This is a genomic window from Spirillospora sp. NPDC048819, from assembly GCF_040650055.1.
Lineage (GTDB): Bacteria > Actinomycetota > Actinomycetes > Streptosporangiales > Streptosporangiaceae > Spirillospora.
Map to the genome: position 1 here is coordinate 1 of NZ_JBEZGN010000031.1, position 57,001 is coordinate 57,001.

The window sequence follows — 57,001 nt, forward strand, 5'->3', positions numbered from 1 at the left end:
GAGCAGCAGATCACCGAGAAGAGGAGGGCCACGACAGCCCACTACGCCGGGGCCAAGGTGGCATAACCAGTCTCCACACTTTCAGGGGATTGACAAGCTCCTGGTCGGCAGCCGCCGCAGTGCTGGACCTATGGCTCTACTGGCCGACGTGGAACCTCTTCTGCTGCCGAGCCGGGACTCTCCCGGACCGCCTGCGGTGGGCCGGATCCCAATCGGCGACTTTAAATCCCCGATCCTCCGCCTCTCTGACCAGGGACTTCGGCCGAGATCGCGATCTTGGACGAAGTCCCTGTTGCGTTCCAGATGTCCGTTTTTCCGTGCGTGGTGGGCACGGGACGTCGACTGAGTGCACTTGGTCCCGGCGAGGCGGGCGGTAGCCCTCTCGGCTGGCTACCCTGCGTGTTCGCCGCGCCGGATGCGGCGATCCGCTAATGAGATCACGTTTGTGGCGTCGGATGGTCTCGGCTGCGTTCGGCGAGGAACGACCGCCGCCACAGCCGCTGCCACTGCCCGGGAAACCTCAGGGAGCACCCAGGTGTGGGTGTCGGCGGTGGAGGAATGGCGCGCATGGCTCAGCGTCTCGCCGATTATTTCCAGGTTGACGTTGCCGGGCAGGGCGAGCGTCGCGGCTCCGTGATCGCCCTTTGCTGCCCGAAGCCTCATTGCCGTAACCGAGGGATCAGCTGGGGAGTGCCCGGACTGCCGTTTCCAGTTGGTCATGGGCGGCGACCATGGCCAGGGCGCGTTTGGGGGGTGGAAGGTTCTCTTGGCATGTCGCCCATAGCAACTGGCGTGCGAGGGCGACATGCCATTCCCAGCGCGACCGGGCGCTGCCCTCGTCCTCCGTGAGCACCGGGCAGACCCTTCGCAGGTTGGCGGCCAGCCAGTTCAAGGCGCTCACTGCCGCCACGGTGCCCGGGGCAGACGTCACGGCAGCGTCGATCCGGTCGCCGGCAGAGAAGCGCGTGACGATGCTCCGCCAGGTGGCGAAGCCCGCGAAGAACATGGACTCGGCCCCCGCGTCCACGCTGCGCATGATCAGGTCGACCGCGAAGCGCGCTGGGTCCGCAGCCCAGTGAGCCATGCCGAACATGCTCGGGTCGATGAGTGTGGGCGTGGCATGCCGGCCCTCGTAGACGAGCGCATTGCCCCCGTGTAGATCACCGTGCGCGTAGGTGTGGAACGTGTGTCGCGGCAGGGACCGGGGCGACACTCCTGGAAGACGGCCGTCGAGGACGAACTCGTTGAGATTCCGCACCAGCCCATGCACCCCGTCGCCCAGGCCGCAGCCGTCCGTTCGCCCCATGACGTCGGTGTAGTCGTGCAACACCTGCCGGACCTGGTACCGCCGGTGGTGACTCAGCTGCAGCAGTCCCGAAGCGTCCTCGGTCTCCCGCAGATTGACCGCGTACACCTCGCGCAGCGCCTCGATGAACAGGATCTCGAGGACGTCCTCGACGACCGCGGGCGAAGGGCCCCCCGCCAACCAGGCGCGCATCGTGGTCGCCTTGCTCGCCAGCGCGGAGCACACGGCGTACCACCCGTTGATGGGCCCCACGGGTTCGTCCAGCAGCCGCCTGACCAGCCAGCGGGACAGCACCCGCTCGGCAAGCCGGCCGCGCTCGACCTCCTCGCGCAGTGATCGCTCGTCCCTGCTGATCTTGAGGACGTGGTGCGGCGGCCCGACGCCGTCCACCTGCGCGGAAACGGTGCACACGGCCGCCCCCGACACTCCTGGCGTCAGGAAGCCCACCTTCATTTCGCGGGCCTCCAGCCCCTCCCTCCTCAGCACGGCGGCGTACAGCTGAGTCAGCGTCGGGGCGCCGACCTCGTGGACGAGCCCCTGGAGGGCCGGGTCGCGTTCGTCGGCCATCCGCAGCGTCATCTCCACGACCGTGCCGTGGTTCAGGAGGTGGGACCGGATCTCCTCGGCGATGGCCGCGGGGTTCTTGACCACGGAGTCCTCACTGAACTCCGAGCGCCGGACGACCCGGTGCGCGCCGTCCCGTTTCGCGTTGTCGAAGAGGTCCTTGCGCCGCGGGTCGCCGGTACTGATCGCAAAGATGAAGGTGTCGCGGGAGCGAGCGTGGGCGGCGCGGATCAGTTCCAAGCCGCGCGGCTCGTCCTCGTCCTCCATGTCGGTCCGGACGAAGAGCAGGTCCACGACCACCAGTGCGAACGGCGCCTGGTGCCTGATCAGTTCGATCGCCTCGTCGGGGTCGGTCGTCGCCGTCCAGGTCACCTGCCAGCCGAACTCGTGGAACCGTACGTCGAACCGCTTCCTGATGCCGTCGATGTACTTCTGGTTGTCGTCGACCACCAGTGCCCGGATCGTCTTCACATCCCCGCTCCTCTCCATCGCGGCAGCGTGATCACGGCCTCGAACGTCCATGGATCGTCGGTCAGGGGACGGCCCCGCAAGGTCGCCCCGAACGGCCGGAGGCGCTCGTTGAAGGACCTCACGCCCCTGCCCGGCCGGCCGCTGGGCCGAGTCCCCGAGTTGCGGACGACGACCCGGACGTCATTCGCATCGTCGAACTCGCAACCAGCGTGGATGCGGCGCTCCGCGCCCTCGATGCCGTGCCGGACCGTGTTGTCCAGCAGGTGCTCCAGCACCTCGTCCAAGAGCTTGCCGGGGCAGAACACCAGGGCGTCGGCGGCCCCCTGCGGATCGTCCACCGGTACGCCCAGCACGGTCTCCAGCCGGGCCCGAGGCTCGGTCGGGGCCGACTCCACCAGTTCCACCAGGAGGGCCGGCTGCTCCAGGTCGGGTAGGTGCGCCGCCAGGAACATGTGGTGCCACCACCGGATTCCGTTGAGGACTTCGCGACGCTGCGCCGACCACGACCGGTCCTGTGGCTCCCAAGGACCCTCCAGGAGGACCTCCAGTCTCTCGGTGAGGGTGCGCAGCTCCGTGACGTTCGGGTCGTTGACCAGGTCCAGCAGCCGCTCCTGCTCAGGTCGGCCGAGCCGGTCGGCGACGAACTCACCGGCCAGGACGTCCACCAGCGCCGGGAGGTTCGCCAGCGCGTGCTCATCGAGGCGCCGCTCGCAACCCCGCCATTCACGCAGGATCTGCTTGACCTCCGACGGCCCCGGCCGACCGTTCGGGAGTTCCTCGACGAAGTCCCGCACGTGCAGCAGGTCCGACTCCAGCCGGTGCCGCCGCACGGCGCGCCGCAGATCCTCGCGCAGCCGGTGCCACGCGGTCTGCGGGTCCTGCGGCCGGGTGCGGTCGCGGTGGTCGGCGATGGTGATCAGATGCTCGAGGACGCGCACGTGGTCGTCCACCGACCGTTCCCCGGGCACCGTCCCGCCCTCCGCTCCCGGGCTCTCCAGCCGGTCACGGCAGTGAATGAGGTTGTCACGGAGAACCCCCACGTCGATCGGGGAGTCGTGCGACGGCCGCCGCAGCAGCCGGTAGCACTCCAGCAGCATGTGATCGACGAGCACCGCCTCGTCGAGCACGATCGGGAGCAGCCGGGGCAGCGCCTTGACCAGATCCTGGGGCGCGGCCACGGCGAGCACCGTGAGCGCCTGCGCCCGCAGCCAGGGCGACTCGGTCTGGGCCCTTCGCAGGCCCGCGCGGTCGATCCCGGCGAGAAGCTCGCGGGCCACGCCGAAGCGCAGCGGGGGGAGTTTCAGCCACTGCTGTTCGGCTGCGAGCAACCGCAGGAGGTTGTCTCGGGACCACTCCCGCTCGGAGGTCCCCCGCGCCAGGGCGCGCAGCCTGTCGATGACCTCCTTGCGCTTGCCGGTGTCACGCAGCGCGCTGCGCAGAAGCCCGCGCCAGCGCAGGTAGTCCACCATGTCCCAGCCGCTGACCGGCACGCTGAACAGGTCGACGGCCGCGTTCCGGGACACCTCCGAACGATCCAGCGGCCGGAGCTGCTCGTGCAGGAGTTCCGCGTGCCGGCGCAACCGGCCGGGCGTGTCGTCGGCGACCAGTTCCAGGTAGCGCCGCCGCGTCGCGCACATGGGACAGTCGTGCTCCTCCAAGCCGGTGAGGCTGCTGGTCCCCAGGAACCGCACGACCACTGGCGTCGCCCGGCGCGACGCGCCGGCGGTGGACGGCGCAGCGCCGGCGGCGCCGTCCACCGCCCGGCACATCCGGAGCACCTGAGAGTCCTGCTCGTCGAGCTGGTCGAGCACGGCGACGGCCACGACGCCCGCGGCGCCCTCGGTGGCGGCGAGCCGGATCATCTGCCGCAGCGTCGTCGCGCTGACCGCGCCCCAGTCGATGATGATCACCAGGCTCCCGGCGGACCCGGAGCCGAGGTCGCCCGGGAAGATCCAGCGATTGCCCGCCGGCCAGCGGGGCACCCCCACGAGCTCCGCGGCGCCGTCGCCCCGGTCAGCCATGCGCCGACGGACGGCGGAGGCGAGATGAGCGGCCGGTTCCGTCGCCGACCCGGGATGCCATATCTGGACCGGCGTATCGGCGAGGCCGACGCCGTCGTCCGCGGCCAGCTCCTCGCGGGCGCCGCGGACCGTGTCCAGGAGCGCGTCGGTGATCTTCACGCTGTCGTCGGCGTGATGCAGCAGCCGGTCGAGCTGGAGGACCGCGCTGAAATGCATGCGCCGCGGACCCTCGACGTGTCCGAGCCGCAGGGTCTCCGGGTCGGCCATGCACCAGCGCAGCAGCTCGTCCTGCGGAACCGGCTCGCTGGGCGGGACGGCGGGACGCTGCGGACGCCGCGTGATCGGATCGATGTTCACCACCACCCCGTCCACCGCCTCCTCCGGCTCCCTCAGCCGGACGCCGGTGAGCGCGATGACGGGGATCGTGCGGTTCAGGATCCGGACCGGCCCGCGCTCATCGCGCGCGTCGATGACGCAGACGATCACTTCCGGCTCGGTGCGCGCGGTGACCAGACCCGCCGCCGTACGCCGGACGCCGTTCTCCGTCAGGAGCAGGTCCTCGCAGAGGACCACCCGGGTGCCGTCTCTGACCCGGTCGCCGACGGCGAAGCCGTCCAGGTCGAACTCGCCGGGCGTGGTGTGGCACCCGCCGCCGAACAGCAGGTTCCGGCTGAACCTGGTGGCGACGGCGCGGACCACCGGTGTCCGTGTGCCCGTCATCACCGCGCCGTCCGGCGGCATGGGCCCCACTTCCCGCTCCACCTTGCGCGCCAGGACGAAGGCCGCGATCTCCGGTCCGATAGTCGAGGTCAGCAGTTGGTCGATGTCGACCCAGCGGTTCGTGACGCCCAGGGTGGGGCCGCGGAAGTGCCCCCGCCTGACACCGGGACCGGCGGTGCGAACGGCGTCGGCGAGCCTGCGGTCGACCGCCTCCTCTATGACCCGGACGGCGTTCAGGGGGAGACCCGCAACGCCACGTTCTCGCCCCATGGGCTCAGCAGGGAGGCGTGTCGGCGGAGCATTCGCTCGAACCCGGCCCGTGTGCCGTCGCCGCTGAGCCACCGGCGTTCGGCCTCCCGCAGCGGTCCGGTGCCGCCCGCCATGAGGAGCCAGCCGAGAAGTTTTCGCAGCCGCTGCGTGCCCCCGCACCAGGCGGCCTCACCGGAGGCGCCGATGATCAGGACGGGCGCGCCGTCCGTCCCCTCTCCGGAAAGGTTCTGGGACGGCTGCTTGCCGTTCATCTCGAACTCGGAGATCGCCAGGTCGAGAAGGAGGCGGTCGGCGTCCGGGACGACCATGATGACCGCCGCCGTCTCAGCGACGCGAACAGCGATGTCGAAGGCCCCCCTGAGCGCCGCCTGCGCCTCGGTACCCGCGGGTTCGCTCCCGAGCGAGCCGACCGGAACGGTGGCGACGACCCCACCGAGTCCGGGGTCGTCCCCTACCCTCGCGGCCTCGTCCGCCAGCCGCCGGGCACTGTCGGGGGTGAGGCCGTGCTCAAGGTCGAGCGTGCACTCCACCCAGCTCAGCCGGCTGTCGGAAGGCCCCAGAGGCTGCTTGCCCCAGGGAATGCCCTGGGCGGGAGATCTCGTATCGGCGAGGATGTTGAGCTCGGCCAGGGTGCCGACGCCCGGCCCTAGACCGTCCAGGGCGATGCGGCGTCCTTTGCTTGCCCGGCTGTACAGCAGGCCGGCCATCACGTTGGACGACCGGACCGTCACGCTTCCGCCGCAGGCCCGCACCACCGTCGCCACCCGCGAAAGGCCCCGGACGCCCCGATGCGGGGCCTCCGCCTCCTGCCGGCCAGGGGACCACTTCTCGATCGCGGAGAAGATCACCTCCTCGGCGGAGGGAGGCGGGTGGTCACCGGCGAGGTCCCGGCCGGACGCCCGCTCCGCCCTGGGACGCGCGGACGCGAGGCTCGCAACCAGCCCTTGCCCCGCATCCCCCACCACCAGGCGCAGGACCCGGCCGCCGTCGTCGGCCGAGCAGTCGGCCAATTCGCCCAGCTCCGCCGGAAGGTCACCGCGGCGGAGCACGAACGTGTCACTGTCCAGCAGGACCGCTCCCACGAGCGCCGCGGGCTGGCGGCCGCCCGCCGGCACCGCGTGCTCTTCGACGTTCTCCACCAGCTCGGTGAGAAGCGTCTGGCTGAGCACGCGGCCTCCCGGCTCCGCCATCCCGAGTTCACCCAGCCTGGCGAGTGCGGCGTGAAAGTCGTCCGACTCCTGAAGCTTTTCGCCGTGTGCGGACAGCAACCACTGGAGCGGCATGATCCGACGCGGCCGGTAGCGCGCGTCGCGGGGGCCGTCGTCGGCGACGCCCCCGTCCGCCGATGCGGCTTCCCGGGCCCTTCCGACCTGATGACTCCCGTGCCCCGCCTTGGTGATCTGGACTGCGCCTTCCGGCCAGTGCGGTGCGTGCAGGGCGTCCAGAAACCCGATGTGCCGCATGTACGCCCGGGTGTCGCGGCGAGCGCGAGCGCGGCGGTTGATCTGGCTCCGGGCCTCCGCGACGGCGGACACTCCGGGCCCTTCCCCGCCCGGCGGTTTCGGTTCGGCCGCGGGGAGCGCCTCCGCCGGCAGCGCGATCTCGGTGACCACGCCGTCCCGCACCGCCGCGTCCACCATGAGCAGCGCACGGGCGAGCGCGCCGAAGTCGGCGAACTCCACCTGGCCGAAGTCGAGCCGGAGGGCGGTGAACCCTGCCGGGAGCTTCCCGAGGCCGACCGCATTCTCCCAGGCCGGGATGGTCAGCCTTCGCGGGAGCCGGATTGTGGCCACGCGCGGTTCCTCCCACCATGACCCGACGGTTTCGGTCGTCACCCAGGATCACACGGCCTACCCCGCCAAAAAGTGGCACATTACGCACTTCTGACACGGAAACCGGCCATACTCCTGCAGCGCCTTACATGTAGGAGTTGCAGGAGTTTATGATCGATGCGGTCTGAGAAAGATGTTGCGGAGGGGACTGAAGCCGTCTCTGCGCAGGCCGCTGCACCATGGCAGGTCAGCGGGCAGGTCAGCGGGCAGGTCAGCGCCGCCTCCGGTTGTTCGGTGGGCTCGGCAGTTCAGCGGCGATCTCGGCGAATCCGTCCAACACCTCAGGGCTGAAAGTGCCCTTGACGGCCTCGGCTTCGGCGACGGTGAGCCGCGCCTTTCTAGGGATCGAATGGTAATAGCGGCCGGTGAACCGAATACCGGCCAAGCCGAGCTTGCTCGCGGCCAGCGGTTTGATGTCGCCGGTACCGTAAACATCGATCACCCGCTGGAACCGCCGCCGGTCACCGCTGTTGCGAAACCTTGCCCAGGCGACCGAGACGAGGGCGGTGTTCCCCCTCCGGTCGGCGATCGCGAAAAGCCTCCGGTCCAGCGATGTGCATGGATTTCGGATGACGGTTCGCTGCACCTCCCCCCACGTGACGCGCAAACACCCCGCGTCCCGTTGATCGAGCGACCGTCTGACCTGCCGCATACCCAGGCGCCGCCATGCCTTGTCGGCGTTCCCCTTACGCGCGGAACGCCTCGCATCCCCTTTGCGGGCATTGACGGTCTTCGCACTCACCGAGGAGGCTTCGCCGGCCCCCACGCCCGCGGCACCACCGGCGACTCCGCCACTTCCCACCATCATGATCGCGGCCAATCCTGCCGCGACGGCCTTTCCCCCGCCCCCGTCATCGATGCGAATCCGTCGACCGTTCTTCGTGATCCAGCGCTCCGCCATAACCGCCCTCCGAACTCCATCGGCCGGATCCCAGTAAGGCTAGAACAGGCCACGGACGGTTCCTGGCGGTCTCCCCACGACGTCCGGATCCGGACGAGGCGTGACAGAAACGAACCGAAAGTGCAGATCATCTTTACAGACGTCTGCGCGCGCCGAGTTTGCTGGAGAGGGCGCAGTTGCCCAGGATCGTGTAGGCGGTTCCTGGCCTCGTCAGGCCGGTTGCGGTCCGGTCCGTCCTCACGCCACACCGTTTCGTCGCCGGCGTCGCTGTCGGTGCGGTCGGGCATAGTGCTGCGTATGTTCAGCGGACTTCATGAGATCGACTGGTCGTCGATGGAGCATGCGTACGGCTCGGCCGAGGAGGTCCCGACCCTTCTGCTGGCGCTGCGTTCCTCGGACGCGGAGGAGCGGCGGAAGGCTCTTGGCAGGTTCTACGGCGCGGTCCATCACCAGGGCGATGTGTACGCATGCACGACGGCGAGCATTCCGTTCCTGTTCGAGCTGGCAGACGACGTCACGACGCCCGACCGGGCCGACATGGTTGAGCTGCTGGTCAGCATTGGATCGGAAGCCCTCGATCGCTGCGACGGGCCGTACGGTGGCTCCGAAGCTCATGTTGAAGCGGTTGCGGCCGTGCGCGGCCGTGCTGAGACGCTCATCGGGTTCGCCCGCGATCCCGATGTCCGCGTGCGCGGGGCTGCAATCCCCGGGCTCGGGTTGTTCATCGATGACGTCGACCGGGCTGCGACGGTGCTGGGCGGTCGGCTGCCGGCTGAGGCGAGCATCGTCGAGCAGCTGCTGATCGTTGAAGCGATGGCGGCGCTGGCCCTGCGCCTGCCGGAGCGTGCCGAGGCTCAGGCGATGGCGTGGTTCACCGAGCTGGCCGCCGACGCGGCGGTAGCACCTCAGACCAGGCTCGCGGCCGTGGTCCAGCGGGCTCGCTGCGCGCCCGAGCAGATCGGTGATGACACCATCGCGACCGCGATCACCCTGCTGCGCGAACTGGAAGATGCCGCCGTGCCGGCCGAAGCATGGTGCGACCCGACTCGCCCAGCGGGCCCAGCGGCCTCCGGAGACGGAGCGCCACCGCAGATCGTTGCCGCTTTCGAGGACCTCGAGCGACACCGTCAGATCCACTCACCCACCACGGATCTGCTGCGCACCTTCCATCGGACCCTGGCGGCAAAGGTTCCGCAGCGCACGGCACTCCTCGCCGAGCAACTCCGCAGCCGCGATCCCGGCTCCTGCCTGGACGCGATCCGGATGAGCGCCGAGCTCATGAAGTCCTGGCGCGGAGACCACACACGGCTCATCACCCTCGTCGCCGAACAGCTCAACGCGTCCCACGATCAAGTCGCTGCAGAGGCGGCGGCCACGTTGAACGCCTGCCATGCGATCGCCGAACCCGCCCGCAAGGCCTTGGCGGCGCATGTCGCCGCGCAGTACGCCTCGCACGGGTCGGATGTATGGTCCACGCCCCAGCCTCACCTGCGCAGGAGTCACCAAGAGGCCGTCCAAGCGCTGGCTCGTCTCGGTGATGGGCGAGCGGTGCCGAGCATCGTCACTGCCCTGGACAGCGGAGACGACGCCTGGCGCGCGGTACAGGTCGCTGGAACACTCCCGCAAGCCGCCGACCAGCTGATACCCCGCCTGTGCGCCCACTTGAGGAGTCTCGACCTCACCCAGGGACTGTGGGAGATGGGCGTACGCTCCAACCTGTCGGCCCTGGCCGCCCTGGCCGACGACAGCTCCATCGGCGTGATCATCGAGACCCTCGCTACGGCAGTGGCTCATGAGGTGTGGTCGGTCGCGTGCTCGGCCTTGGAAGCGTTGAGGGCTTTCGGACCGTCGGCGGCCCCCGCCCTGCAAACGATCCGGTCACTGATCACGGCCTCCGACGCCCATGTGCGTCCCGCCGCCGTTGCCGCGCTGTGGGCCATCGCCGGCGACCCGGACGAGGTCATGCAGCCACTGCTCGACCTGCTCGACGACTCCATCCCGTTCCGGATCAACGAGGCGGCCGACGTACTCGCCAAGATCGGCCCTCCCGCGCGAGAAGCACTGCCTCGCCTAAGGGACCTGCTGACCCACAGCTACGAATGGGTTCGGGTCCCCAGCGCGGCCGCCCTTTGGGAGATCGGCGGCGACGCCGAGGCACCAGCCGTGCTGGACACGCTCCTTCAAGCCTGGGAACAGAATCCTTCGACCGCCAATCATGTCGTCGCATGCCTGGACCGCATGGGCCCAGCCGCACGACCCGCCCTGCCCCAACTCCGCTCCGAGCTGCACCACGCCCAGCGTCGCGGCAGATACGACAGCATCGACAACGACGAAGAGCTGCAAGAGATCAGCCGCACCCTCATCGAACGGCTGGCCGGAAACTAGGCGTTTCAGCCGGGCGCGGGGGCGCCCTCCCCATGTTCGTCATGTGTGTCGAGGCCTTGTGGGAGAGCCGGATGCCATGATCGTGTCGTCCAAGTCACTCGCTGATCGCCCGTGACGTTCCGGAAGGATGACATTGGACAGAGTTGAGGTCCGTCCCCGGCTATGGCTTCTTGGGACGGCACTGGCCGGTGCCCTCGGGTTCAGTGCGCTGGGCCTGGTGATGATCCTTTATGGCGATCCGTTCGCGATCGTGTTCGGCGTGATAACCGTGATCTTTTTCGGCGGCGGGATGGCGTACGCCATGCTGGTCTCGGCCCGGCGACGGTTCGTGTCATTCACGTTGACACCTCTGGGTATCGAGGTGAACGGGGGCCTGGTTCCCTGGGAGGACGTCGAGGCGGTCGGGGTGGTGAAGGCATCCACCAAGCTTCTTGGCATAAGGCTCACCAGTTACGACCGCTACTTGGCTTCGATGATGCCGGCCGCTCGAATCGGGACCGAGCCGCACATGCGCTGGTTCTTGAGGCCGATCGTCGCCATCGACGGACTGCTCCCCGGAGCGGGCCTGACGAACAGTGCCCGAACCGCTTCGTCGCTCGAACGAGGGCTCCGGTGGAACCGCAGGAATTTCGGATGGGATTTGACGTTCAGCCCCATAATGATCGATCGCCCCCTGGTCAGGTTCGTCGCGTTCGTTGACGATTACTGGCGCAGGGTCTACGACGAACGGCAATCGGATCCTTCCACCGAAGTGTGATCGACGGCCGGGCACCAGGAACAGCCGCCCACGCCCACCGAAGCTGCACGGCGGCCTGCACTCGTATAGCACGGCGAACCTGACCCACGACATGCATTCGTGCCCGACGAGTTCAGCCATCGCCGGGCCCGACGCCTCCTCGCAGTCCCCACTCATCAGTGGCCGGAGTAGATCAACGCGGTGCGCCCCTGGCCTGACAACCGCAACCCGCGCACCGCCGTGCGCTACATCCGCGCCGGCGGCGAAGCCGTCGCCGAGTTTCAGGTGCCGGGGTCTGTCGGGCCGGCGAGGCCGTGGAGGAGCAGGTCGGTAAGAGTATCGACGATCTCGTCGTCGGTGGCGTCCGGGGCGTTCTCACCGGCGGTGAGGACCGAGTATCCGAACATCGAGAGCATCGCACCGATGGCGGCGGCCACCAGCGTGGGGTCTCCGGGGAGCGGGTGGCCCTGTTCGCGGAGCCACTCGAGGTGGTCGCGGAAGGTGCCGGTCTCTGTGATCAGGGTCGTCCAGGCGCGTCCGGACGAGGGACCCTCGGCCATGACCGACTGTAGCCGGGCAGCGATCACTGGAAGGTGCTCCTGGTAGGCGCGCCAGGCGATCGCCAGGTGCCACCGTAGTTGGTCTCGGTCGGACAGGTCGTGGTCGCGAGGGTGGTCAGAGGCCGCGACCTCCGCGTCCGCCTGCTCCTCGAGGTCGGCCATGAGGGCCTGGAGCAGTTCCTCCTTGCCGGCGAAATGGTCGTAGAACGAGCCGGTGGCGCGGCCGGCCGCGGCCGTGATGTCTGTGATCTTGGTGTTCAGGTAGCCGCGCTCCATGAACAGCCGCCGCGCGGCGTCTTTGAGGGCGGCCCGGGTCTCGGCCGCCTTCGCCTTCCGTATGCCGCTCACAAGACTCCTCCCAGCTTCGGGTTGACAGCAGACGCAGTATCCCAGAAGACTGAATCACTATTCGCCGAATATAGATTCAGTGAAGTTGGATTCAGGAGGAGCTTTGCGAGTCATCGTGATCGGTGGCGGGGTCGCCGGAGCGACCAGCGCCGTTGCGCTGCGGCGCATCGGGGCCGAGGTGACGGTGTATGAGGCGTATGCCGACCCGGCGGGACAGGTCGGTTCGTTCCTGAGCCTGGCGGCCAACGGACTGCGCGGCTTGGGCGCGCTCGGCTGCCTGGAAATGGTCCAGCGAGCGGGTTTCAACGTGCCCCGCCAGCGGATGTGGGCCGAAACGGGCAGGCTCCTGGGCGACACAGCGCGCGGACGGCTGGCCGAGGACTCCCTCATGAGCGTCACGCTGATGCGCGGCCGGCTGGTGGAGGCGCTGCGCGCGCAGGCTGTCCACGCCGGGGCCCAACTCGTGACCGGGCAGCGCCTGGTGGACGCGGTCACCGAGGGTACGACGGTTCGCGCGGAGTTCGACAGCGGCCTCACCACCGAGGCGGACCTGCTGGTGGGAGCGGACGGGATCTGGTCGGCGACCCGGCGGATCCTCGATCCCAAGGCCCCGGAGCCCCGGTATGCGGGGCTCTACTCGGCATCCGGGGTCGCCCACGACGTCGACGTGGAGCCCGGCGTGTTCAACATCGTCTTCGGCCGCAACGGTGCGTTCATCTACCTCGCCACGCCGGACCGCGCGGTCTGGTGGGCGGCGCAGGTCGCGTCCCCACGGCAGCCCGACCTGGCCTCGATCGAACTGGATCTGATCAAACGGCTCTACCAGCACGAACAGATGCCCGCCACCGTGCTCGCGGCAACCACGGAATGGCACCGGCCCACCTTGATGCACGTGCTGGCCGGGGTCCCGGTCTGGCGCACCGACCGGACCGTGCTCGTCGGCGACTCCGGCCACCCGGTCGGCGCCGGGCAGGGCGCATCAATGGCGATCGAGGACGCCATCGTCCTGGCCCGAGCGCTCCAAGAGGCCGACGTCCGCGGCGCCCTGGCCGTCTACGAGCAGAAACGGCGGGCACGTATCGCCAAGATGGTGAAATCAGCCAGCGCTAACCGCGACGCCAAGACCGCCGGACCTATCGCCCGCCGAGCCCGCAACCTCATCATGCCCGCGGCGATGAAACTCTTCTACGAACGCGGCACCTCCTGGCTGTACACCCACGATGTGACCGCCGACTGGCAGCACACTGGGCACAACACCCCGACCCAAACGTGAACGTACGGGTACATCAATCCCGAGCGGCACCGTCCAGGCGGGGAGCCGTCGTTTCAGGCTGCGCAGGGCTTCCTTATGGCTCTTGCCCTCGGCGCGTTTGCACTGGTAGAGGTCCTGACCAGCGGTCCGGCGGCGGATCTGGGTGATGGTCATGATGTGCAGGGCGCAGTTGAGCTGTCGATCACCGGCCTGCGACCGTCGGTGCCGTTGACGTCTCCGGACGAGGCGTCCAGCGGCGCCACACCGCAGTAGGAGGCGAACGCGGCAGCCGATCGGAACCGGTCTACGCCCGCAGTGCGCGCCAGGATCTTGGCCGCCGACAAGTCACCGATGCCGTGCAGCTCGGTGAGGGTGGTGCCGGAATCGGTGACCGCGACGGAGATCTGCTCGGCAACCGCGGGCCTGGCCGCCGGAGGTTACCGGGGCGGTGCCGTGGGTCGGCGGGCGAACAGGATCGCGCCCGGCTTCGGCCCGTCCGGACTCAGCAGGTGCTGCGCCTCCACGGTGAAGCCCGCCTCGCGGAGCCAGTCGGCCACGCGGGACGGTTGGCGGTGGTGCACGTACGTCTGTATGGGCTGGTCGGCGTCACCGGTCGTCTCGAGTATCGACTCGTCACCGACGTGGAATCCCACGGCCAGCACCCCGCCCGGCCGCAGTACCCGGTGGAACTGTCCGAGGACGTCCGGCACCGCCTCGTCCGGGATGTAGATCAGCGACCACCATGCGAGCACACCGGCGAGAGAGTCGTCGGCGAGCTCCAGGTCGGTCATCGAACCGACCTGGAAGCGCGCACCGGGGTGCTCGCGGCGGGCGATCTCGATCATCGCGGGCGACAGGTCGATGCCGAACGCGTCCGCGCCCAGTTCCCGCAGCAGGGCGGTGGTGTGGCCCGGCCCGCAGCCCACGTCGGCGACGGGCCCGCCGTCGATCGCGCGGACCAGGTCGGCGAACAGCACAACCCCCGCGCGGACGTGGAGCAGCCTGTCGAGCAGGTCGCGGGTCTCCTCGGCGTAGCCGGCCGCGATGGCGTCGTAGGAGTTGCGGGTATCGGTCAACCACGTCATCAAAGGACCGTAGCTCCTTCAGCCGAGTGCCAACAGGTGCACGCCCTCGATGCGGCACCCTCGCAGGGGCCCCGAGTGGGCCCGAGTGCCGGAGCGGCGTTGGCGACGCCCCGGTCCCCCAACCCGTAACCCGCTTGGCGCCAAGGCGGGCGTGTGAGAACGTGGAAAGCGTGATCGACACGACAAGGATGCAGCGCTCGGCCGCCTCGGGCGGCGGGCGTGTTGTCGTGTTCGCTCCTGGGCGTCGATGAGCCCTGCGCCGCATCGCGGCGCTGCTCTGTGCTCTCGACTCGTTGGCCTTCCCCCTTTTTGCCGGTTCGCCGCCGGTGCTCACGCCCAGGAGCCTTGCCATGTGCGTTGTGGAAATTCGTCCCGGTGAAGGCGGCGCCGACGCGCTCGCCTTCGCCACCGAACTGGCCGCCACCATCGCGGCTTGGGCCGCACGCCGGGGCTGGCCCGTCGACCGTTCCGCGGCCGAGCCGGGCCGCACCATCATGATGACCTTGGCAGGGGCCGCCGAGGCCGACGTCGCCTGGCTGTCGGGCACCCATCGCCTGCAACACGAGCCCCGCAACGACAGGCGCGGCCGCCGGCACACCTCCACCGCGACCGTCGCGGTGATGCCCCGGCAGACCCGTCCCAGCGAGCCGCTCGTCCGGGACGAGGACCTGCGCATACAGACCATGCGGGGACGAGGACGCGGCGGCCAGCGCAAGAACAAGGTGGAGACCGCCGTCCGGATCCATCACCTGCCCACCGGCATAGTCATCACCCGGACCACGGGCCGGTCCCAGGGTGCCAATCTCGCCTCGGCCCGCACCGATCTGGAAGACCGGCTTCGGCTCATGGCCGCGAAGCAGGCACGGCAGGACGCCGATCACCTGCGCCGAAACCAGGTCCGGCCCGAGCGATCGGCCAAGACCTTCACCCACAACGCCCAGCGCGGGCAGGTCGTCGACCACACCACCGGCCGGCGGTGGCCCCTGCGCGCCTGGCGCCAAGGCCGCCTCGAACGGTAACCACACCGACACCGATCAGGAACGACCTGAGCGAACCACCCCGGCTGCGGAATGCGCCGGTGAAACGCCTCTTCTGCCGCAGATCGCGCAACTCTGCCGACGAGCGGACAGGACGTGGCGTCGGATATCCGCCAGCCTCGATGTCGATGGGTGAGCACACTGTGTCTCATGGTCGACTTTTCCGAGGGGCTGATTGATCGCTTCGTCCTGGCCGGCACCGGGTTCGAGCGGAGGCTGGGAGCCGTGCGGTCCGAGCAATGGGCCTGGCCGACTCCCTGCACCGAGTGGAATGTGCGTCAGTTGATCAATCACGTGACGCGAGGGAACCTCAACTACGTGCACCTACTGCAGGGCGGTACCAGTGCGGAGTTCCTACGTCTCCGGGACGCCGACGCGTTGGGCACGGATCCGCTGGGTGCCTACGGCCGGTCCGTTCGACAGTGCGCCGAAGCGTTCGCCGCGCCCGGTGCTTTCCAGCGGGTTCTCGATTATCCCTTGGGGAAGGTGACCGGACGCCAGGCGCTCGCCGTGAGGACGACGGACATCACCATTCACACCTGGGATCTCGCACAGGCCATCGGTGCCGATGACAATCTCGATCCTGGTCTGGTCGCCTGGATCGATGGCTCTCTCGAAGAGATCTACGCCGACTTGGCGGAAACGCCTACCGCGGCCGGAACGACTAATCGATTCTTCGCCGCTTCCGACGGGGCGCTTGCTCGCGACGCGTCCCAACAGCACCGCCTGCTGAACCGCATGGGCAGGACGCCAGAACACGGCCCCTGAACCCCACCGAGGGCATGCGCAACGTCCGCTCATGTCGCAGATCGTGCAAGCCGGTGTCAGGAACCGGGCTCGTTCAGCGTCCGGTGGGGAGCACCATCCATCCTTCGTTTCCGGCGGCGTCGGTTTGGTCGGTACCTGGCAGCTCAGCGGGGGCCTTGGTCCGCAGCGCGGGCCGTCATGGCGGCCTTTCGGGAGTGCCTTGTTTGCGAGGCGCTCCCGGCGACACCTACGTCCATCGCCCGACCGTGACGGGAAGGGGGAGCGCCCACAGCGTCGGGCGTGGGTTCCGGTCGCTCGCGGGCAGTTGGGGATTCGCGAGACTTCGCTTCACGGTTCGCTTCCCCCTGAGGGTGAGGGCATGGATGGCTCATGTGATGGATGTGCGGTCGGTGTGCCGAAACCTATCGTGACCGTTCATGATCACAACGAACTCGACGCTTCGGCGTGCGGCGACGGTGGTTCTGGCCTTGGCGGTGGCGGCCACGGCCACCCCGGCGGCGGCCGACCCGGCGGAGGCGGCCGGCCATGATCGGCTGCGGCCGGTGGTGGAGCGGCTCACCGGGCCGGACGGGGCTCCCGGGGCGCTCGCGGAGGCCAACGACCGGGACGGCCGTCTTGTGGCCACCAGTGGCGTCGCCGACATCCGGACGGGCGCACCGGTGCATCCCCGGAGCCGCTTCCGGATCGGCAGCGTGACCAAGCCGTTCACCGCCACCGTGGTGCTCCAGCTCGTCGGCGAGGGGCGGATCGAGCTGGACGCTCCGGTGGAGCGATACCTGCCCGAGGTGGTGCGCGGCGCCGGCAACGACGGGCGTGAGATCACCGTCCGCCAGCTGCTCCAGCACACCAGCGGGCTGCCGGACGTCCTGGACCACCTGTCCCCGATGGAGGTCCTCGACGACCCGCTCCGGCATTGGGAGGCGCGGGAACTGGTGGACATCGCCCTGCCGCACCCCCGTGAGTTCGACCCGGGCGAGGAATGGGGCTACTCCAACACCAACTACCTGCTCGCCGGAATGATCATCGAGAGTGTGACCGGACGCTCCTACCGCAAGGAGATCCATCGGCGCGTGATCGTTCCGCTCGGGCTGCATGACACGTTCGTGCCGGGCGACGCGCCCGGCATCCCCGGGCCGCACCCACGAGGATACGTCCGGCCCGAGTCCGAGCTGGTGGACATCACGCGCCTCAACCCGACCGTCGCCGGAGCCGCGGGGGGCATGATCTCCAGCGCCTCCGACCTCAACCGCTTCCTGGCGGCGCTGCTGCGCGGACGCCTGCTGAAACCGGCGCAACTGCGGGAGATGCTGGACGGCCGCCTCACGGGGAGGGCATCAGGGTCCAAGTACGGCCTGGGGCTGCAGTGGCTTCCCGCCAAGGACTCCCCCACCTGCGGTGACGGGTTCTGGGGGCATGACGGTGACATGCTCGGCTTCAGCGTCCGCGCGGGTGCCACCATGGACGGCAGGCAGGCCACCGTCATGGTCAACCTCAACCCGGGTGGCGGCCCCGCCCTGGATGACGCCATGGCGGAGGCCCTTCCCACGGCCCTGTGCGGCGACTGACCCGTGATCTGTTCCCCATGCTCGTGGATGGGCCCGCTGCGAAGATGAATTTGTTCGTCAAGTCCCTCGCCGGTGCGGCGGCGCTGCCGGGACCTCCTCGTGGCCGCAGAGGCGGCCACGAGGGGAGTTTCTCTTCTGCCGATAAGGTGCGCACGGGTTCATGACGAGCGAGGGGACGGACGCGGCCTTGCTGTCATGGTGCGGCGTCTCCATGCTGAGAATGGTCCGGTGCCGACGCCTTCGTGGACAGGAGCGGACATGGAAGCCAGCCCTTGCTACATCGTGGGCCTCGACAATGGCGGAACGACCAACAACGCGACCGTCCTGGACGCTGAGGGCCGGTTCCTGGTATCGGGGCTGATGGAGTCCGCCAGTTGTGTTCGCGAGGGGCCGGAGTCGGCGCTGCGGGCGCTAAGCGCGATCCTGGACGAGGTGCTGAAGGTCACCGGGGTGAGCAGGTCGTCTGTGATCGGCGTGGGACTTGACACGCCGGGTCCGGCGGGCGCCGAGGGAATCATCTCGGCGAAGGGCTCAACGAACTTCGGCCATGCGGACTGGGCCGGGTACGACATCCGAACTGGGCTGGAAGAGCGGATCGGGTTGCCGGTCGTCTACAGCAACGACGCCAACGCTGCGGCCTTGTACGCCCATCATGCGTACTTCGGTGCCGAGGCGATGGAGCGCTCTTCGGTCTCGGCGATCGTCGGGACGGGGCTGGGCGGCGGAGTGGTCGAATCAGGCCAGGTCGTCCGGGGCGCGTCCGGTATGGCCGGTGAGCTGGGGCACATCCGCATTCCTCTTGATGGAATCATTGAGGACGGGCAGCCTCTGCCGATGTGCAACTGCGGGAACTCGGGGGATGTGGAGAGCATCGCCTCGCTGACCGCTCTGGAACGGAATCTGCTGCCGCCCTGGCTACGCCGTTTTCCCGGCCACCCGCTGTCGGACGTGCCGCTGCCGGAAGCCGCCAAGCTGCTGCGTTCGTACGCCGAACGCGACGACCCCATGGCACTGGCGATCTTCGAACAGCAGGCGAAGGCGCTGGCCAGGCTCTTCACGATCGCGGCGGATTTCACTGATCCGCACGCCTACTTCCTGGGCGGTGGCGTCGTGGAGGCGAACCCCCGATTCCGGAACTGGCTGCTGTCTCTAGTACGCCGACACACCGGGCTGCGCGTCGAGCAGGAGCGGAAGGCGATCTTCGCTCTCGTTCCGGATCTGGACATGGCGGGCGCCCGCGGGGCGGCGATCGCGGCCCAGGAGGCACTTCGCTCGAAGATCCGGGGCCCGGCATAACGAGCGAGCCCTACCCCCTCGGTGAACCGAACCCTGCACCGTCCCACTGAACGCCTTCGCGGTAGCAGGCGAAGGTCGACAGGTCGACGGTGCGGCTCGGTCAGGACCGACCGGTTGAGCGCCAAGAACGTTCGGATCGCGGCGTGGAAGTCTTCGGGTAAGGGTCACCGACATAGCCGTCGGCGATGAAGCAGCAGGGCGCACCGCCAAGTATCGGCACGGGGATGGGTTCGCTCTGATACCAGCCCAGGTCGGTGTCTTGACGACCGGACCAAGGCCGGGGATCTGCATGCCGTCAGAGTACGTGGCTACCGGCTATCCGGTGACGCGGGGAAAGCCCGGCGCTCGTGGCGATCAGTGGAGCGTGGCGCCCATTCGGTGAGGACGTGGCGTACCGTTCGAAGGCTTCAAGTATCTTCAAAATCCGCAGAAAGGCGGCCGATGGGATTCATTAAGCGCTTCGACCACGTCGGTATCACCGTTGCCGACCTCGACACCGTGACGGCGTTCTTCGTCAGCCTCGGCATGGAGGCCGATCAGAAGATGGCCGTGGAAGGCGAGTTCCTGGACACGGTGATCGGCATGACCGGCTCTGCCACCGAAATCGTCATGCTGCGACCACCTGGCGGCGGAACGACGTTGGAGCTTTCGAGCTTCGTCCGTCCGGACCACCTCCCGGGTTCACCGGCCGCACCGGCCAACGAACTGGGCCTGCGCAACGTCGCGTTCGAGGTACAGGACCTGCAGGCCGCCGTCGACCATGCCGCAGCCGACGGCTACGGCCTGGTAGGAGGCATCGGCGAATACGAGGGCCTGTGGCGGATGGCCTACGTCCGTGGGCCTGAAGGAATCATCGTGTCGCTGGCCGAGCGCATCCACGAGTAAGGAGACATCGTGTACACGACGGTGACCGACGAACAGATTCAGGCTCTGGCCTCGACCGCGAAACCGTACAGCCTGGCGCTCCTTCAGTGGACCCCGGAGCGAACCATGAACGGCGCGGATGCAATAGAGCTCGAGCATCAGCGACGCATGGTGTCACTTCGTGCCGATGGGGTGATCGCCATCCTCTGCCCGGTCGTCTCCGACACTGTGGCAGGCGTCGCAATCATGACCGTGCCGGCTGAGGAAGCCGCTGAGATCATGGCCGCAGACCCTTGCGTGCAAGCCGGGATGATGCGCTGCGATGTACATCCCTGCCACGGCTTCCCCGGAGATGCCCTCCCCACCTGAACGATCCGGTTAGGTCGAAGTGCACTTCCCCGGGGGAGCTCGGCTTGCATCGTCCGCTCAGCCGCGATCGAGCGCTCGTGCCGTTGAGCGGATGGGTGGTGGTACGGCGGTTCGCGCACCTTCACCGTGGTTGGCAGCAACGTCCAAGCCAGCGCCTTTTGCTCATGGCCTTCGGCTTCGCCCGGGGCGGCCCAACTCACCAGTCCTTGAAGTCAGCTGCCGAAAATGACCTAATGGCGACGATGTTCGAGCATTTGCGACCGCTGTACACACTCACTTCCCGGACGATGCCGAGCGCTGGACAGGGCTGTGGGGGTTTGTGCAGGCGTCGAGACCGAGGATGGACACAGTGAATGAACTGCCGCTGACTGCTCCCGAGACCGCGAGCGCGATGGCCGGCGCTGCAGCCGACTTCCTTGCGGCGCTGACCGAAGTACAGCGGGACAAGGTCGGTTTCGACTTCGCCGATGAGGCTCAGCGGCGCGACTGGTCGTTCCTGCCCGCCAGGCAACGCGACGGCCTGCCGCTCGGCGCGCTCGACGAGGCGCAACGCAAGCTGGCGCACGAGTTGATCGTGGCCGGTACCAGCATGCCCGGCTACGCCAAGGTCGTCTCGGTGATCGCCATGGAGCATGTGCTCCACGCGCTGGCCGCGGTGCAACGCCCGGCGAGCGCGGACCTGTTCGACCCGGGACGGTACTGCTTCAAGGTGTTCGGCCGCCCCGGCGACACCGGCGCGTGGGGGTGGCAGCTCGCCGGGCACCACGTGTCGCTCAACTTCACCGTGGTGGACGGACGTTATGTGTCTCCCACCCCGTCCTTGCTCGGCTCGCAGCCGGCGACCTTCGGCACACTCGCCCCGCTCACCGATGACGAGGAAGCCGGCTACCGGTTCGTCAACTCCCTCGACCCTGACCAACGCGCCTCCGCGATCATCCACCATCGACCGCCGCCGGATCTGGCGACCCGCATCACACCCAAGATCGGTCACCTTGAGCGGCCGGATCCGGTGTTCGCGCCAGAACCCGACTACGTGCTCGACGAGGCCGAGCGCGACATCCTCAGCTACGTGCGCGACGCTCCCAAAGGGCTGCCCGGAAACGCGCTGCGCGAGCACCAGCTCAGCGCCCTGTTCGCCATCGTCGAAGCGTTCGCCGGGCGGCTGCCATCGGACGTGGCGGCAGCGCAGCTCCGCAATATTGAGCACGCCGGCCTGCAGAACCTGGTATTCGCCTGGGCCGGCGGTACATCACCCGGAGACCGGCACTACTTTCGAATCCAAGGACCGGTCCTGCTGATCGAACACGACAATTCTCAAAACAATGGCGCCCACATCCACTCGGTCTGGCGCAACCCCGCCGACGACTTCGGCGACGACGTTTTGGCCGAGCACTACCGCCAGCACCACACGACCCAGCAGGACCACTAACCAACGTCCATCCCAGCGATCCGACTCTGCGAACATCCTCTACTGCCGCCGATTGTGCATTCGCGCCGGTGATCGAATGTTGACGCGGACTTCGCGCGCCGTTATCCGGTGCGGCAGGCGGGCGGGCGGACGATCCTGGAGCTGTGGGTTCCGGCCGAGGAGTTGGAGGAGTTCAACGCTCATCTGGCCGGTCCGATCCGTGTTGTCCGCGAGTTCCACGCTCCCGGTTACGGCCAGTTGGCGAAGCAGGTCGTCCAAGCGGCCGCCGGCCGGGGACGTCCGGACGAGGTCGCGGCGATGCTGGCGGTCGCCGGCGCAAAGACCTGGGTGGGACTCGATCGGGCGCTGCGCACGCCCGCGGCGATCTACGGCGGAGGGGCGCCCACGACGCTGGGCGGGGCGGCGGATGAACGGCTTGCGCGGCTGGTGGAGGCTTGCTCGCGGGACGGGCGTCGACGGGAGTCGGCGGTCGCAGTCCCGGTGACGGGTGCCGATGAGTGGTTGCTGCCCGTTCTGGTGCTGCGGACTGCCGACTGGGTGCCGCAGGTGCGTGAGCGTGCGCGCCGGTCGTTGGCGGCCGCGTTGCGGTCGGCGAGTCCTTCGGGCTTGTTGGCCGCTGCGAGTGTGGCCGTGGAGATCGGATCGTGGACGCGCGGCGGCCATGCGCTGGACGCTGTCGCCGGGACGCTGGGGGCGGGTCCGGATGGGCTGCTCGCGTCGGCGCGCAGGCATCCCGATATAGGGGTGCGGCGGCTGGCGTACCGGTTGTGGCTGGCATCAAGCCGTGCCCGGCACGAGGGGGTCATGCGTGCCGCCTTGGCGGAGCGTGATGGCGTCTGCCGGCTCCGCTGTGCGGAGTGGCTGGTGTCCGGCGCCGTCCGCGACCGGCGCGTCGATGTGCTGGAGCGGTTGTTGGCGCAGGGAGGCGCGAGGGTCGGGGTCGAGGCGCTCACCGCGCTGGTGAAGCTCGGCCGCCCGGACGCCGGTGTGGCTCATCTGGCGGATCGGTCGGCGATGATGCGCGCCACCGCACAGTGGGCCGCCCGCCGCGCCGGCCGCCGTCCGGCCGCGATCTACCGCGATGCCCTGGCGATGATGCCGCCGTCAGGCCGGGTCCGTGCGCTGGTCGCCGGGCTCGGCGAATGCGGCACGGGTCAGGACGTGGATGTGCTGCTGCCGTTTCTGGAGCACCCGAGTCCCCGGGTGCGGGCCGAAGCGGTACGAGCCGTCCGCCGCCTGGACGGCTCCATCACCCAGCTCGCCGGCATGCTCGCCGATCCCGCTCCGGTGGTCGTCCGTGCCGTCAAGCAGGCACTGCGTCACGAGACCTACGCGGTACCGGCCGCGCGGTTGTGAGCCCTGCTGGCGGCCGATTCGCCGCCGCATGTCCGGCTGGGGGCTCACCTCCGGGCTCCGGGTCTGCGGCGGCTCGGTGGTGGTCTGTGAACACCTTGTCGCCGTCTGCGGCCGGCCGGGGGCTTTGCGGCGGCCCTCAGTGCTGGTCGGCTGGTTGGGCTGGCGCATACCGGGTACGGCTTGCCTGAAATATTGGACTATCACCTGGTCAGGAGGGGATTCTCATGACTGGGACAATGCGAGCGCCTCGCAGCCGCGGCATGCTCAGCGGGCTGCTGCTGGTGCTCCTCGCACTCTGGGGCGGGCTCATTCCGTTCATCGGCCCCTACTTCGACTTCGGCTTCGGTTCGAGCGAGTCGTGGGTCTACAGCAACGACCGTCTGGTGCTGTCCATCCTCCCGGCGATCGCCGTCGGCCTCGGCGGGCTGATCCTGATGGCCACGGCGAACCGGCCGGTGGCGCAGTTCGGCGGCTGGCTGGCCGCCCTCGGCGGCCTCTGGTTCGTCGTCGGCACCACGATCGCCGCGCTCTGGAACATGGGCGTGGGGACGCCGCTCGGCGGTGAGGGCCGCCAGGTCGCCGAACGGCTGTCGTTCTTCGAGGGCCTCGGCGCCGCCATGGTCCTGCTGGCAGGGCTGGCGCTGGGGCGGTTCCTGGTGATCGGCGTCCGCGAGGCACGGCGGGCGGACAGGGAACGCCGTCCCGTCGATGATCGCGCGGATGACCGCCCGGAGGCGACCGCGGTCCCGGCGCAGCGGACCAGGCGGGGCCCCTTCCACCTCGGACGGCAGAAGGTGGGCACCTCGGCGGGGAAGGAGCGGCACACCACGCGTCCGCGGGGCTGAGAACGCCCGCGGCCGTCGGCCCGTCCGCTGACAGCAGAAGGCGACTGGTCACGTTCCGTCACCGGTCGGCTGAGGTGGTGCTGTGCGGAATCAGCCGTCCGCTGCTTCGACGGACAGGATGCGGGAGTAGTGAAAGTTCCTCTCCTCCGGGCGTCCCGCCTCTGCGCTGCGCATCTCGCAGATCGCCTTGAGCAGCTTCTTCTTGTTCATCCGCACCATCTCGTAGGGCGGGCCGATGACCCGGACGGTCTCCACGCCGTTCTGGTCGACGTAGGTGATCCGGACCCGCTCGTCCTCCGCGACGGCTCGGGCGAGCAGCCGGATCTCGTCGGACCTGAGCTCGCGGGCCTCGCGTGTGACGACGCGCAGCGCTCGTTCCAGCTCCGAACGTGGGCCGGACGGACGTGGAGGACGCGGACCGGACGGACGTGGAGGGCGCGGAGCCGCCGGCCGCTTTCGGGCAGGGGCGCGTGACGGGACGTGCGGGTCCTTGCGCAGCCGTTCGGCGAGCGCGTCGAAGTCGGGCGGCGGATCGTCGGAGGCCGGCGGGGGAAGCGGCCCGGGAGCGGGGTCTTCGGCCGCCGCGTACCCGGCGGCGCGCAGCGCCGTGAGCACGCTCTCGCGCGGGCCCGTGGCGATGAGGACGCCGGGTGAGAGCAGCCGCGCGCCGAGGCCCCGGAGTGCCGGGTGCCGGACGGCGCGCGCGAGCAGTCCGGTGTCGGCGCAGTGGAAGACGCAGGTTGCCGGTACTTCCCGCAGGGACGGCGGGACGTGGCCGTCCGCCGCCTTCGCGATCTTGCGTCGCAGCAGCGGCGGGAGCGGGGCGGTGCTGATCGCGGCGAGGGCCGCTGTCATGTCGGCGGCGCTCAGGCCCGCTTCAACGGCACGCCGGAGGCTCTGGTCGCTGATCTTCCAGACCGGCCCGATCAGGCTGTCGGCGACCGCATCGAGTTCTTTCGCCAGGGGCCTGGACGGAGTGCCCCGGACGGTCACCATGAGGTCAGCGGCGATCGTCGCACGATCGGAGAACGCTGGCAGGACCCGGGACGCTTCTCGCGCCAGGCCGCCATGGTCACCGGCGGCGAGGAGCGCGCCGAACGAGGACAGTGCCCCGTGCGCGACCAGGCCGAGCAGCAGGGCCTCTTGTAGCGGAGCGCTGTGCGGCGGACGGCTGGTGGGGTGATCACAGGCCAGTGGTCGATGCCAGTCGAGCACTCTGCCGAGATCCTCGGGCGCATGCACACCCCGCCCTTCGGGCACCCCCTGCAGGACCGTCACGAGTTCGTGCCGCACCTGGACGCAGCCGTCACAGTCGGCTTTCGCGCCCAGGGCGTAGAGCTGCTTGCCATCGTTGGAACGGGCACGCGTCGGTGCGGACGGCAGCGTCCACCACGCGAACAGCAGCCGAGCGGCCTGTTCGCCCGGAGGTAAGAACGTGAACGCGTCACCGCCCGGCGACAGTCCGATGTGCGTCCCGTCGTTGACGAGCAGCCCGGCGCGCTGAGCACATGCCAACGCCAGCCGCGCGGAGGCCTCGCCGCAACGGGCGGCCAGCGTCACCCGTTGGAGCGCTCTCGGCTTCACCCCGGCCACCCTGAAGGCCTGCAAGGGCCGCCTCCGGCACTCGGCGAGCATCGCCGCCGCGTGCCCGGTGAACTCACCGAGCCGCGCTGCGGCGGTCAGCTCCACCCGTTCCGGACCGATCGGGACGGTCGGCGGCCCGGGCGGTAACGGGTCGAACGGCCCCGGCCATGCCGCGTCGCCTCGCGCAGGCCACCTTTCACACAGCGTCTCGGCGACGTGCAGCACCCCGCCGGGGCCGGGCCACACGAGCGCATGCCGCTCCAATGTCGTCAACGCCTCGTCCACCGCGGCGTCGGGCCCGTCCAGCAGCACTGTGATCCTTGACCTGGTCGCGTCCTGCCCGAGCGTCGCGGCCGCCTCCGCGACCTGGACGCAGGGCCGCGTCAACCGCCTGAGTGCCCGCTCCACCGACTGTCTCTGCTGGAGCCGCTCGGCGAGCTCGTCCCACCCGCCCGGTTCGGTCGGGCCGCAGACGTCGGACCGAGCCGCCAGCACCTCCGCCAGCGCACCCTTTTCGAGCGTGGCCAGCCAGGTCAGCAGAGGCGTTTCTGTCATGCCCGTTCTCCCTCCGCGGACCACCGGACTCGGGCAGCGAACGAGCACCATCCAAGCGCCGGCCACCCGGGCTCCGCCGCGAATCTGAGAAATGCGATCTCCTATTCTGTTCTAGGAGAACCGCATCTCCGGGAACCCTTCGCCCATCGCCGTCAAAGGCGGTCGTCCGGGATGCGGAGGAAGCGTCGGTGCCGGTCCCGTCGCACTTATGCGGGGCTGTCGGTGGACGGCGCCAGCGTCGTCTCATGGGATTCCGGTCGGCGTTTCCGATGCCGGCCCACCGTTGCGGACGAGATCGCGGTAGAGGGTGAGGGCGGGCTTGGGGTGGTAGGTGTCGGTGACGAGCCCCAGTGTTCCGGTTGGTTGGGTGGACGCACTGTCGGCGTCCCGGAGGCTGAACAATTCGTAATGGGTGATGTTCAGGGGTTCGCGGAGGGCGAGAACGGTATTGATCATGTCGGACAGGGAGTCGCACTGCGCCTGATCGGTGCGCGGTTGCCCGCTCGGGGTACCGTTCTCCGCGATGTGGATCGGCGTGCCGGACGGAATGCGGGCCCGTGGTAGCGAGTGCTCTCGCAGGTGGCGCAGAGCGTGGACGGTGAGGGAGGCGGCGTCTCCCGGCGTACCGCGCGGGGCGACGGGTGAGAAGGCGTCGGGATACAGGCCCAGGCCGACGTAGTCGACGTGGTCGGCGAAATCCCGCTGTGGCACGGCGGACAGGTATTGCCAGAACTCGTCGTCGCCTCCCAGCCATTCCGGTGGTTCGGCGACGGAGAAGCCGACCTGCACTTCGCGCAGGCCGCGGCGGTCCAGCGCGGCGCGTGCGTACGGTATGCCGAGGGTCAGGGCTTCGAGAACTCCGGGGGCGCTTCCGTCGATGAGCGGGATGGGGAAGTTGGGTTCGAGCGTCACTTGCAGATACCGCGTCAGGTGGCCGTAGCGGTCGATGACGGTGTCGAGGAAGGCCAGCCATCCGGGGAGATCGGCGGCCTGGGGGATGTAGCTCACCACGAGGTCCAGTTCACGGCCTGCCCGGACGTACCACTCGTCGGGCATCGTGAGGTGAGCGAGTTCGTCGCCGGCTCCGAGCGAGGTGACGACGTCCGGCGGTGTCGCGTCGCCGAAGAAGTGCACGTACTCGCGGATGACGAAGGCGTTGCCGCCGGCGAGGTCGTCCACGAGATCACCGATCGCGGCGGGGTCGGGCGGGTGCGAGCAGACCGTGGCCGCCCGGCCGCCCGGATAGATGCCGAACTTCATGGTTCAGCCCTCCTTCGCCCGGCCGGACCGACTGCCCGGCCAGTCGATGTCGTGTGAGCGGATCCGCGACGCCAGCGTCCTGATCCAGGTGGTCTCGGCGGTCACGATGGTGCGCCAGTAGGCGGCTTCGAGCATGTGCACCTCGGCCACACCCTCGGGGCGTTCCGCTCGCCGCAGGGCGGCCAGGTCCTGGTCGAGTCGGTCTGCGCGGGCGTCCAGGATGGACGCCGCGTGATCGGCCGGGAGAGCCCCCGCGTAGGCGACGGCCATGATGAAGTCCACGGAGGCGACCTGGCCGTCGCGCAGTCCCGCTTCGACCTTCCGTCGAAAATCGGCCATGCCCGCTTCGGTCAGCTCATACGCCGTGCGCGGCGGACGGTTGCGGACCTGTTCGGGCAGGCGGGAGGCGACGAGGCCCGCCCTCTCCAGCGCCTTCAGCAGCGAGGTGACGGTGCTGCGCGTGACCGGCGGTTGCCCGTATCGCTCGCGCAGGCGCGCGGTGAGTTCGTAGGCGTGCGACGGCTGCTCGACCAGAAGCCCGAGCAGCGGCAGCACCAGGCTGTTCCGTGACGCGTCCAAGGGCACGCGCCAACATATAGACGTATACGTCTAATGACAACCGGAACCTTATGCCGAAGCCAGGCCGCCGACCGGCGACTCCGACTCGCCGGCTCAACGCACTCCCCCGGCACGTCCGGATGGTGCCCGGTCGTGGCGCGCTCGGATACCGTCACCGCGTGATCGAGGAACTGGTGGCACGGGTGGAATCCGGCGATGACGCGGTCGTCGATGAACTGGCCGACCGGGCGGCGGCGGATCCGGCGGCGCTGGCTCCGTACCTGTTGCGGCTGTTGGACGCGGGAGCGTTCTGGCGCTTGGGGGTGCTGTACCGGGGCGCGGACGAGGATTTCCAGCGTGAGGTGGTGGCCCGAATCGAATCGGGTACGGGTCACAGGTCGTACATGCTGCCGTACCTGCTGGCGCAGACGCGCGGTCCCGTCGTCGAGGAGGCGTTCCGCCGCTGGATGCGGTCACCGCCGCCCGGGCCGGACTTCGACCCTTACCGGCGGGGCGTGGCGGCGCTGATTCGCGATGGCGGCTGGGAACTGTCGGCGGACGGCGTCCGGGAGCTCTGCGGCACCGGCGCCTACCGTCTGGTGCCGGGGGCGGCCGGCGATCGCGCCGACGGTACGTGCCCCTGGTGCGGGAGTCCGCTGTGGACCGCTCTGGACGTGGACACCGCCGATCCAAGGGTCGGTGACGCGCTGGCGCATACCGGTTGGCGCGGCAGGCTGCGGGTCGTCACCTGCCACTTCTGCTCCTGCTACGGCACCACCTTTACCGAGGTCACCGCCGGCGGGGACGCGAACTGGTCCGCGCGCAACGTCCGCCCCGAATACCTCCCTGGTGGAAGGCCCGAGGAGCCGCCGTCGACCAGGTTCGCACCAGGGGACCGGCAGGCCACGCCTTACCTTTCCAGCGCCTGGGAAAGGGGAGGGTCCACCCTTGGCGGATGCCCGGACTGGATCCAGGACCCTGCCTATCCCGATTGCCCGGGCTGCGGAAAGGCCATGGACTACGTCGGTCTGGTCGGCGGCGCGGATCTGCACGAATACGGCGAGGGCGCCTACTACCTGTTCCTGCACACGCCATGCGGGCTGGCCGCCGTGGAGTATCAGCAGAGCTGAGCAGGGACATGTCGGCGACCACCGCCCACGCCGAGAACCCGAAGAAAGATCTGGGATGTGTGTCGGATTGGGGCGGAGCTGTTCGTAGCAGGGTGAGAGGCCGTTCAGGCGGATGCGCCAGGCCGCTGTTCGACGGCGAGGCCATGGCGTACGTCGAATCGCGAGCCGTCCCGAAGGGCATAACGCTTCAGGTCTGCCGACGCACCCGGGGGGCGCCGTGGTAGAGGTGATCGGCCGCCCGCCAGGGGCGTCCCGAACCACAGGAGATGATCCGAGATGCAGTACCTGGTTTCCGTGATCGACGACACGGGCGATCTCGCCGCCCCGGAGCAGCAGGCTGCGATCGACGCGTTCGACGACCGGCTCAAGGCGAACGGGCACTGGGTCTTCGCCGGCGGCCTCACGGTGCCCGGCTCGGCCACCGTCGTCGACAACCGCGGCGAAGAGGCGATGTTCACCGATGGGCCCTTCCTGGAGTCGAAGGAGTTTCTCGTCGGCTTCTGGATCATCGAGGCCGACGACCTGGACGTGGCGCTCAAGCTCGCCGCCGAGGGGTCCAAGGCCTGTGACCGGAAGATCGAGGTGCGGCCGTTCCGGTGAGCGCCGTCGAGGCCCGGGAGGCGATCACCCGGGCGCACAACGAGGAGTGGGCCCGGGTGGTCGCGTCCCTGACCAGGCGTTTCGGTGACCTCGACATCGCCGAGGAGGCGGCGGCCGAGGCGTTCGCGACCGCCGTCCAGCGGTGGCCTGCCGACGGTGTGCCCCCCAACCCCGGCGGCTGGCTGACCACCACCGCCACACGCAAGGCCATCGACCGGATCCGGCGCGAGAGCAAGCGTGAGGACAAGCAGAAGGAGGCTCGGCTGTGGTGCGACGACCCGCCCGAGCCTCCGGAGGCCATCGGCGACGAGCGGCTCCGGCTGATCTTCACGTGCTGTCACCCGGCGCTGGCGATGCAGGCGCGCGTGGCGCTGACGCTGCGCATGGTCGCCGGTCTGACCGTGCCCGAGATCGCCCGCGCCTTCCTGGTGCAGGAGGCCGCCATGGGGCAGCGGATCACCCGCGCGAAGGCCAAGATCAAGGCGGCTCGCATCCCGTACCGGGTGCCGTCCGCGGAGGATCTCCCGGCGCGCATCTCCGGCGTGCTCGCCGTCCTCTACCTCGTCTTCAACGAGGGCTACCTGGCGACCGGTCCCGACACCGATCCGGTGCGTCACGACCTGATCGCCGAGGCGATCCGGCTGGCCCGCCTGATCCGTGCGCTCATGCCGGAGGACGGTGAGGTGGCCGGGCTGCTGGCCCTGATGCTCCTCACCGAGGCCCGCCGCACCGCCCGGGTCTCACCGGACGGAGAACTCGTCGCCCTCGCCGACCAAGACCGCGCGACCTGGGACGCGGCGCTGATCGCCGAGGGCCACGGGCTGGTGCGCGAGCGCCTGGCCGCGGCCGCCGCCGGGGCGGCTCCGGGCCGCTACCAGATCCTCGCGGCGATCAGCGCGGTGCACACCTCCGCCCGCGACGCGGGCGACACCGACTGGTCGCAGGTCGTCGCCCTCTACGACCAGCTCGTCCGCCTCGACCCGTCACCGATCGTCGTCCTCAACCGGGCCATCGCGGTCGCCGAGCTCGACGGGCCGGAGGAGGCGCTGGCGGCCATCGACCCTCTTGAGCACGAACTGGCCGACTATCACGCCTACCATGCGGCCCGCGCCGACCTGCTGCGCCGACTGGGCCGAGGTCGGGAGTCACGCGCGGCCTACGACAAGGCCATCGAGCTGGCGGGCAACACCGCCGAGGTCGCCTACCTGACACGCCGCCGCGACCAGCTGGAGTAGCGTCCGCGAAGTTCGAGGCGAATTGCGGACGGGATCTGGCCTGAATGCGTCCTAGGGTCGCCGCCATGGAGATGCAACAGGACACGCAACGGACCTACCCCGAAGGTGTCACCTCGTGGGTCGATGTCGAGCACCGCGACCTCGCGGCCGCCGGTGAGTTCTACGGCGGCCTTTTCGGGTGGACGTTCCTGGAGGCCGAGGCCGAGGCCGAGGCCGGGGGCGAGGGTACGCGGTACCTCGTCGCGCAGCTCGACGGCCGGGATGTCGCCGGGCTCGCCGAGAGTGCCGATGCCACCGTGCCCGGCAGCGGAGGTTGGAACACCTACGTGGCGGTCGACGACGCGGACAGGGCAGCGGCTCGGGTGAGCGCGGCGGGCGGACGAGTCGTCCTTCCTCCGGCGACGGCCGGCGACGGCGGACGAGTGGCACTGTGCGAGGATCCCGGCGGCGTGCCGTTCCGGCTGCGGGAGTCCCGGAACCGCCCGGGCGCCCAGCTGACCAACGCGCCCGGCACCTGGAACTTCAGCGATCTCCACTCGGCCGATCCCGCCGGGGCCGGCGGCTTCTACACCGCGGTGTTCGGCTGGGAGCTCACCGACGCCGGGTTCGGTGCGATGATCCGGCGGCCGGGATACGGCGACCACCTCGCCGCGACGGTGGATCCGGGCATCCACGAGCGGCAGGAATCGGCCGGGGCGCCGCCCGGCTTCGCCGATGCGATCGGCTGGCTGACGGAGGCCGCCGAAGATGAGCGGCCCGGCTGGCACGTGACGTTCGCCGTGGCCGATCGCGACGACACCGTCGCCGCGGTGGAGCGTCTGGGCGGCACGGTGGTGGCCACCGACGACACCGACTGGACCCGCACCGCGGTGGTCCGCGACCCGCAGGGCGCCGCATTCACCGCGAGCCAGTTCGCCCCACCGGCGAATTGATCACCGGCCGCCCGGAACGGGCCGGCCCGGCCGGAACAGACCAGCCCGGCCGGCCGGTGATCCATCGCTCGTCAGTCGTGGTTGATGGAGAAGCCCAGGATGACCGCGGCGGACACCACGACATGTCCGGGCGCCAGATCCTCGGGGGACGCCTCGCCGCCCGAGCCGTGCCCGCGATACCGCTCGGATCGGACATGCTCGGGATCGACGTCGTCAATGTGCAGGACGGCCCCCAGCCGCACTCCCGCGGCCTCGGCGTACAGTTCGGCTTTGCGCCGAGCCGCACCGACCGCCTGCCGGCGGGCCTCCGCTCGCAGATCGCCCTTGCCGGTTACATCGAAGTCGACCCCGTCTATCTCATTGGCGCCTGCGGCGACCACATCGACGAGCAAGGGCTGGACGTCATCGAGAGCACTGGACTCAACGGAGAACGAGGCCTGGCACTCGTACCCGATGAACTTGCGTTCCGCCCCGCCGTAGCTCCACGAACTCTTCAGGCCGAGCCGTGATCGCTCAACGGCCGCGTCCGGTATCCCATGCCGCCGCAGTGTCTGCCGCACCGCTTGCACGGCGTCACTGGCCGCGGCGAACGCCTGAGAAGGTGTCTGCTCTACCCGGATCACCTTGAACCTGGCCCGCACGAGGTCGGGCATCGCCTTCACGCTCGACGCGCCGTAAGCGGCCACGCCCCACGGCCTTTCCATCATCTGCATGGCGATGATCTAAGCAGAGGGAGCCCAGGAGGCGGAGGCGCTCGGCGGATGGCGAGCCGGGTTCGGCGGTGTAGATCATGAGCATCAGGCCGGGTTCGGCGGTGACGGCGAGTTCTTCGTGGGCGAGGACGAGTTCGCCGACCTCGGGGTGGTGGAAGCGCTTGGTCCCGGCGCCGAGGACGTGCACGTCGTGGGCGCCCCACAGGCTGCGGAACGTCTGGCTGTGGGTGGAGAGCTCGCCCACGAGGTCTTGCAGGGCGCGGTCGTGGGGGTCGCGTCCAGCCTCGGTGCGGATGACCGCCACGCTCATCTGGGCGAAGCGGTCCCAGTCGGGGTAGAAGTCGCGCGAGGCGGGGTCGAGGAACAGGAACCGCGCCAGGTTCGGGACGCGTCCCGCGTCGCCGATCAGCGGTGAGTAGAACGCCCGGCCGAGGGCGTTAGTGGCCAGGACGTCCGTCCGGGGGTTGCGGACGAAGGCGACGGCGTCGGTGATCGCCTCCAGCGTCCAGGCGAGGCTGGGGCTGATGGCGGCCGGTTTCGTCGCGCGGCGGCGGCGCCGACCGGAGGCGGGGACGCCGTCGGCGGCGCGGGCCAGGTCGAACAGGTGCGCGCGTTCGGCGTCGTCGAGCCGCAGCGTGTCGGCGACGGCGTTCAGGACGGCGGTGGACGCGCCCCGTACAGCGCCCCGTTCGAGCCGCGAGTAGTACTCCACGCTCACGCCGACGAGCATCGCGACCTCGCTGCGGCGCAGCCCGGGCACCCGGCGGCCCCGCCCGGCGGGCAGCCCCACCTGCGCGGGGGTGACCTTGGCGCGCCGCGACATGAGGAACTCGCGCACCTCGTGGCGGTTGTCCATGCATCGAGGGTACGGCGGGCCGGCGCCGGCGAGGGGTGCCCTGTCGGGGCACGTCATGGCAGGGACTCTCGCGGACGCCTGTGCCGGTGTTCCCTGGGATCGGCCGTCCCGGCGAATGAAGGAGCGAAGACCATGCGTGGAGTCGTCATGCACGCCCCCGGCGATGTCCGGGTCGAGGAGCGCGCGGACCCGCTGATCCTGGAACCGACCGACGCGATCGTCCGCACGAGCGCGACGTGTGTCTGCGGGACGGATCTGTGGGCCTATCGCGGCGCGGACAAGCTCGAAGGCCCCAGGCCGATGGGTCACGAGTACGCCGGTGTCGTCGAGCGGGTCGGGGGCGCGGTGCGGAACATCGAGGTCGGCGACTTCGTCGTCGGCTCGTTCTTCGCCTCGGACAACACCTGTGAGATCTGCCGGACCGGATACCAGGTGCATTGCGTCCACCGCGTGCCCATGGGGTCGATCGGCACTCAGGCGGAGCTCGTCCGGGTGCCGCTGGCGGACGGCACGCTCGTGGCCACACCGGGCATGCCCGGCGCCGACCTGGTCCCGTCGCTGCTGGCCGCGTCCGACGTGCTGGGGACCGGCTGGTTCGCCGCCGTCGCCGCCGAGACCGGCCCCGGCAAGACCGTCGCCGTGGTCGGCGACGGCGCCGTCGGCCTGCTGGCGATCCTGGCGGCCAGGCAGCGGGGCGCCGAGCGGATCATCGCGTTCAGCCGCCACGGCGCCCGGCAGGCCCTGGCACGCCGGTTCGGCGCCACCGACATCGTCGAAGAGCGCGGCGACGCCGGGGTGGCCCGGATCAAGGAGCTCACGGGCGGGTACGGCGCGCACTCGGTCATCGAGGCGGTCGGCACCCAGCAGTCCATGCGGCAGGCCATCGGCGCAGCCCGTCCTGGCGGTCACGTCGGCTACGTCGGCGTCGCGCACGACGTCATCCTCGACGGGCGCGAGCTGTTCTTCTCCGGAGTGCACATGCACGGCGGCCCGGCCCCCGTGCGCCGGTTCCTGCCCGAGCTGATCCGGCTCATCTGGGACCGCGCCATCGACCCCGGCGCCGTCTTCGACTCCACCCTTCCCCTCGACCTCGCCGCCGAGGGCTACCGGGCCATGGACGAGCGCCGCGCCACCAAGGTGCTGCTCACCGCCTGACCGGCGGGCGGGCGGCGATCGCCTGGATCTCCAGCAGGAGGTGCGGGTGGGGGAGCTGGTGGACCGCGACCGTCGTGCGGGTGGGTCCGGTCTCGTCGAAGTACTCGCCGTAGACCTCGTTGTAGCCGGCGAAGTCGTTCATGTTGACCAGGTAGGCGGTGATCTGGACGAGGTCCCGGAGGTCGGCGCCGGCGGTCTGGAGGATGTCGCGGACATTGTCGATCACCGCGTGGGTCTGGGCGCGGATGTCGAGCCTGGTGGTGCCGAGTTCGTCGGCTTCGGCGCCCGCGATGGAGTTGTCGGGGCGGCGGCTGCTCGTCCCGGAGACGAAGATCAGGTCACCGGTCACGCGGACGTGGGGAAAGCGTCCGCGCGGAGTCGCCTTCCCCGCGACCAGCCCGGAGGGTTCGGGTGTCATGGGGGGTTCGGGTGTCACGCAGTGTCCTTTCCGGCCACGCGGAAGAGGGCGGAGCCCAGTCCTTCGACTCGGGCTTCGACGCGTGTTCCCGCCCGCAGCGGTACGGCGGCGGTGGCGGCGCCGGCCAGGACGAGGTCTCCGGCGGCCAGCGGCCGGCCGTATCGGGCGGCAAGTCGCGCTCCGGCCGCGAGGGCGGCCAGCGGGTCGCCCAGGATCGCGGTGGTGGAGCCCGATTCCGCCACTTCTCCGTCGACCGTCAGCGTCACGTCCAGGCCGTTGATCGAGCCCGTGTAGTCCTGCCACTGGCCCAGGACGTAGGCCGCGGACGAGGCGTTGTCGGCGATGACGTCGGCCAGGTTGAACCGGAAGTCCGCGTAGCGGGAGTCGATGATCTCGATCGCGGGTGCGACGGCCGCCACGGCGGTGGCGAGGGACGCCGGCGGTTCGTCCGGCTCGGGTGCGCGGGAGAGCCGGAAGGCGATCTCCGGTTCGGCGCGCGGGTGGATGTGGCGGTCCGGATCCAGGGTCTCCGTGATCTCCATGGCGTCCGTGAGGCGGCCCCAGATCGTTTCGTCGATGCCCATCTGGCGCATCTTCTCGCGGCTGGTGAAGCCCATCTTGATGCCGGTCATCCGCTCGCCGCGGCCCAGGCGGCGGGAGATGGAGAGGTCCTGGACACGGTAGGCGTCGTGGACGGACAGGCCGGTGCGCTCGCTGATCTGCTCGATCGCGGTGGCGGTCAGCGCGGCGTCGTCCAGCCGCTCGGCCAGGTCTTCCAGGGTGCCGCTGTCTCGGACGGTCATGCGTCTCCCTCGGAGAGGTCCAGGCACACGTTGGTCAGTTCGGAGTAGAAGGCCAGCGAGTGCGCGCCGCCCTCCCGTCCGATCCCGGACGCCTTGACGCCGCCGAAGGCGGTGCGGAGGTCCCGGACGAACCAGGTGTTGATCCAGACGAGGCCGGTGTCGAGCCGGGCTCCCGCCCGGTGTGCGCGTTTGACGTCCCGGGTCCACACCGTGGAGGCCAGGCCGTAGTCGCTGTCGTTCGCCAGGGCGAACGCCTCCTCTTCGGTGTCGAACGGGGCGATGTGGCAGACCGGGCCGAAGATCTCTTCGCGGTTCGTGCGGGCGTCGGCGGGCAGGCCGGTCAGGACGGTGGGCTGTACGTAGGCGCCCGCGTCCCGCGCGTCCCCGAAGGACGGCACGTCGCCGCCCGCGACGACGTCGGCGCCCTCGTCGCGCGCCAGCCGGTAGTGGCCCAGTACCTTCGCGCGATGGCCCGCGGAGATCATCGGCATCATGGCCGTGCCGGGGTCGTCCGGCCAGCCGAAGCGGAGCGCGCGGGCGCTTTCGCCGAGGCGTTCCACGAACTCCTCGTAGACGGGGCGCTGGACGTAGAGCCGCTCGGTGCACAGGCAGACCTGGCCGCCGTTGGTGAACGAGGAGCGCGCCGACCCGGCGACCGCGGCGTCCAGGTCGGCGTCGGCGAAGACCAGGCCGGCGTTCTTGCCGCCGAGTTCGAACGAGACCGCCTTCACCCCGTCCGCCGCCGCCCGCATGATCGACGCGCCGGTGGCGGACTCTCCGGTGAAGGTGATCGCGTCGACGTGCGGGTGGCGGGTGAGGTGCTCGCCCGCCGAGCCGGGGCCGAACCCGTGGACGAGGTTGAACACGCCGTCGGGCACGCCCGCGGCGGCCATGACCTCGGCGAGGACGGTGGCGCTGGCCGGGGTCTCCTCGGACGGCTTGACCACGACGGTGTTGCCGCACGCGAGCGCGGGCGCGACCTTCCAGGTGAGCAGGAGCAACGGCAGGTTCCAGGGGACGATCACCGCGACGACGCCGACGGGCTTGCGGACCTCGTAGTTCAGCGCCCGCCCCCCGGACGGCGTCGTGGTGGTGAACGTCGCGCCCGGCGCGGTGGTGATCATGTCGGCGAACGCCCGGAAGTTGCCCGCGCCCCGCGGGATGTCGAGCGTGCGCGCCTGGGAGACGGGCTTGCCGGTGTCGGCGACCTCGGCGAGGACGAGATCGTCGAAGCGGCGTTCCAGTTCGTCGGCGACGCGGCGCAGCACGGCGGCGCGCCGGTGCTCGTCCATCCGCCCCCACGGGCCCCGCAGGGCGGCGCGGGCTGCGTCGACGGCGGCGTCGACCGTGTCGGCGCCGGCGTGGGACACCTGCCAGATCACCTCGCCGGTGACGGGGCTGGCCTTGTCGAACGTGGGACCGTCCTGGACGAAGCGGCCGTTGACGAAGTTGGGCAGCCGTCCCGGACCGCCGGGAGAGCGTCCCCTGATCAGGCCGGGGACGAGGGCCGGGCCCGTGTTCACGGCGGTGGTCATGTGGATGCGGCCTTCCGCGGGGCCTTGCGTGTGCGGCGCGCCGGGGCCGCCGTCTCGGACGCGGATTCGGTGGACGGTTCGGCCATGAGGCCGATGACGGCGGCGTCGCAGGTCGCCTCTCCGGTGGCGGCGGCCGCGGCCTCGTCCGTGGTGACCAGCACGAGGCTGCCGATGCCGACGTCCAGGAGGTCCACGGCGACGCGTTCGGGACCGTCCGGCCGTTCCCGGACGAGGACCAGCCGGCGGCCGCGCAGCGACGGCGTGATGCGGTCGGCCCAGACCTTGCCGACCACCTCGGCCAGCAGCATCAGCCACCGCCCTTCAACGCGGCCATGACCTCGCGGATGCGGGCCGCCTCGGGGGCGTCCAGCAGCGCGACGGTGGCCGAGTCGGGCTTGGGGTAGATCTGGGAGCTGCGCAGTTCGCCGTGCTGCTGGATCGCGGCCTCGCCGGAGGCGACGGCCTGCCGGACGGCGGCCAGGCTGCCGCGCACCGCGGCGGCCAGGTAGCCGCTGGTGACCCGCTCGATCGCGATGCACTGCACATCGGCGGTCTTGATCATCGCTTCGACTCCGGCGGACAGGGCGACCACGCCGCGGGTCTCGACGATGCCGATCGCGTTCTCGGTGGACATCGGGTGTTCCCCCCTTTGACTCTTTCGACTCGTTCGTCTGGTGCGGCTAGTTGCCCAGCAGGCGCGGCTCGGCGTTGAGCGCCCGGACCGCCTCGCAGGGGCTGGCGAACACGATGGACTTGACGCCGCGGCCGGCCTTGGCGCGGGCGACCTCCTCGCCCACGTCCACGGCCTCCTCGACGGTGGCCAGGTCGCCGCGCACCGCGACGGCGACGATGCCGCCGCCCAGCCGGACGACGCCGGTCACCTCGACTTCGGTGGCCTTCACCATCGCGTCGACGGCGTCGAAGATCGGGACGAAGCCCTCGGCTTCGATGAATCCCGCTGCGACGTTGCGCATGGGTGCTCCTCACAGATCCTTGTCGGGTAGGGACGCGGGCTCGTGCCGGCGGGTCATGGCAGGTTCCAGGACAGGACGGCCCCGCCGGTCCCCCACAGCGGCCCGTAGGCGTGCCCGCGGGCCGGGCCTCGGGCGGCGCCTGTGCCGTTCAGGAAGGCCAGTGCCCGGAACTGGCTGTCGGCCTGGGCCTGCCGGGCGAAGTCGTCCCGGGCGGCCAGCGCCTCGTCCATCCGGCCTTCGGTGAGCAGGCCCAGCATCCGGTTGTTCCACCGGTCGTGGGACGGCTCGGCGATGTGGTCCTCCGCCGGTTCGATCCACTTCTGGATCAGGCCGGACGACAGGCCCGACACCGCGACCACGGCGGCCCGTACCCCGGCCTCGCGGGCGGCGGCGGCGCCGGCGGCGCCCACGTCGGCCAGGGTGGCCGCGTCGGCGTAGAGGTTGCACGACACCTGGGAGAAGCGCAGCGTCCGGTCCGGGTCGAGGAGCGCGGAGGCCACGATCAGGCCGGTGTCGATGGGGAAGCCGTCGTAGCGGGTGCGGCGCGCCTGCATGCCGCGGGCGTCCACCTCCGCCGCCCAGCGTTCGGTGAACTCGACGTCGAACCGGAGGTCGTAGTCGAGTTCGCCGTAGTCGTAGGCGTACCAGTTCTCGTCCACGTGCCGCCCCTTGGGATTGGGGTCGCACTGGAACTGGTGGCCGAGGACCGTGAACCACTGCGTCGAGAGCAGCAGCACCACGTCGGGCCGCGCCTCGCGGAGGCGGGCCCCGACCTCGCGGGCGGCGCCGGCCAGTTCCGCCCAGCCGGGCGCCTGGTCTTCGGCGAGCAGGTGCGGCATGCCGGGCACCAGGACGGCGCTGAAGGCTCCCGCGTGTCCCGCGTCGGCGGGCGGCCGGTCAGCCATGCCGGCCCCCTTCCGGGGTCCACTCGACGACCGCGTTGCCGGTGCCAATGATCGTCCCGTAGCCGAGCACGTCGCCGGGGACGGCGGGCCAGCCCATCGCGGCGAGCATCCAGGTGAGGCTGCCCGCCTTCGTCTCCGACGCGGTGGCCTCGATGTGCTCGGAGATCAGCTCCCGGAGCGGGGCGGTCGGCCCGCGCCGCACGGACTCCAGGAGCTTCATGTCCCAGCGGTACTGGTGGTCGTTGTAGGGGTGCTCGCGTTCCATGTCCTCGGGCACCGGCGGTTCCTCGTGCCAGTGCAGGTGCGACAGGGAGTTGGAGGCGAGCAGGACGGCGCGCCTGCCGGTGCGTTCGACGGCGCGCCGGGTGGCCTCGCCCAGCACCTCCATCTCGCCGAGGGACGCCTCGGAGTAGAAGTAGGGGTTGTTGTTGGCCGACAGGGACACGACGGGGATGTCCCATTCCGGGTTGACCATGTGCAGCGCGCCGATGGTGGCGTAGTCGACGCGGACGCCGGGCTTGCGCATCTTGCTGGTCACGAGGCCCATGCCGCTCGCCTCGTCGGCGATCGCCTCGGCCAGCGGCACGTCGGTCTGGAAGTCGTAGTGGTAGCGGAACAGGTGCGGGAAGATCGGCTCGACCGACAGGCCCTTGGGGTTGGGCACGCAGTTGACGTGGTGGCCGACCATGGTGATCCAGTGCGGTGCGTGCACGATGAGCACGTCGGGGCGGTGCACCTGCTTGATGCGCTGCCGCAGCCGGTCGTACGCCCAGCGCAGCACCTCCCAGCCGCCGTGCGAGCGGGGTTCGTTCTGCGGCGGGTTCTCGGCGTAGACCAGGTGCGGCGGGTGGGGGCTGAGGTACCCGGCGACGATGCCCGCGCGGAGGTTCTCCGCTCCGGACGCCTGCGCCGATGCCGCCGGGTGGCCGCCGATCCCGGTGCGGGCGGCGTGCCGGCCCGCCTGCCCGCCTCGCCCGCCCTGGCCCGCGGCGGGCGGCGGTACGTGGAAGACCCTGCTCATCTAGGCTGTGACCTCCTTCAGCGGCTCCACCTCGCCGGGGCGGGTGAGGACACGCGCGTAGGCTCGTTCGTCCTCGGCGAGGCCGAGGATCTCCAGCGCGTCCGGGGCGAGTGCGGCGGTGTCTGCGTCGAGAGCCGGATCGTGGACGACCCAGGCGCGCAACGGCGCGGGATACCGCCCGTGCAGTTCGACCAGGGAGCCCTCCGGCAGGTCTTCCGCGGGCGCGGTGTAGACGAGGCGGCGGGAGCCGCGCTCTCCGGTGAAGGCGGGACGACCGGTGGCCGCGATGCGCAGATGGCGGCGGCCGCCGCGGAGTTCCTCGCGCAGCGCCTCGGTCGCGGCGTCGTCCACGGCCCCCGAAGAGTCGAGGACGACGCCGTAACCGGAACGGGCGCTTTCGGCGACGACGTATCCCTGGGCCACGTCCTCGGCGACGCGGGCGGGTTCGCGCTGGAGCGGGTCGCCCCATCCGCCGCCGCCCGCCGACTCCATGACGAGGACGTCGCCGCGGCCCAGGCGGTGGCCGGAGACCTTGCCGGGGGTGTCGAAGTCGTGCCGCCGCCCGCCGCGCAGGATGTGCGTGCCGGTCGGTGCGCCGGGTCCGCCGGAGGACAGGCCGTACGGCGGGACGGTGGTCCGGTCCGTCTGCACCGAGTACGCGCCGGAGGAGGCGAGCAGCCTGGTGGCGCGGCGGGAGCCGAGGCCGCCGCGCCGCAGTCCGGCTCCGCCGGAGTCCTCGCGCAGCTCGCAGTCCTCGACGAGGATCGGGATCTCGGCTTCGAGCCGTTCCACCGACTGGATCGTGGAGATGTCTCCCAGGTCGACTGGGTTCATCGCGCTGGGCCCGTCGGACTCCAGGTAGCCGCCGTTGCCGCCGGCCGGGTAGTCGTAGTACAGGTAGGGGCGGCCGGTGGCGGCGTCCACCCCGCCGATCAGGTTCTGGAAGGTGGTTCCGAACTGGTCGGCGGCGACCAGCTCGGGGGCGACCTGGCTGAGCGCGGCCATCACCGCGGAGATCACGCGCTTGCGCACCTCGCTGTGCGCGTTGGCGGGGGCGGGGTAGGTCACGTGGACGACGGTGCCGGGGTCGGTGTGCACGGTGAGCGGCCGGAACGCGCCGTGGTTGACGAGCCCGCCCGGGTCCAGGACGGACTTGACCGCGATGAACACGCCCGCGGTCGTCATCGCGAGCGAGGAGTTGACCACCGCGGCGACCTGGGTGGACGAGCCGCGGAAATCGGCGATGATCTCGTCGCCGCGGACGGTCAGCGCGCAGCGCACCATGGCGGCGTCGTAGCCGCCGTCGGTGTAGAGGTCGAGGTAGTCCTCGTACCGGTACGTGCCGTCGGGCAGTTCGGCGATCCGGTCGCGGAGCCTGCGTTCGGTGCGGTCCATGTTGGCCGCCACGCCGCCGAGGATGTCTTCGGCACCGTGCCGTTCGACCAGTTCGCGCAGGCGCCGTTCCGCGGTGCGGCAGGCGGCGATGCACGATTCGAGGTCGCCGCGCCGCTCGTCCGGCATGCGGACGTTGGCGAAGAGGATCGCGAAGGCGGAGTGGTCGTCGGCGCCCTCCGCGATGAGCCGGATCGGCGGGATCCGCAGGCCCTCCTGAAGGATCTCGGTCGCCCGGCCGGAGACGCTGCCGGGCGTCATGCCCCCGATGTCGGCCCAGTGCATCCGCACGCAGGGGAACAGGAACAGTTCGCCGTCGACGAAGACGGGGCTGATCAACGTGACGTCGTTGAGGTGGCTGCCGCCGCGGTACGGGTCGTTGACGATGTAGACGTCGCCGGGCCGCATCCGCTCCCGGTGGTCGGCGAAGATCTCGGCGACCGAGGCCGGCATCGCCACGACGTGGCCCGGCATGTCCCGGCCCTGGGCCACCATCTCGCCTGCGGGGCTGAACAGCGCGCAGGAGAAGTCCTGGGCGTCGGCGATCACCGGCGAGTGCGCGGTGCGGAAGACCGTCTGCCGCATCTCCCGGACGATCGAGACCAGACCCTCGGTCATGATCTCCAGATCGATCGGATTGAACGTCATGGATGGGCCTCGCAGATCGAGCGTTCGTTCCGGGGTTCGCCGACCTCGGAGTGGTTGCACCGGAGGAGTTTCACGTAGTTTCACTATGTGAGCCTTGCTCTATATTATGAAACTTAGCAGGTAGAAGAAGGGGTGGGCAAGATGACCAACACCGTGGACGACGGCCCCGGCACCGGTCGCGAGTCGGGAACCCAGGCCCTCGACCGGGCGCTGCGGATCCTTCTGGCATTCCCCCGCGAGGAGCCCGAACGCAAGGTCAGCGACGTCAGTCGGGAGCTCGGGCTGCACAAGTCCACCGCCAGCCGGCTCTTCCGCGCGCTGACCGACGCGGGGTTCCTGCAACGCAACGAGGAGACCGGCATGTACCGGCTGGGCGTCACGGTCTTCGATCTCGGCGCCCGCTTCCTGGCGGGGCTCGACATGCACGCCATCGCCCGTCCGCTGCTCCGCGAACTGGCCGAGAGGGAGGGCGAGTCGGTCAACCTGGGCATCCGCGACGGCCTGGACGCCATCTCCATCGACGTCGTCCAGGGCACCCGCAACGTCCAGCTCGTCTCCCGGCTGGGCCGCCGGATCCCGCTGTGGTGCAGCGCGGCCGGCAAGGCGCTCCTGCTCGACCACGGCGACGCCGAGATCCGCGCGCTGCTGGCGGGCGCCCCATGGACCGCCCTCACCTCCCGGACGATCACCGACATCGACACCTTCATCGAGAGGTTCGGCGAGGTCCGCGAGCGCGGCTGGGCCGGCAACGACGAGGAGAGCGAGGAGGGCCTGCGGGTGGTCGCCGCCCCCGTCCGCGACCGGATGGGCACGATCGCCGCCTCGATCAGCGTGTCCGGGCCGATCTTCCGGCTGGACGACGCGCGGATGGCGGAGCTGGCGGCCGCCGCCGTCCGCACCGCCGACGAGCTGTCCCGGCGGATCGGCCACGGCGTGGGCGAGATCTGGGGAAGCTGACGACCGAGCCCGCGACCTCGCTGAAGAACGGCCGCCGCAGAGGCGCCCGCCCCGCGAGGCGGCACGGCCCCGTCCGGGACCGGCCCGCGCCTCAGAACCGGTCCTGGACGGCACCACGGGCCACCCGTACATGGAGCAGTGCGGGACCCCGCAGCGGCAACAGCGCGTCGAACGCCGCCTCCGCCGACGCCGCGTCGCCCGCGGCGTGGGCGGGGACGCCGAGAGCCCGCGCCACGGCCGCCAGGTCGCGGGGAGGGAACCGCGCCGGTCCGGGATCGGCACCGCGCGGGACGAGCTTGCGCACCTCCGCCCCATAGGCGGCGTCGTCCAGGACCACCACGAGGACGGGAAGTCCGGACCGGGCCAGGGTGTCGAGTTCCCCGAGCGACGTCAGAAGGCTGCCGTCGCCCTCGAAGACGACGACCGGACGGTCGGGCCGGCCCGCCGCCGCGCCGATGCCGAAGGCCGTCCCCACCCCGATGCTGCCGAACTCCCACGGGGCCAGGAACGCGCGGTCGGTGGCCCTGGAGTCGAGATACAGGTTCGGCCAGCCACCGAAGTGGCCGACGCCGACGACCGTCGTCCGGTCGGCGGGCAGCCGCCGCGCGCAGATCCGCATGAACGACCGGGGGTCGATGCGGTCGCCGTCGGACGCCGCGTCCCCGTCGGGTACACCGTCGAACGGGTCCGCCGAGGCGATCTTCGCGGCCAGTTTGTGGGTGCGCCACTCCGGGCGGCGGCGCTCCGGCAGTGCCCGGGACAGCTCCCCGGCCGCGAGGGCGGCGTCGGCGACCAGACCGTGATCGGCGGGCCAGCGCGCCCCGATCGCGGCCGGGTCGACGTCCACGCAGATGACCGCGGCCGCGGGGAACAGGTTGCCGTGGTCGGCCGTCCACCGGTTCAGCCCGGCGCCGAAGGCCACCACGAGGTCCGCGCGTCCCAGCGTCTCCCGGGTCAGCGGACGGGCCAGTCCGCCCGCCACTCCCAGCGCGTACGGGTGCCCGGTGAACAGCCCGGCCGCCATCAGGGTCGTGGTGAGCACGGCGTCCTGCCGGTCGGCCAGCGCGACCAGTTCCCCGGCGGCGTGCTCGGCGCCGCGGCCGGCGAGGATCACCGGGCGCCGCGCCGTCCGCAGCGCATCGGCGACGGCCGCGAGCGCCCCGGGATCGGGGGCCGGCCTCACCTGGACGCCGACGCCGGCCGGCAGGCGCGGGACGGCCTCATCGGGGTCGGCGTCCTCGTCCTGCATGTCCATGGGGGCGTTGAGGACCACCGGCCCGGGTCCCGTCCGGGCCTCCCGGAAGGCCAGGGCCGCGTCCCGGCGCGCGGTGCCCGGCGTGCGCACCGGCACAAACCGTCCCGCCGTGGCCAGCGCGAACGGCTGCTGCTCGAAGTTCTGGACGTGGAGCGGATCGGCCACCGGCGTGTCCCCGGCCAGCAGCACCAGCGGCGTCCGGGCCTGGCGGGCGATGGTCAGGGCGTTGCCCGCCGAGGCCAGCCCCGGTCCCTGCGTCACCGTCGCGACGCCGCAGCGCCCCGTTGCACGGGCATACCCGTCGGCCATCATGACGGCGGCGTTCTCGTTCCGCGCAGCGATGTAGCGCACGCCGTGCCGCTCGATCAGATCGGACAGCAGGAACATGTTCGCGTCGCCCATCAGGCCGAACACCGTGTCGACGCCCTGCGCGACCAGCTCGTCGGCCAGCGCCTGGAAGACCTTCACCGCTGCCCGCCCCTCCGCGCCCGGGGATAGTCGCCGGGCGGGCGGAGCGCCACGCTGAGCGCGCCCATGTAGGAGTCGGCGGCGACCGCCTCGAACCGCGGCCCGGCCAGCCGGGCGGCGCGCTTGGCCATGGACCGGCCGAGCGGCGGGTCCGCCAGCAGCCGCCCGGCCAGCTCCGCGGCCGCCCGCTCCAGCGGCTCCCCCGGAGGCTCGACGCGCATCACCAGCTCGTGGTGGAGCATCGCGCCGGTCTCGATCCGTTCCCCGAGCATCACCCACCGCTTGGCGCGGTCGGCGCCGGCCAGGTCGGCGAGGATCGCCATCCCGCTCCAGGTGAGCGGGATCCCGAAGCTCACCTCCGGGAAGGTGAAGAAGCACGTCGTGGCGGCCAGCCGCAGGTCGGAGGCCAGGCCGAGGACCGCCCCGGAACCGATCGCGGGACCGTTGAACGCCGTCACGGTCGTCTGCTCCAGCCGGTACCAGCGCTCCACGAGCTCGGCGGTGCGGCGCTGCACGTCCATCGTGACGGCGGCGTCGAGCGTGGCCAGCTCGTCCAGGTCCGTCCCGGCGCAGAAGGCCGCGCCGTTGCCGGTGAGGACGACCACCTCCACCCCGGGTTCGCGGCCGAGCCGGTGCAGGACGTCCTCGAAACGCGCCAGCATCGCCAGGTCGAAGGAGTTGCGGCGTTCGGGACGGTTCAGCACCACGGTGGCGAGCCTGCCCTCGATCCGCAGGGTCACCGGCTCGCCCGCCTCGCCCCCGTCCCCGGCCGGCGGGTCAGTGATGTCGTTCATGTGGTCTCCGAGTTGAGCAGGGCGCGGTCCACGAGGGCGGCCGCGTGGCCGACGTACGACAGCGGGTCCAGCAGCCCGTCGATCTCGGCGGGGGTAAGGGCGGCGGCGACCTGCGGGTCGGCGCGCAGCGCGGCGGCGAACGGGCGCCCGTGCTCCAGGCTTTCGGCCACGATCCGGTGCACCAGGGCGTGCGCCTCCTCGCGGCCGAGAAGGGGCGCCAGCCGCAGCATCACCGACTCCGACAGGACCAGGCCGCCGGTGGCGTCGAGGTTGGCGCGCATCCTCGCCGGGTTCACACCGAGGTCGCCGAAGACCTCCAGCAGCCGTTCCAGTGCGCCGCCCGCGAGGATGAAGCATTCGGGCAGCAGCTTCCACAGGGTCATCCCGACGCCCATGTCGCGGTCGTCCTGCGCGACCATCGCCTGCAGCGCGACGGGGACCTGGGCGCGCAGCGTGGTCGCCGCCGCGATCACCGCCTCGCAGCGGATGGGGTTGCGCTTGTGCGGCATGGTGCTGCTGCCGACCTGGGCCCCGCCCTGCGGCTCGTACGCCTCGCCGATCTCGGTGCGGCCGAGGAAGTAGACCTCCCGGGCGAGCTTCTCGACGCTGGCCGCCACCAGCCCGAGCGCGAGCAGGCACTCGGCGAACCGGTCCTGGGACGAGTGCCACGGCGTCTCGGCGACGCCCAGCCCGAGGTCGGCGGCCATGGCGCCTTCGAGTTCGAACGCGTGCGGCCCGTACCCGGCCATGGTCCCCGCCGCGCCGCCCATGCTGATCACCAGCAGCCGGGGGGACAGCTCGGCCAGCCGCGCGCGGTGCCGCTGGAGTTCGCTCTGCCAGACCGCGCAGCGCAACCCGAAGGTGGTCGGCAGCGCCTGCTGGCCGTGGGTCCGGGCGGGCATCACGGTGTCGCGGTGCCGCAGCGCCAGCCTGCGCAGGCGCCGGATCAGCTCGTCGATCTGCCGCCGCACGACCCGCAGGCCCTCGCGGACGCACAGTACGAACCCGGTGTCCATGACGTCCTGGGTGGTGGCGCCGAGGTGCACGTGGCGTCCCGCGTCGCCTTCGCAGGCGTCGGTCAGCGCCCGCACCATCGGCACGAGCGGGTGGACGGTGTCCTGCGCACCGGAGGCGACGGCGTGGAGATCCAGCCGTTCCACGCGGGCCGCCGCGGTGATCGCCTCGGCCGCGCGGTGCGGGATGACGCCGAGGCCGGCCTGAGCCCGCGCCAGTGCCGCCTCCACGTCCAGCCAGGACTGGAGGAGCGCGCGATCGTTGAAGATGCCTCGCATCTCGTCGTTGCCGAAGAAGCTGGTGACGGTCAGCGAGTCCAGGAAGCAGGAAGCGGCCGGATTCACGGGTTCCCTCCCGTTCGTTCCCGGGACAGCGCGGCACGGACCGCGCCTCCGTCGACCTTGCCGTTCGGCAGCAGCGGCAGCTCGTCCACCACCTTCAGCAGGGTCGGGACCTTGTACCGGGCCAGGCGCGCGGCCACCCCCGCGGTGATCTCCGCGGGATCCACCTCGGCACCCGGCGAGGGCACGATCAACGCGCCGACCTCCTCGCCCCAGCGCTCCGACGGCACCCCGGCGACGCAGGCGCGGCCGACCCCCGGCTGTTCCAGCAGTGCCTCCTCCACCTCGGCGGAGCCGATGTTCTCCCCGCCGCGGATGATCATGTTCTTGAGGCGGCCGGTGAGGACGAGCACGCCGTCGCCGGCCAGCCGCGCCCGGTCGCCCGTGCGCAGCCAGCCGCCCGAGACGAACGCGGCGGCCGTCGCGCCGGCGTCGCCGACGTACCCGGTCGCCAGGGACGCGCTGCGCACCAGCAGCTCCCCCTCCCGGCCCGGCGGTACGGAGCTTTCCGTTCCGGGTTCGACGATCCGGGCCGTGACCTGCGGCAGCACGCGTCCGACGCCGCCGGGCCGCGGTTCGCAGGAGCCGTCCCCGGGATCGACGCTGATCGTCGGCCCCGCCTCGGTCTGCCCGTAGATCACCGCCACCCGGTCAAGGCCCAGCACCCGCCTGGTACGCGCCACCAGCCCCGAGGTGCAGGACGCCCCGCCGAGGAAGCCCAGCCGCAGCGAGGACAGATCCCAGCGGCCGGGCTCCGCCTCGACGCGCTCGACGAGCATCTCGGCCATCGTCGGCACTGCCTGCAGGACCGTGCAGCGGTACCGGACGATCTGATCCAGCACCGCCTCCGGGCGGAACCTGCGCGGGGACGCCCACAGGGCCCCGGTCACCAGCGCGAGGATCGCACCGCTTCCCAGCCCGGCGGCGTGTGCGAGCGGCAGGGGCGAGGCGAGCGCGTCGTCCCCGCCGATGCCGGCGGCGCCGGCCGTCCAGCGGGCGTTGAGGATCAGGCTCGCGGCGGGCAGCGCCACCATCTTCGGGGACCCCGTCGACCCGGAGGTGAACTGGACGTTCAGCGGGGCCGCGGAGTCGGCGGCGGGCGGCGGGACCGGCTCGTCCCAGCCCGGCAGGGCGGCGAGTGCGTCGCTCCCCCGGTCCTGGTCGAAGACCCGCACGCGTTCCCCCGCCGGGCCCGGGACGAGGGGCGCCAGGCGACCGAGGAGGCCGGCGGTGGACTCGTCCCTGATCCGGGCGGCGGCCAGGAGCGCGTCCGGTCGGGCCCGGCGCAGGCCCTCGGCCAGCTCGTTCTCGCGCAGACCCGGATGCAGCGTCACCAGCGTCGCGCCGCGCCAGGCGGCGGCCGCCAGCAGCACCAGCCAGGGCAGCCCGTTCTCCGCCCACACCGCGAAGCGGCCGCCGCGGCCGATGCCCATCCCCGCTAGGACGGCCGCGGCGCGGCCCGCCTGGTCGGCGAACTCGCCGGCGGTCACGGGCCGCCGCGACTCGGGGAAGGCGTAGAGCGGACGGTCCGGATGCGCCTCCGCCCGGTCGAGCACGAGCGCGTCCAGCGCCAGCGGGTCCGGCATGGCGTTCATTCCCGCACGAGCAGCAGGTTGCGCTGCCGGTCCACCATGCCCGTCCAGCCCCGGCCGACCACGGTGGTGCTGCCGATCTCCCGGACCACCGCGGGACCCACGACACGGGTGCCCTCGGTGAGGTCGGCGCGGTGCCACTCGGTGGCGTCCGTCCAGCCGTCCGGCCCGTAGACGCGGGTGGCCCCGGGCTCGGGCGCGGAGCCGCCGGGCGGAGGGAAGACCAGGTCCGCCGCGGGACCGAACGCGCTCAGCCGGCAGTTCACGATCTCGACGGGGTGACCGGAACGGGCGTAGGAGTACCGCTCGGCGTACGCGTCGTAGAAGGCGGTGACCAGGTCCTCCGGCGCTTCGGGCAGTTCCTCGAACGGGACGGCCACATCGAAGCTCTGGCCGCGGAACCGCATCCCGACCGACAGCGCGAAGACGATGTCGTCCGGGTCGACGCCGTCCTCGTCCTTCATCAGCTCCCGCGCCGCCTCCGCCATCTCCGCCACCAGGCCGCGCACCGTGTCCAGCCCGGCCTCGTCGGCGGCGACCAGGACGGTGCGGACGTAGTCGTGCCGGGCCCGCGCGGCGACGAAGCCGAGCGCGGAGAAGTTGCCCGGGACGGGCGGCACCAGCACCCGCTCGATGCCCAGCTCGTCGGCGAGCGCGGTCGCGTGCATGGGCCCCGCCCCGCCGAACGGCATCAGCACGAAGTCGCGGGGATCGTGGCCGCGCGCGACCGAGATCTCCTTGATGGCGCTGGTCATCTTGACGGTGGCGAGCCGCAGGATTCCGTGGGCCAGTTCCATCGCCGTCAGGTCGCCGAACTCCGACGCCAGCCTCTCCATCGCCTCCTCCGCCAGGTCGGCGCGCAGCTCGACCTGGCCGCCGAGCGCGGCGGCGGCGTCGAGGTGGCCGACCAGGAGGTGCGCGTCCGTGGTCGTCGGCTCCCGCCCGCCCCGCCCGTACGCCGCGGGCCCGGGGCGCGAACCGGCGCTGCGCGGCCCGACCCTCAGCTCGCCGCCGACGTCCCGCCAGGCCACCGACCCGCCGCCCGCGCCGATCGTGTTGATCTCGGTCTGGAAGGTCTTGTTGGGGTAGCCGGCGATCTGGCCCTGGTTGGTCATCAGCGCCGCGCCGTCCTTGATCAGGCAGACGTCGGTGCTGGTGCCGCCGATGTCGCAGGTGATCACGTTGGCGAACCCGGCGCGGGCCGCGACATAGGCGCCCGCGGCCACCCCGCCGGCGGGCCCGGACAGCGCGAGGTTGATCGGCAGCCGCCCGGCCTGCCGGGTCGAGACCACGCCCCCGCTGCTGGTCATGATCGACAGGGGGCGGGTGTAGCCGCTGCTGGCGAGCGCCTCGCCCAGCCCGCCCAGGTACTCGCTCACTGTCCCCCGGACGCTGGCGTTCAGAACCGTCGTCGTGAACCGCTCGTACTCGCCGTGCTCGGGCACGACCTCCGAGGAGATGCTGCACACCGCCGCCGGCCTGCGCTCCAGGACCCGCTCGGCGACGGCCCGTTCGTGCGCGGGGTTGCGGTAGGAGTGCAGCAGGCACACCGCGATCGCGCGCGGGGCGTCGTCGCCGAGGCGGTCCAGCTCGTCGAGGGCGCGGTCGAGCCCGTCCAGGTCGAGGGGGGTCTCCACGCCGCCGTCCGCCATGACCCGCTCCCGGACGGGGAAGCGCATCCGCCGGGGCACCAGAGGAGCCCGCGCCGGCTCCTTCACGCTGTAGAGCCGGGGCCGGTGCCCGAGCCCCATCTCCAGGACGTCGCGGAACCCCTCGGTCGTCAGGACCGCGACCCGCTCCCCGGCCCCTTCCAGCAGCGCGTTGGTGACCCGGGTGGTGCCGTGCACGAACCGCCCTGCGTCCGAGAGCGACACCCCGATCGCGGCCAGGCCCTCGAAGATGGCCCGCGCCGGATCGTCGGGCGTGGACAGCGTCTTCGCCTCCCGCAGTACGGCTCCGCCCGGCTCGTAGACGATGACATCGGTGAAAGTGCCTCCGATGTCCACCCCGATGAGCAGCATGTGAGTGTCAGACCTTTCCAGTGAGCGGCGGGCGGCCGGGTTCGGCTGCGGTCACCCGGTGACGCCGTAGCGGCGCAGTGTCAGGCGCGTCCCGGCGCGCAGCATCCAGTCGAACAGGTAGCCCAGCACCCCGAGCGCGACGATCCCCACGAAGACCCATTCGGTCCGCGCGTAGTTGCGGGCGGTCCAGATCAGCGACCCGAGCCCGGTCTCCGCCGCGACGATCTCCGCCGAGACGATGGTGAGGAAGGAGTTGCCCATCGCCAGCCGCGCGCCCGTGACCGCGTACGGCACCGTGGACGGCAGCACCACCGACACCAGCGTCTGGAACTGGCTCGCCCCCAGCGACTGGGCCGAGCGCAGCCGCAGCTCGTCGATCGACATCACTCCGGCGAGAGTGTTGACGGTGACGATGAAGACGCTGGTGTAGAAGATCAGTGCGACCTTGGACGCCTCGCCCGGCCCGAGCCAGATGATGGCCAGGGTCACGAACGCGATCGGCGGCACGAACCGGAAGAACTGGATGTAGGGGTCGAGGAGCAGCCGGAGCCACTGGATCCGCCCCATCACCAGCCCCACCGGGACGCCCAGCAGCACGCCGATGCTCCACCCGGCGAGGATCCGGCCCGCCGACGCGGAGGTGGCCGACCACAGCGTCCCGTCCCGCGCCAGGTCGATCGCGCCGTCCAGGGTGAGGCGGGGCGAAGGGAAGAAGAACGCGGTGTAGTTGCGGCTCACCAGGTCCCAGAGAGCGAGTCCCAGCAGCACCGAGAGCACCGAGATCCCGGCCCTGCGGAGCCGCGGACGGCCGCTCGGGAACCTGCCGCCGCCACCGGCCGCGGTCTTGGTGGGAGGCAGGCTTTCGGTGTCAACGGCCATGGGTCTCTCCGATCACGGCGGCGCCGGCTCCCTCCGGGGTCCGGCCGGCGTGGCCGTCGTCCAGCCCCTGGGCGCGCAACGTCTTGGTGACCTCGGCGCCGATGTCGTCCCGCAGCCGCCGGTACAACCGCGCGCAGTCGGGGTCGGTCAGCTCGCGCGGCCGGGGCAGCGCGATCTCGTACACCTCTTTGATGCGGGCCGCGGGGCCGGCCGTCATCGTGACGACGCGGTCGGCCAGGAGCAGCGCCTCACCGATGTCGTGGGTCACGAAGACGATGGTCTTGCCCGACTCCCGCCAGATGCGGTCCAGTTCGACCTGCATGACCTGCCGGGTCTGCGCGTCGAGGGCGCCGAACGGCTCGTCCATCAGCACCAGCGTGGGCTCGTTCGCCAGGACCCTGGCGAGCTGCACGCGCTGCCGCATGCCGCCGGAGAGTTCGCCGGGCAGCCGCTTCGCGCTGGGCGCCAGCCCCACCATGTCCAGGTAGTGCTCGGCGAGCGCGGCCCGCCGCTGCTTGGGAAGCTTGCGCATCCGGGGCCCGAACTCGACGTTCTGCTTGACGGTCAGCCAAGGGAACAGCGCCTCGCCGCTCTGGAACACCACCCCGCGCGACACGTCGGGCCCGGTCACCGGCCGGTCCCCCACGAGCACCCGGCCGGACGCCGGCGGAACGAAGCCCGCGACGGCGTTGAGCAGCGTCGACTTACCGCAACCGCTGGGCCCGAGCAGGCACACGAACTCGCCGGCCGCGATGTCGAGCGAGGCCCCGTTGACGGCGAGAAAGTCCCCGAACCGGATGTCGACGTCCTCGATCCGCACCGTCGACCCGGCGGCCTGCGCGGGCCCGCCCGTCACGCCACGCCCCGTACGAGAATGGACTTCACGTCGACCCTCTTCTCGACGATGTTGGCCTGCTCGTGGAACTCGGTGATCTCGCCGTAGCGCGTGATGTCCTCGTCGGTGAAGTCGCGGACCTTGCACTCGACGCCTTCGAGCAGCGACACCGCCTCGGCCGCCGGGACCTTGATCGCCTTCTCGGTGGCGGCGCCGGCGACCTGGGGGTCGGCGGTGATCTGCTCGCAGGCCTGCCCGATCACGTTCACCAGGGACTTGGCCTTCGCCTGGTTGGCGTCGTACCAGGCGCCGTCCACGTTGATGACGAGGTTGTAGACGTACCCGACGTCGCCGCTCGTCAGCAGGACCTTGCCGCCGTTGTCGACGCCGCGGCTCGGCCACGGCTCCCACATGATGTACCCGTCGATGTCGCCGCGCTTCAGCAGCGCGGGCATCTCCGCCGGGGACGACTTGACGAACTCCACCGAGTCGCGGTCGATGCCCTTGGAGGACAGCACCTTGTTCGTGGCGAACTCGTTGACCGTCCCCGCGACGACGCCGTACTTCTTGATGTCCTTGACATCGGCGACGCCGTCCCGGGCGACCAGCTTGATGAAGCTGCCCGACTGGGAGAACACGGCGAGCGACTTGAGGTTCCCGCGCGAGGCGCGCATGAGGAGGCTCGACTCGGTGTTGGCCGCCACCTGCCCCTGCTTGGCCAGGATGGCGTCCAGCCCGCCGGTGCCCTCCTGGTACTGGACCACCTTCACGTCCAGGCCGGCCTGCTTGAACATGCCCTTCTGATCGGCGAGGTAGATGGGCGAGTAGGCGGGATCGACCCCCACCCCGAAGGCGATCTGCCCGCCCGCCCCGGCGGCCTCCGCCGGACCGCCCTCGCCGGCCTGCTTGTTCTCCGCGCAGCCCGCCATTCCCACGGCCGCCAGCAGAGCCACCGCCGCGATACGCCAGCCACTTCTCGCCATGGCCCCTCCCTCTCCCGCGCCGGACCACATTGTGGTCCTAGTTGCTCATAGTGGGACACTAGCCCCGCGCGATACCGAGCGTCAAGGTCTGCACTTTATGCACGCCCGAAAACCCAAAACACCCAACAACCTGCACAGACGCCACCCGACCCCGGCAGCGCGTCCCGGTTGCAGAAGCGGCCGATCGCGCGGCCACGTTCCGACGGACGGCGTAGACCCGCTGGTCCTCGCCCACGCCACGCGCTGCTCACCAGCACGCCGCAGGGAGCGACCGCCTATGTGGACGCCGACGTGAACCAGCCGGACGAGATCCTGGAGGCCGCGCGACAGAGGCTGGACTTCGACCGGCCGAGCCACCGACGCGCACGGCATCGGCGGCGGCGCGCCTCCAACCCGAGGACGCCGCCAAACGCAGGCCCCTAACCCAGAACACCGCTGGGGAGCTATCCGGATGATCCGGGGCTCCTCACCGAGCCCACTCCCGAGCGAGCACCGGACGCCGCACTTGCCGACGACCCGTCTGGCCCTCTACTTGCCTGGCCCGGTCCCTACTGCTGGCTTCCCACCTGTCAGCAGGGTGGCTGACGGCCGTATCTCGAAAGATCGCCGTCCGTCGTGACGAGCTTCGCGTGGCGCGAGGAGGTCTGAGACGAACCCCGGCCGGTGACGCATGTGATGAAGGAAGCGCACCCGGTCTCGGGGCCTGCCAGGCGTTTCGGAAATCAGCGCTCGCGGACGGCCTTGAGCTCGATATCGAGGTCGAACGGCAGGGTGGCGGTGATCCGGTCATGGTGGACGCCGGTCGCGACGTATTCGCCGGTGGCGTCGTCCAGCTCGTAGGTATAGATCGCGAACGCCGGCGCGGTCTGGTCGGTCTCCACCCGCCAGTAGTGCCGGATTTGCGCCTCCGCGTACAAGGTCGGTTGAATCCGCCGGTCCTTGCGCTTGGTGGACGGTGACACCACCTCGATGACAAGAGCGACCAGGTCGGCAGGGATAGGACGTTCGTAGACGTCGTGGGCGGCGGAGTACACGACTATGTCGGGGGCGATCTCGACTGGCTCTACCTCGTCGTCGTCCAAGAGGACGTCCACGTCAGTGTCGACCTGCCAGGCATCAGGAGCGGCGTCTTCGATGCGGGTCGCCAAGCGCCGCGCGATGCGCTGGTGGATCGGACGGGGCCGCGGGTTCACGACGAGTTCTCCGTGGATGAGGCTTACACGTACCGGGAGGTCTTCGGGCAGCGCCTCATAGTCTGCCCGAGTCCAGGTGTCGCCGGACGGCAATGGGAGAGTCAGCGCATGCATGGCTCGTGGTGCCTCCGGCGGTGTGGGTCCGGTTACTAAGTAGTCAGGGTACCTTCGGCACACTTTCCAGGCCTCATGCCCGGCCGACCCGCCGCACATCAAGGCCCCACGGCCACGGCGACCCGCCGAGGTTGGACGGCTCATGCGCACGGCCTCGTCCGGCGGCCCGTTGCGGATTTGCGCTGCATGGGCACGGCGTCTTCCTTCGGGCAGTGGGGGCGTCAGTTGAAGGTCTCGGGGACGAGGCGGCCCCACGTGATGAAGGCCGCGAGTGCTAGGTAGGCCGAGTTCAGCATCACTAGGTTGAACTGCCCGAGGCGGCCATGGGTGATCATCGCGCCGATCATGAGCAAGATCCAGCAGGCGGCGGTCACCGGCACCATGACCGGGACGACGTCGAGCGCTGCGGGCAGGATCAGGCCGGCCGCGGCCAGGAGTTCCAGGATTCCCAAGGTCTTGACGAAGCCGGCGCCGACGTGTGCCGTCCACTCGCCGCCGTGGTGCGCGGCCAATTTCTCCTTGCCGACAAAGGTTTTGGTGATGCCGCCGACCAGTGCGACCACGGCCAGCAGTCCGGCGGATATCCACAGAGCGAGGTGCACGACGTTCTCCTTGCCTTGGACAAGTGACTGTTCGCGCATGGGACGCCGCCGACCCGATTCCTGTGACAGCGCAGGTCAAGTGACGTTGGCCACCGATCGTGGGGTCGCGGACGGGACGGCGGCGCTCCGGGCCCCGGACACGGTGTGGCTGTCGGGTGAGTCGGCGTGTGCCGCGTTTCCGTCAGGCTTCTTGGGTTGCGCAGGAGTCCAGGTAGGGGGCCAGTTCTCGGGCCACCGTGGTGAGGGGGCGGACGTTCTGTTCGGCTCGTGACATGAGGATCGCGCCCTCCAGGGAGCTGATCATCAGTGTCGCAAGGGCGTCGGCCTTGCGGGGCGGGACGCCCATCGCGGTCAGTTCGCGGGCGATCGGGCGGCGCCAGCAGGCGAAGGCGGCGGCGGACGCGGCTCGGGTGGATTCGACGGTGTCGGCGCAGTCGACCGTGGCGGCGGCGACCGGGCAGCCCTTGAGGTCGCCGGTCGCCTTGAACTCGTCGGTCCACTGGCGGACCATCGCCGCGAACAGCTTGCCGGGAGTGGGGCGCGACATCGTGGAGAGGAATCGGGCGATGCGGTCGGCGGCGTAGCGGCCCGCCCATTCCACGGCCTCGTTGACCAGCTGTTCCTTGCCGCCGGGGAAGTAGTGCTGCAGGGAGCCGCGCGGCGCCTCCGCGTCGGAGACGACCTCGCGCAGGCCCGTCGCCGTGACGCCGTCGCGGCGGATGAGCTGGGCCGCGCTGAAGACCATCCGCTCGCGGGGCCCTCGCTCGGACGTCGTCATGCCGACCTCTCCGTGCCGTTCAGAGGTTCTTGGGATATTGCCCTTCCCACCTGGACCATTATCATGACCGTTGTCATAATCGGCAAGCTCGATGCCCTCCCCGCGCTCCGCCGCCACCCCTTGGCGGAGTGCGGCCCGACTCACCACCCAGAGCGTGGAGGCGATGGTGCACATGAACGTTGGTTTCGTCGGCCTCGGCGTCATGGGACTGCCCATGGCGCTCAACCTCGTCCGGGCCGGGACGAAGCTCGTCGTCTGGAATCGCACGGTGGAGAAGAGCGAAGTGCTGCGTGCGGCGGGGGCGGCGGTGGCCGGCAGTCCCGACGAGGTGTGCCGGCGGGCGGACGTGGTGTTCCTCATGCTGGCCGACGGCCCCGCCATCGACTCCGTGCTGGGACGCGGCACATTCCGTTTCGCGGCGAATGTCCACCGGCGCGTGATCGTCCATATGGGGACGACGTCGCCGGGCTATTCGCAGGGTCTCGAAGCGGAGATCCGGGCGGCGGGGGGCCGGTATGTCGAGGGTCCGGTGTCCGGCTCGCGGGGGCCCGCCGAGAGCGGTGAGCTGATCGGGTTGCTGGCCGGCGAGGGCGCGGACGTGGAGTTCGTCCGGCCGCTGGTCCGGCTGATGTGCCGGCGGACGTTCGCGTGCGGGCCGGTCCCGCGGGCGCTGGTGACGAAGCTGGCGGTCAACATCTTCCTGATCACCATGGTCACCGGGCTGGCGGAGGCGTTCCATTTCGCCGACCGGCACGGGCTGAACCGGCGGCAGGTCATGGAGGTGCTCGACGCCGGTCCGATGGCCAGCACCGTGTCGCGGGCGAAGGCCGGGAAGCTCGTCGCGCGGGACTTCTCCGTCCAGGCGTCGATCCTCAACGTCCTGGACAACAACCGCCTGATCGCGGAGGCCGCCCGGGACTC

Annotated in this window: 51 protein-coding genes and 2 pseudogenes (1 of these 53 cut by a window edge); 21 read left to right on the plus strand and 32 right to left on the minus strand. The window is 70.6% G+C overall.

Going from position 1 to position 57,001, the window contains the following annotated elements:
- Window positions 1–679: 679 nt before the first annotated feature.
- From AB0C35_RS32390 to AB0C35_RS32405, 4 genes are all read right to left on the minus strand, one after another.
- On the minus strand, window positions 680–2,341 hold the full coding sequence (locus tag AB0C35_RS32390; protein ID WP_358464327.1) for a hypothetical protein: 1,662 nt from the start codon (window positions 2,339–2,341) through the stop codon (window positions 680–682).
- The gene (locus tag AB0C35_RS32395) at window positions 2,338–5,352 is read right to left on the minus strand and encodes a hypothetical protein (protein WP_358464330.1); all 3,015 of its coding nucleotides are present in this window, start codon (window positions 5,350–5,352) and stop codon (window positions 2,338–2,340) included. The genes AB0C35_RS32390 and AB0C35_RS32395 overlap by 4 nt, the downstream gene beginning before the upstream one ends.
- Window positions 5,316–7,145, minus strand: coding sequence for a hypothetical protein (locus tag AB0C35_RS32400; protein WP_358464333.1), 1,830 nt, complete (start codon window positions 7,143–7,145; stop codon window positions 5,316–5,318). Before AB0C35_RS32400 ends, AB0C35_RS32395 begins: the two co-directional genes overlap by 37 nt.
- A 250-nt stretch (window positions 7,146–7,395) precedes the next feature.
- The gene (locus AB0C35_RS32405) at window positions 7,396–8,085 is read right to left on the minus strand and encodes a hypothetical protein (RefSeq protein ID WP_358464336.1); all 690 of its coding nucleotides are present in this window, start codon (window positions 8,083–8,085) and stop codon (window positions 7,396–7,398) included.
- Between the two features lie 297 nt (window positions 8,086–8,382).
- Between AB0C35_RS32405 and AB0C35_RS32410 the strand changes: the two genes are divergently transcribed.
- Together AB0C35_RS32410 and AB0C35_RS32415 are read left to right on the plus strand one after the other, a co-directional pair.
- Entirely contained in the window at window positions 8,383–10,470 is a 2,088-nt protein-coding gene (locus AB0C35_RS32410; RefSeq protein WP_358464339.1) for a HEAT repeat domain-containing protein, read from the plus strand.
- Between the two features lie 133 nt (window positions 10,471–10,603).
- On the plus strand, window positions 10,604–11,227 hold the full coding sequence (locus AB0C35_RS32415; RefSeq protein ID WP_358464342.1) for an STM3941 family protein: 624 nt from the start codon (window positions 10,604–10,606) through the stop codon (window positions 11,225–11,227).
- A gap of 260 nt (window positions 11,228–11,487) precedes the next feature.
- On the opposite strand, the gene AB0C35_RS32420 is transcribed toward AB0C35_RS32415, so the two are convergent.
- Window positions 11,488–12,114 carry a TetR/AcrR family transcriptional regulator gene (locus AB0C35_RS32420; protein WP_358464345.1) on the minus strand — a complete coding sequence of 209 codons (627 nt, stop codon included), beginning with the start codon at window positions 12,112–12,114 and terminating at the stop codon, window positions 11,488–11,490.
- 103 nt (window positions 12,115–12,217) lie between these two features.
- Between AB0C35_RS32420 and AB0C35_RS32425 the strand changes: the two genes are divergently transcribed.
- Entirely contained in the window at window positions 12,218–13,387 is a 1,170-nt protein-coding gene (locus tag AB0C35_RS32425) for an FAD-dependent monooxygenase (protein ID WP_358464348.1), read from the plus strand.
- A gap of 149 nt (window positions 13,388–13,536) precedes the next feature.
- Here the strand turns inward: AB0C35_RS32425 and AB0C35_RS32430 are convergent, their stop codons facing one another.
- Window positions 13,537–13,770: a transposase gene (locus AB0C35_RS32430; RefSeq protein ID WP_358464677.1), complete on the minus strand. Its 234-nt coding sequence runs from the start codon at window positions 13,768–13,770 to the stop codon at window positions 13,537–13,539.
- Window positions 13,771–13,803: 33 nt separating this feature from the next.
- Complete coding sequence (locus tag AB0C35_RS32435) at window positions 13,804–14,451, minus strand: class I SAM-dependent methyltransferase (RefSeq protein WP_358464351.1); 648 nt, start codon at window positions 14,449–14,451, stop codon at window positions 13,804–13,806.
- A gap of 350 nt (window positions 14,452–14,801) precedes the next feature.
- On the opposite strand from AB0C35_RS32435, the gene AB0C35_RS32440 reads away from it, so the two are divergent.
- The 10 genes and pseudogenes from AB0C35_RS32440 to AB0C35_RS32485 all read left to right on the plus strand — a co-directional run bounded on the left by AB0C35_RS32440 (window position 14,802) and on the right by AB0C35_RS32485 (window position 23,980).
- Window positions 14,802–15,470, plus strand: a complete 669-nt coding sequence (locus tag AB0C35_RS32440) for a peptide chain release factor-like protein (protein ID WP_358464354.1) — start codon at window positions 14,802–14,804, stop codon at window positions 15,468–15,470.
- A 168-nt stretch (window positions 15,471–15,638) separates the two neighbouring features.
- Window positions 15,639–16,256, plus strand: coding sequence for a TIGR03086 family metal-binding protein (locus AB0C35_RS32445; protein ID WP_358464357.1), 618 nt, complete (start codon window positions 15,639–15,641; stop codon window positions 16,254–16,256).
- A 416-nt stretch (window positions 16,257–16,672) separates the two neighbouring features.
- Window positions 16,673–17,821, plus strand: coding sequence for a serine hydrolase domain-containing protein (locus AB0C35_RS32450; protein WP_358464360.1), 1,149 nt, complete (start codon window positions 16,673–16,675; stop codon window positions 17,819–17,821).
- A 258-nt stretch (window positions 17,822–18,079) separates the two neighbouring features.
- A complete protein-coding gene (locus AB0C35_RS32455; protein ID WP_358464363.1) occupies window positions 18,080–19,117 on the plus strand; it encodes an ROK family protein in 1,038 nt (345 codons plus the stop codon).
- A 378-nt stretch (window positions 19,118–19,495) separates the two neighbouring features.
- Window positions 19,496–20,002: a VOC family protein gene (locus tag AB0C35_RS32460; RefSeq protein ID WP_358464366.1), complete on the plus strand. Its 507-nt coding sequence runs from the start codon at window positions 19,496–19,498 to the stop codon at window positions 20,000–20,002.
- A gap of 9 nt (window positions 20,003–20,011) precedes the next feature.
- Window positions 20,012–20,350, plus strand: a complete 339-nt coding sequence (locus AB0C35_RS32465) for a hypothetical protein (protein WP_358464369.1) — start codon at window positions 20,012–20,014, stop codon at window positions 20,348–20,350.
- A 349-nt stretch (window positions 20,351–20,699) separates the two neighbouring features.
- Window positions 20,700–21,779, plus strand: coding sequence for a DUF3500 domain-containing protein (locus AB0C35_RS32470; RefSeq protein WP_358464371.1), 1,080 nt, complete (start codon window positions 20,700–20,702; stop codon window positions 21,777–21,779).
- 78 nt (window positions 21,780–21,857) lie between these two features.
- Window positions 21,858–21,995: pseudogene (locus AB0C35_RS32475) on the plus strand (ADP-ribosylation/crystallin J1); the annotation flags it as partial.
- 879 nt (window positions 21,996–22,874) lie between these two features.
- Complete coding sequence (locus tag AB0C35_RS32480) at window positions 22,875–23,135, plus strand: HEAT repeat domain-containing protein (RefSeq protein ID WP_358464680.1); 261 nt, start codon at window positions 22,875–22,877, stop codon at window positions 23,133–23,135.
- 224 nt (window positions 23,136–23,359) lie between these two features.
- Window positions 23,360–23,980, plus strand: a complete 621-nt coding sequence (locus tag AB0C35_RS32485; protein WP_358464374.1) for a hypothetical protein — start codon at window positions 23,360–23,362, stop codon at window positions 23,978–23,980.
- Between the two features lie 90 nt (window positions 23,981–24,070).
- On the opposite strand, the gene AB0C35_RS32490 is transcribed toward AB0C35_RS32485, so the two are convergent.
- The 3 genes from AB0C35_RS32490 to AB0C35_RS32500 all read right to left on the minus strand — a co-directional run bounded on the left by AB0C35_RS32490 (window position 24,071) and on the right by AB0C35_RS32500 (window position 27,958).
- Entirely contained in the window at window positions 24,071–26,119 is a 2,049-nt protein-coding gene (locus AB0C35_RS32490; RefSeq protein ID WP_358464377.1) for a helicase-associated domain-containing protein, read from the minus strand.
- 243 nt (window positions 26,120–26,362) lie between these two features.
- Window positions 26,363–27,379, minus strand: coding sequence for a hypothetical protein (locus tag AB0C35_RS32495; RefSeq protein WP_358464380.1), 1,017 nt, complete (start codon window positions 27,377–27,379; stop codon window positions 26,363–26,365).
- A 3-nt stretch (window positions 27,380–27,382) separates the two neighbouring features.
- Complete coding sequence (locus AB0C35_RS32500) at window positions 27,383–27,958, minus strand: helix-turn-helix transcriptional regulator (RefSeq protein WP_358464383.1); 576 nt, start codon at window positions 27,956–27,958, stop codon at window positions 27,383–27,385.
- A gap of 158 nt (window positions 27,959–28,116) precedes the next feature.
- On the opposite strand from AB0C35_RS32500, the gene AB0C35_RS32505 reads away from it, so the two are divergent.
- From AB0C35_RS32505 to AB0C35_RS32520, 4 genes are all read left to right on the plus strand, one after another.
- Window positions 28,117–29,067, plus strand: a complete 951-nt coding sequence (locus AB0C35_RS32505) for a hypothetical protein (protein WP_358464386.1) — start codon at window positions 28,117–28,119, stop codon at window positions 29,065–29,067.
- Window positions 29,068–29,343: 276 nt separating this feature from the next.
- On the plus strand, window positions 29,344–29,667 hold the full coding sequence (locus AB0C35_RS32510) for a YciI family protein (protein WP_358464389.1): 324 nt from the start codon (window positions 29,344–29,346) through the stop codon (window positions 29,665–29,667).
- Window positions 29,664–30,902, plus strand: a complete 1,239-nt coding sequence (locus AB0C35_RS32515) for a sigma-70 family RNA polymerase sigma factor (RefSeq protein WP_358464392.1) — start codon at window positions 29,664–29,666, stop codon at window positions 30,900–30,902. Before AB0C35_RS32510 ends, AB0C35_RS32515 begins: the two co-directional genes overlap by 4 nt.
- A 65-nt stretch (window positions 30,903–30,967) precedes the next feature.
- Window positions 30,968–31,834 (plus strand): VOC family protein, encoded by an 867-nt coding sequence (locus AB0C35_RS32520; RefSeq protein WP_358464395.1) that lies wholly within the window; start codon window positions 30,968–30,970, stop codon window positions 31,832–31,834.
- Window positions 31,835–31,905: 71 nt separating this feature from the next.
- Here AB0C35_RS32520 and AB0C35_RS32525 read toward each other — a convergent pair whose 3' ends face one another.
- Together AB0C35_RS32525 and AB0C35_RS32530 are read right to left on the minus strand one after the other, a co-directional pair.
- Window positions 31,906–32,487, minus strand: a complete 582-nt coding sequence (locus AB0C35_RS32525; protein ID WP_358464398.1) for an SIMPL domain-containing protein — start codon at window positions 32,485–32,487, stop codon at window positions 31,906–31,908.
- On the minus strand, window positions 32,408–33,403 hold the full coding sequence (locus tag AB0C35_RS32530) for a helix-turn-helix transcriptional regulator (RefSeq protein ID WP_358464401.1): 996 nt from the start codon (window positions 33,401–33,403) through the stop codon (window positions 32,408–32,410). The genes AB0C35_RS32525 and AB0C35_RS32530 overlap by 80 nt, the downstream gene beginning before the upstream one ends.
- A gap of 132 nt (window positions 33,404–33,535) precedes the next feature.
- Between AB0C35_RS32530 and AB0C35_RS32535 the strand changes: the two genes are divergently transcribed.
- Window positions 33,536–34,558: a zinc-dependent alcohol dehydrogenase family protein gene (locus AB0C35_RS32535; RefSeq protein WP_358464403.1), complete on the plus strand. Its 1,023-nt coding sequence runs from the start codon at window positions 33,536–33,538 to the stop codon at window positions 34,556–34,558.
- On the opposite strand, the gene AB0C35_RS32540 is transcribed toward AB0C35_RS32535, so the two are convergent.
- Genes AB0C35_RS32540 through AB0C35_RS32580 form a run of 9 tightly spaced genes read right to left on the minus strand, consistent with a single transcriptional unit; the run spans window position 34,548 to window position 42,254 of the window.
- On the minus strand, window positions 34,548–34,994 hold the full coding sequence (locus AB0C35_RS32540; protein WP_358464406.1) for a RidA family protein: 447 nt from the start codon (window positions 34,992–34,994) through the stop codon (window positions 34,548–34,550). The genes AB0C35_RS32535 and AB0C35_RS32540 overlap by 11 nt on opposite strands.
- Window positions 34,991–35,779 carry a fumarylacetoacetate hydrolase family protein gene (locus tag AB0C35_RS32545; RefSeq protein WP_358464409.1) on the minus strand — a complete coding sequence of 263 codons (789 nt, stop codon included), beginning with the start codon at window positions 35,777–35,779 and terminating at the stop codon, window positions 34,991–34,993. The genes AB0C35_RS32540 and AB0C35_RS32545 overlap by 4 nt, the downstream gene beginning before the upstream one ends.
- On the minus strand, window positions 35,776–37,314 hold the full coding sequence (locus AB0C35_RS32550; RefSeq protein ID WP_358464412.1) for a 2-hydroxymuconic semialdehyde dehydrogenase: 1,539 nt from the start codon (window positions 37,312–37,314) through the stop codon (window positions 35,776–35,778). Before AB0C35_RS32550 ends, AB0C35_RS32545 begins: the two co-directional genes overlap by 4 nt.
- Window positions 37,311–37,622, minus strand: a complete 312-nt coding sequence (locus tag AB0C35_RS32555; protein WP_358464415.1) for a EutN/CcmL family microcompartment protein — start codon at window positions 37,620–37,622, stop codon at window positions 37,311–37,313. The genes AB0C35_RS32550 and AB0C35_RS32555 overlap by 4 nt, the downstream gene beginning before the upstream one ends.
- On the minus strand, window positions 37,622–37,948 hold the full coding sequence (locus tag AB0C35_RS32560; protein WP_358464418.1) for a BMC domain-containing protein: 327 nt from the start codon (window positions 37,946–37,948) through the stop codon (window positions 37,622–37,624). Before AB0C35_RS32560 ends, AB0C35_RS32555 begins: the two co-directional genes overlap by 1 nt.
- Window positions 37,949–37,994: 46 nt before the next feature.
- Window positions 37,995–38,288 (minus strand): BMC domain-containing protein, encoded by a 294-nt coding sequence (locus tag AB0C35_RS32565; protein ID WP_358464421.1) that lies wholly within the window; start codon window positions 38,286–38,288, stop codon window positions 37,995–37,997.
- A 53-nt stretch (window positions 38,289–38,341) separates the two neighbouring features.
- Window positions 38,342–39,193: a hypothetical protein gene (locus AB0C35_RS32570; protein ID WP_358464424.1), complete on the minus strand. Its 852-nt coding sequence runs from the start codon at window positions 39,191–39,193 to the stop codon at window positions 38,342–38,344.
- Window positions 39,186–40,214, minus strand: coding sequence for a tRNA U-34 5-methylaminomethyl-2-thiouridine biosynthesis protein (locus AB0C35_RS32575; protein WP_358464427.1), 1,029 nt, complete (start codon window positions 40,212–40,214; stop codon window positions 39,186–39,188). Before AB0C35_RS32575 ends, AB0C35_RS32570 begins: the two co-directional genes overlap by 8 nt.
- Entirely contained in the window at window positions 40,215–42,254 is a 2,040-nt protein-coding gene (locus AB0C35_RS32580) for a hydantoinase B/oxoprolinase family protein (RefSeq protein WP_358464430.1), read from the minus strand.
- 141 nt (window positions 42,255–42,395) lie between these two features.
- On the opposite strand from AB0C35_RS32580, the gene AB0C35_RS32585 reads away from it, so the two are divergent.
- Entirely contained in the window at window positions 42,396–43,211 is an 816-nt protein-coding gene (locus AB0C35_RS32585) for an IclR family transcriptional regulator (RefSeq protein WP_358464433.1), read from the plus strand.
- A 91-nt stretch (window positions 43,212–43,302) separates the two neighbouring features.
- Here the strand turns inward: AB0C35_RS32585 and AB0C35_RS32590 are convergent, their stop codons facing one another.
- The 8 genes from AB0C35_RS32590 to AB0C35_RS32625 are packed head-to-tail and all read right to left on the minus strand — an operon-like array spanning window position 43,303 to window position 53,393.
- Window positions 43,303–44,934 (minus strand): thiamine pyrophosphate-binding protein, encoded by a 1,632-nt coding sequence (locus AB0C35_RS32590; protein WP_358464436.1) that lies wholly within the window; start codon window positions 44,932–44,934, stop codon window positions 43,303–43,305.
- The gene (locus AB0C35_RS32595; RefSeq protein WP_358464439.1) at window positions 44,931–45,728 is read right to left on the minus strand and encodes an enoyl-CoA hydratase/isomerase family protein; all 798 of its coding nucleotides are present in this window, start codon (window positions 45,726–45,728) and stop codon (window positions 44,931–44,933) included. Before AB0C35_RS32595 ends, AB0C35_RS32590 begins: the two co-directional genes overlap by 4 nt.
- Entirely contained in the window at window positions 45,725–47,086 is a 1,362-nt protein-coding gene (purB, locus tag AB0C35_RS32600; protein WP_358464442.1) for an adenylosuccinate lyase, read from the minus strand. Before purB ends, AB0C35_RS32595 begins: the two co-directional genes overlap by 4 nt.
- A complete protein-coding gene (locus tag AB0C35_RS32605; RefSeq protein WP_358464445.1) occupies window positions 47,083–48,678 on the minus strand; it encodes a class I adenylate-forming enzyme family protein in 1,596 nt (531 codons plus the stop codon). The genes purB and AB0C35_RS32605 overlap by 4 nt, the downstream gene beginning before the upstream one ends.
- Window positions 48,675–50,696, minus strand: a complete 2,022-nt coding sequence (locus tag AB0C35_RS32610; RefSeq protein WP_358464448.1) for a hydantoinase/oxoprolinase family protein — start codon at window positions 50,694–50,696, stop codon at window positions 48,675–48,677. Before AB0C35_RS32610 ends, AB0C35_RS32605 begins: the two co-directional genes overlap by 4 nt.
- Before the next feature lie 51 nt (window positions 50,697–50,747).
- Entirely contained in the window at window positions 50,748–51,575 is an 828-nt protein-coding gene (locus AB0C35_RS32615; RefSeq protein ID WP_358464450.1) for an ABC transporter permease, read from the minus strand.
- Window positions 51,565–52,431 (minus strand): ABC transporter ATP-binding protein, encoded by an 867-nt coding sequence (locus AB0C35_RS32620; RefSeq protein WP_358464453.1) that lies wholly within the window; start codon window positions 52,429–52,431, stop codon window positions 51,565–51,567. The genes AB0C35_RS32615 and AB0C35_RS32620 overlap by 11 nt, the downstream gene beginning before the upstream one ends.
- Complete coding sequence (locus tag AB0C35_RS32625) at window positions 52,428–53,393, minus strand: ABC transporter substrate-binding protein (protein WP_358464456.1); 966 nt, start codon at window positions 53,391–53,393, stop codon at window positions 52,428–52,430. Before AB0C35_RS32625 ends, AB0C35_RS32620 begins: the two co-directional genes overlap by 4 nt.
- Window positions 53,394–53,607: 214 nt before the next feature.
- Between AB0C35_RS32625 and AB0C35_RS32630 the strand changes: the two are divergent.
- Window positions 53,608–53,744 (plus strand): annotated as a pseudogene (locus AB0C35_RS32630) (SAM-dependent methyltransferase); the annotation flags it as partial.
- A 371-nt stretch (window positions 53,745–54,115) separates the two neighbouring features.
- Here AB0C35_RS32630 and AB0C35_RS32635 read toward each other — a convergent pair.
- The 3 genes from AB0C35_RS32635 to AB0C35_RS32645 form a co-directional block, all read right to left on the minus strand.
- Complete coding sequence (locus AB0C35_RS32635) at window positions 54,116–54,844, minus strand: Uma2 family endonuclease (protein WP_358464459.1); 729 nt, start codon at window positions 54,842–54,844, stop codon at window positions 54,116–54,118.
- Window positions 54,845–54,921: 77 nt separating this feature from the next.
- On the minus strand, window positions 54,922–55,302 hold the full coding sequence (locus AB0C35_RS32640; RefSeq protein WP_358464461.1) for a DoxX family protein: 381 nt from the start codon (window positions 55,300–55,302) through the stop codon (window positions 54,922–54,924).
- A gap of 181 nt (window positions 55,303–55,483) precedes the next feature.
- The gene (locus AB0C35_RS32645) at window positions 55,484–56,080 is read right to left on the minus strand and encodes a TetR/AcrR family transcriptional regulator (RefSeq protein WP_358464463.1); all 597 of its coding nucleotides are present in this window, start codon (window positions 56,078–56,080) and stop codon (window positions 55,484–55,486) included.
- Between the two features lie 163 nt (window positions 56,081–56,243).
- On the opposite strand from AB0C35_RS32645, the gene AB0C35_RS32650 reads away from it, so the two are divergent.
- Window positions 56,244–57,001, plus strand: partial view of an NAD(P)-dependent oxidoreductase gene (locus AB0C35_RS32650; protein ID WP_358464683.1) — the 5' portion only. It continues 133 nt past the right edge of the window; only the first 758 of its 891 coding nucleotides appear in the window; the start codon lies at window positions 56,244–56,246; the stop codon falls past the right edge of the window.

Coding starts and splice junctions, on each gene's coding strand:
- AB0C35_RS32395 (WP_358464330.1), bottom strand. CDS start 5,352: ATGGGGCGAGAACGTGGCGTTGCGGGTCTCCCCCTGAACGCCGTCCGG.
- AB0C35_RS32405 (WP_358464336.1), bottom strand. CDS start 8,085: ATGGCGGAGCGCTGGATCACGAAGAACGGTCGACGGATTCGCATCGAT.
- AB0C35_RS32410 (WP_358464339.1), top strand. CDS start 8,383: ATGTTCAGCGGACTTCATGAGATCGACTGGTCGTCGATGGAGCATGCG.
- AB0C35_RS32435 (WP_358464351.1), bottom strand. CDS start 14,451: ATGACGTGGTTGACCGATACCCGCAACTCCTACGACGCCATCGCGGCC.
- AB0C35_RS32440 (WP_358464354.1), top strand. CDS start 14,802: ATGTGCGTTGTGGAAATTCGTCCCGGTGAAGGCGGCGCCGACGCGCTC.
- AB0C35_RS32445 (WP_358464357.1), top strand. CDS start 15,639: ATGGTCGACTTTTCCGAGGGGCTGATTGATCGCTTCGTCCTGGCCGGC.
- AB0C35_RS32450 (WP_358464360.1), top strand. CDS start 16,673: ATGATCACAACGAACTCGACGCTTCGGCGTGCGGCGACGGTGGTTCTG.
- AB0C35_RS32455 (WP_358464363.1), top strand. CDS start 18,080: ATGGAAGCCAGCCCTTGCTACATCGTGGGCCTCGACAATGGCGGAACG.
- AB0C35_RS32480 (WP_358464680.1), top strand. CDS start 22,875: ATGCCGCCGTCAGGCCGGGTCCGTGCGCTGGTCGCCGGGCTCGGCGAA.
- AB0C35_RS32485 (WP_358464374.1), top strand. CDS start 23,360: ATGACTGGGACAATGCGAGCGCCTCGCAGCCGCGGCATGCTCAGCGGG.
- AB0C35_RS32490 (WP_358464377.1), bottom strand. CDS start 26,119: ATGACAGAAACGCCTCTGCTGACCTGGCTGGCCACGCTCGAAAAGGGT.
- AB0C35_RS32495 (WP_358464380.1), bottom strand. CDS start 27,379: ATGAAGTTCGGCATCTATCCGGGCGGCCGGGCGGCCACGGTCTGCTCG.
- AB0C35_RS32510 (WP_358464389.1), top strand. CDS start 29,344: ATGCAGTACCTGGTTTCCGTGATCGACGACACGGGCGATCTCGCCGCC.
- AB0C35_RS32520 (WP_358464395.1), top strand. CDS start 30,968: ATGGAGATGCAACAGGACACGCAACGGACCTACCCCGAAGGTGTCACC.
- AB0C35_RS32525 (WP_358464398.1), bottom strand. CDS start 32,487: ATGCCCGACCTCGTGCGGGCCAGGTTCAAGGTGATCCGGGTAGAGCAG.
- AB0C35_RS32530 (WP_358464401.1), bottom strand. CDS start 33,403: ATGGACAACCGCCACGAGGTGCGCGAGTTCCTCATGTCGCGGCGCGCC.
- AB0C35_RS32535 (WP_358464403.1), top strand. CDS start 33,536: ATGCGTGGAGTCGTCATGCACGCCCCCGGCGATGTCCGGGTCGAGGAG.
- AB0C35_RS32545 (WP_358464409.1), bottom strand. CDS start 35,779: ATGACCGTCCGAGACAGCGGCACCCTGGAAGACCTGGCCGAGCGGCTG.
- AB0C35_RS32550 (WP_358464412.1), bottom strand. CDS start 37,314: ATGACCACCGCCGTGAACACGGGCCCGGCCCTCGTCCCCGGCCTGATC.
- AB0C35_RS32555 (WP_358464415.1), bottom strand. CDS start 37,622: ATGCTGCTGGCCGAGGTGGTCGGCAAGGTCTGGGCCGACCGCATCACG.
- AB0C35_RS32560 (WP_358464418.1), bottom strand. CDS start 37,948: ATGTCCACCGAGAACGCGATCGGCATCGTCGAGACCCGCGGCGTGGTC.
- AB0C35_RS32565 (WP_358464421.1), bottom strand. CDS start 38,288: ATGCGCAACGTCGCAGCGGGATTCATCGAAGCCGAGGGCTTCGTCCCG.
- AB0C35_RS32570 (WP_358464424.1), bottom strand. CDS start 39,193: ATGGCTGACCGGCCGCCCGCCGACGCGGGACACGCGGGAGCCTTCAGC.
- AB0C35_RS32575 (WP_358464427.1), bottom strand. CDS start 40,214: ATGAGCAGGGTCTTCCACGTACCGCCGCCCGCCGCGGGCCAGGGCGGG.
- AB0C35_RS32580 (WP_358464430.1), bottom strand. CDS start 42,254: ATGACGTTCAATCCGATCGATCTGGAGATCATGACCGAGGGTCTGGTC.
- AB0C35_RS32585 (WP_358464433.1), top strand. CDS start 42,396: ATGACCAACACCGTGGACGACGGCCCCGGCACCGGTCGCGAGTCGGGA.
- AB0C35_RS32595 (WP_358464439.1), bottom strand. CDS start 45,728: ATGAACGACATCACTGACCCGCCGGCCGGGGACGGGGGCGAGGCGGGC.
- AB0C35_RS32605 (WP_358464445.1), bottom strand. CDS start 48,678: ATGAACGCCATGCCGGACCCGCTGGCGCTGGACGCGCTCGTGCTCGAC.
- AB0C35_RS32610 (WP_358464448.1), bottom strand. CDS start 50,696: ATGCTGCTCATCGGGGTGGACATCGGAGGCACTTTCACCGATGTCATC.
- AB0C35_RS32615 (WP_358464450.1), bottom strand. CDS start 51,575: ATGGCCGTTGACACCGAAAGCCTGCCTCCCACCAAGACCGCGGCCGGT.
- AB0C35_RS32625 (WP_358464456.1), bottom strand. CDS start 53,393: ATGGCGAGAAGTGGCTGGCGTATCGCGGCGGTGGCTCTGCTGGCGGCC.
- AB0C35_RS32635 (WP_358464459.1), bottom strand. CDS start 54,844: ATGAGCCGTCCAACCTCGGCGGGTCGCCGTGGCCGTGGGGCCTTGATG.
- AB0C35_RS32645 (WP_358464463.1), bottom strand. CDS start 56,080: ATGACGACGTCCGAGCGAGGGCCCCGCGAGCGGATGGTCTTCAGCGCG.